The sequence below is a fragment of the Acidovorax sp. JG5 genome (genome assembly GCF_017939685.1).
Lineage (GTDB): Bacteria > Pseudomonadota > Gammaproteobacteria > Burkholderiales > Burkholderiaceae_C > Acidovorax.
The window spans coordinates 1-55,835 of sequence record NZ_JAGKSE010000018.1 but is presented as its reverse complement, the minus strand read 5'-3'; the positions used below and the strand labels follow the sequence as shown (position 1 = coordinate 55,835).

Genomic DNA, 55,835 nt, shown 5'->3' with positions numbered 1-55,835 from the left:
AATGAGCTTTCATGTTTCGTAACCACCCGCCCCATTTCGCCCTGGCCTGCCTTGCACTCTGTGGGGTGCAACTGGTCTTGAGCCTGCTGCTGGTTCGATATTTTTGGGTCTCAAGTTCACCCGCCATGCAGTGGCTTGCGGGCACTCTGATCGTCACCCAAACCTTGCTGGGCTTGCTGGTCCTGATGCAGCTTCCGCGTGCCCTGCAGTGGCGCCCACGGCGCAATCCCCGCCCCAGCGCCGAGCTGCAGGCCGAGCGCCAGCGCATCGCAAGGGAGTTGCACGACAACGTCGGCTCGCAGTTGGTCAGCACCATGGGGTTGCTGGACCCCCAGTTGCCCGCCCATTCGCAGGCGCTGCGTGCTTTGGAGCAGTGCCTGCTCGATCTGCGCCTGGTCGTGGACTCGATGGACAGTGCTGCCGACTCGCTGACCCTTCGCCTGGCGCGCCTGCGCCACCGCATCCAGCCGGTGCTGGACCGGCGCGGCATTCAGATGGCCTGGAATGTCCAAACCGCAGATGGCGTTGAAACCCCGTGTGCCGAGCGCGCCCAGCACATGGTCTCTATCGTGCAGGAAGCCCTGAGCAATGTGCTGCAACACGCGCAGGCCACGCAGGTGAGGGTGAGCGTGGAGCATGACGCCGGGCAGGACGCATGGTGCCTGGAGGTCTGCGACAACGGGCGTGGCCTGCCCGAAGAATCCTCGGCCTTGCGCGCCCGGCCATCGGGCTTCGGCATGGAGGGCATGCACCGCCGTGCGCGGCAGATGGGCGGTGCTCTGGAGCTGATCCGGCCCGTGGACGGCGGCACCTGCATTCGCGTGCTGGTGCCAGACCAGGGCGCGCCTGGGCAGGCGCTGCCTGTGCTGTAAAGCCATCGCCTCTGAGGGGTGAGTTGCGTGCGTGTGCTGCACCTTCTGGCGCCGCAAAGTCTGGTGCGATTTGATGAATAAATGGGCTCAAGCGCTTTACTGGTAAGCGCTTGTAGCTATCAAAAGAGTAGTGTTTTGCAGCCAATCCCCTGGCGGTTCCGGACCGGCCTGATCTGCAGCATGTGGCAAACTCGCCGGCTTTTCCAAGTGCCCGCAGGATAGAACGCAATGCAAAAGATCGTCCGGCAGATTGCCGAAGAAATCCGGATCACCGAGCAACAAGTCAAGGTCGCCGTCGAGTTGCTCGATGGCGGTGCCACCGTGCCCTTCATCGCACGCTACCGCAAGGAAGTGACCAACGGGCTTGACGACATCCAGCTGCGTGAGCTGGAAGCACGCCTGTCGTACCTGCGCGAGCTGGAAGACCGCCGCGCCGCCGTGCTCAAAAGCATTGACGAGCAGGGCAAGTTGACCGACGCATTGCGCGTGGCGATTGCCGCCGCGCCCACCAAGCAAGAGCTGGAAGACCTCTACCTGCCCTTCAAGCAAAAGCGCCGCACCAAGGGCCAGATCGCCCGCGAATTTGGCATCGAGCCGCTGGCCGACAAGCTCTTCGCCGACCCCACGCTGGACCCGGCCGCCGAAGCCGCCGCGTTCACCCGCCCCCCCGAAGTGCTGGACGACGGCAAGCCGGGTGCTGATTTTTCGACCGTGCCTGCCGTGCTCGATGGTGTGCGCGACATCCTCTCCGAGCGCTGGGCCGAAGACGCCGTGTTGGTGCAATCCTTGCGTGAGTGGCTGTGGGCCGAGGGCCTGCTGCGCAGCAAGAAGGTCGAAGGCAAGAACGAGAACGAACCCGAGGTGTCCAAGTTTCGCGATTATTTTGAATACGACGAGCCCATTGGCCGCGTGCCCTCGCACCGCGCGCTGGCCGTGTTTCGTGGTCGTGGCCTGGAAATCCTCGAAGCCAAGCTGGTCTTGCCGGTAGAGCCAGAGCCCGGCAAGCCCAGCATTGCCGAGGGCAAGATTGCCCTGCACCTGGGCTGGAGCCACGCGGGCCGCCCCGCCGACGACCTGATCCGCAAGTGCGTGGCCTGGACCTGGCGCGTGAAGCTGAGCCTTTCGACCGAACGCGACCTGTTCGCCCGCCTGCGCGACGACGCCGAAAAAGTCGCCATCAAGGTGTTTGCCGACAACCTGCGCGACCTGCTGCTGGCCGCCCCGGCCGGCCCGCGCGTGGTGATGGGCCTGGACCCCGGCATCCGCACCGGTGTGAAGGTGGCCGTGGTGGACGCCACCGGCAAGCTGGTGGAGACCGCCACCGTGTATCCGCACGAGCCGCGCCGCGACTGGGACGGCGCGCTGCACACCCTGGCCAAGCTGGCCGAAAAGCATGGCGTGAACCTGATTGCGATTGGCAACGGCACCGCCAGCCGCGAGACCGACAAGCTGGCGGCTGAGCTGATTAAATTAATGGCAAAAGTGCCTGTAGCCCACACTGGTAAAGCGCTGACAGCTATCGAAAAGGTAGTTGTCAGCGAGGCCGGCGCCTCGGTGTACAGCGCCAGCGAATACGCCTCGCAAGAGATGCCCGATGTGGACGTGAGCCTGCGCGGCGCGGCCAGCATTGCGCGGCGCCTGCAGGACCCGCTGGCCGAGCTGGTCAAGATCGACCCCAAGAGCATTGGCGTGGGCCAATACCAGCACGACGTGAACCAGAGCGAACTGGCGCGCACGCTGGGCACGGTGGTGGAAGACTGCGTGAACTCGGTGGGCGTGGACCTGAACACGGCCAGCGTGCCGCTGCTCTCGCGCGTATCGGGCCTGTCGGGCAGCGTGGCCAAGGCCGTGGTGCGTTGGCGCGAGGCCAATGGCGCGTTCAAAAGCCGCAAGCAACTGATGGATGTGGCCGGTCTGGGCGCCAAGACGTTTGAGCAGAGCGCGGGTTTTTTGCGCATCCGGGGCGGCGAGAACCCGCTGGACATGACCGGCGTGCACCCCGAAACCTACCCCGTGGTCGAGCAGATCATGCAAAAAACCGGCAAGCCCGTGGCCGAGCTCATGGGCCGCGCCGACATGCTCAAGACCCTCCAGCCCGAGCTGTTCGCCAACGAAAAATTTGGCGTGATCACCGTCAAGGACATCCTGGCGGAGTTGGAAAAACCCGGCCGCGACCCGCGCCCGGACTTCAAGGTGGCGCGCTTCAACGACGGCGTGGAAGACATCAAGGATTTGAAGGAAGGCATGATTCTGGAAGGCACCGTGAGCAACGTGGCCCAGTTCGGCGCCTTCATCGACCTCGGTGTGCACCAGGACGGCCTGGTGCATGTGAGCCAGCTGGCGCACAAGTTTGTGAATGACGCGCGCGAAGTGGTCAAGACCGGCGACATCGTCAAGGTCAAGGTCATGGAGGTGGATGTGGACAGGAAGCGCATCGGCCTGTCGATGAAGCTGGGCGATGCGCCTGCGCGACACAGTGGTGAGCGCGGCGACCGGGGTGCGCCGCAGGGCAACCGCTTTGAAGGCGCCGGGCGCGGCTACCAGCAGCCGCAGCGCCGCGCGCCCGAGCCCGCGGGGCAGTCGGCCATGGCCTCGGCCTTTGCCAAGTTGCAGCAAACCAAGGGTCGGTAACAACCGGGTACATAATCGCCAGCATCTCAACCGGAGGCGCTGTACCCCATGGAGCTGAACGCACTGCTGGCCCACCCTGTGGCTTTGCCCAGTCTTCCGCGCGCCGTGGCGTTGCTGATGACCGAGCTGGCCCATGATGAGCCCAGCCTGCGTCGGGCCAACCAGCTCATGGGCACCGATCCGGCACTGGCCGCCCGGCTGCTGGAGCTGGCCAATGCGCCAGCGTTCCAGATGCAGCGCCAGATTGTCGGCATCCCCGAGGCGCTGGCGTTGCTGGGCGTGGCTCAGTTGCGCTCACTGGTAAGTTCCGCACCGCTGGGCACCACTTCGCGTTCGGTGCCGGGCATCAACATGCAGCAGTTCTGGCGCTACAGCCTCAACACGGCCAAGCTGGCCCGTTCCCTGGCGGGCATCGGCCACCACAACCAGGTTGCCGCTTATACGGCGGGGTTGATCCACGCGGTGGGAGAGCTGCTGATGCACCTGGCCGCTCCTGACATTATTTTGCCGATCAACGCACTGGTATCGCCATTCGATTTGCGGCGGGCCAAGATCGAGCAGCGCATTCTGGGCTATTGCTACGGCAACGTGAGCGCCGGTTTGGCTCAGCGCTGGCAGTTTCCCGAAGTGGTGGTGGATGCGCTGCAGCACCAGAGCGCCCCGCTGGACAACAACGCCTACGAGCCGCTGGCAGGGGTGATCCACCTGGCCTCGTGGCGCGCCCGTGCCCGCGAGGCTGACATGGGCGAAAAGGAAATGGCCGTTTCCTTCCCCGGCGAGGTGGGGCTGATGCTGGGCCTGGACATCGACATGGTGCTCCAGCAAGACCCCATCGACTGGACGGCCCGGCCCGAGGCGTCCGACTACGTGGTTTGAACGCCGGCAGGGCGCCAGCGGCCGATATGCGCGCGGAGCATCCCCTGCAGCCTGTCGGTGGCGACTCCACACGCAGGATCAGAGCGACTGGGTGAGCATGTCCCGGTATTCCTCAGGGGTGGCAACGCGCGGGTTGGTCTTGTGGCAGTGGTCGGCCATGGCGCCCTGGATGATGTCGTCAAACATGTCTGCAGTCACACCCATGGCGGCCAGGCCGGTGGGCAGACCCAGGCGGGCGTTCATGTCGCGGATGGCTTCGGGGATGTCGCCCGCAGATGCCAGGCCCATGGCGTGGGCCATGCGTTCCAGGCGCTTTTCCTTGCGCACCGATTCGGCAGTCGCGTTGAAGCGGATCACGGCGGGCAAAAACATCGCGTTGAGCGTGCCGTGGTGCAGGCGCGGGTTGACGCCGCCCAGGCTGTGGCTGAGCGAATGCACGGCGCCCAGGCCTTTTTGGAACGCCATGGCGCCTTGCATGCTGGCGCTCATCATGTGCAGGCGCGCGTCGCGGTCGCTGCCATTTTTGGTGGCTTGTTCGATATTCGCCCAGCCACGTTCCAGCCCATCGAGCGCAATGCCGTCGGCCGGCGGGTTGAAGGCGGCGGACATGAAAGTCTCCATGCAGTGCGCAATGGCGTCCATGCCGGTGGCAGCGGTGAGCATGGGGGGCAGGCCCAGCGTGAGTTCGGGGTCGCAGATGGCGGCCTTGGGCACCAGGTTCCACGAGTGAAAGCCCAGCTTGCGGTGGTCATCCACAATAAGGATGGCGCCGCGCGCCACCTCGCTGCCCGTGCCACTGGTGGTGGGCACGGCGATCAGTGGTGCGGCGCGGTCGGTGATGCGTGGCGAGCCGCCTTCGATGGTGGCGTAGTGGGTGAGCGGCCCTTCGTGCGTGGCGGCAATCGCAATGCCCTTGGCGCAGTCGATGGCCGAGCCGCCGCCCACGGCGATCAGGCCGTCGCAGCCCTGTGCCTTGTACACCGCCACGGCGGCGCGCACGGCGGCCTCGGTGGGGTTGGAAGGCGTCTGGTCGAACACCGCCACGGTCATGCCGGGCAGGGCGTCCAGGGCCTTTTGCAGCACGCCTGCGGCTTTCACGCCGGGGTCGGTCACGATGAGCGGGCGCATGATGCCTACGCGCTCGCACTCCTGCTGGAGAAGCTGGACGGCGCCAAACTCGAACTGGATCTGGGTGACGTAGTAGATGAAAGCCATGGCGGTGGGGGAAGTTGCGTTTACGATTGCTCCAAACACTTTACAACCCGGAGACATCCATGGCCATAAAGCAAACCCTCATGGCCCTGGCCGGCCTGCAGGTGGCGGCTGGCTATCACGGTTTTCCCGGTGCTGCGCCCGTGCAGCTGCGCTTCAAGTAAACCCTTTATCCGCCTGCGCGCACCGCGTGGGCGTTCACTCCAGAGACTTTGACCGTTGACTGACCTGCACATCCACCACACCCGCCTCACCCCCCAGATGCGCAGCGTGCTTGAACGCATTGCCCGCGCCGGGCACCCACCGCTGCATACCCTCTCGCCCCAGCGCGCCCGCGTGGCTTACGACGCCGGGGCCGGCGTGCTGGAGGTGCCCAAGGCCACGTTGGCGCGGGTGGAAGACCTGCACATCCCGGCCCGCGACGGCCACGCGCTGCCGGCGCGGCTGTATGCGCCATCCACGGGCGCCGGGCTGCCGCTGCTGCTGTACCTGCATGGCGGTGGCTTCACCATTGGCAGCATTGCCACGCACGACATCCTGTGCCGCGAGCTGGCTCGCCTGGCCGGGTGTATGGTGGTGTCGCTCGACTACAGGCTGGCGCCCGAGCACCGCTTTCCCACCGCAAGCAACGATGCCTGGGATGCGTTGCGGTGGCTCGCTGCAAACGCTGAGCGCCTGGGCGCAGACCCCGAGCGCCTGGCCGTGGGCGGCGACAGCGCAGGCGGCACCCTGGCTGCGGTGAACGCCATCCTGGCGCGGGACGCGGGCCTGCCGCTGGTGCTGCAATTGTTGATTTACCCCGGCTGCGCGGCCCACCAGGACACGCCATCCCATGCGACCTTCGCGCGCGGCCTGGTGCTGGAAGAGCCCGCCATCAGCTGGTTCTTTGGCAACTATGTGAAGAGCCGCGAAGAGCGCGAAGACTGGCGTTTTGCCCCGCTGCTGGCGCCCGATGTCGAGGGGGTGGCACCCGCCTGGGTGGGCCTGGCCGAATGCGACCCGCTGGTGGACGAGGGCGTGGACTACGCCGACAAGCTGCGCCTTGCCGGTGTGCCGGTGGATCTGGAAATCTACCGCGGCGTGACCCACGAATTCATCAAGATGGGCCGTGCCATCCCCGAAGCGCGCCAGGCCCATGCCGATGCGGCCCGGGCGCTGCGGCTGGCTTTTCACCTGGAGTAAACGAACCCATGCAACGCAGTGATTTCCGTTGTTCCCACCGCCTGCGCGTGCGCTGGGCCGAGGTGGACATGCAAAAAATCGTGTTCAACGCGCACTACCTCATGTACATCGACACCGCCATGTCCGAATACTGGCGTGCCTTGGCCCTGCCGTATGAGGCGAGCATGCTGACCCTGGGCGGCGAGATGTATGTGAAAAAGGCCACGCTCGAATACCACGCCTCGGCGCGGCTCGATGACACGTTGGATGTGGGCCTGCGCTGTGCCCGCGTGGGCCATTCGTCGAGCCTGTTCGAGGCGGGTATTTTCAGTGGCGACCGATTGCTGGTCTCGGGCGAACTGGTCTATGTGTTTGCCGACCCCGCTACACAAACCTCACGCCCCGTGCCGCCTGCGTTGCGCGCCATCTTTGAAGGTTTCGAGGTCGGCGCCGAGATGGCCGAGGTGCGCACCGGCGACTGGAATGCCCTGGGTCGCGACGCGGGCCGCCTGCGCACCGCCGTGTTCGTGCGCGAGCAGGGCATTGCGGCCGACATTGAAGCCGATGCGCTGGATGCCACGGCGCGGCACGCGGTCGTCTACAACCGCCTGGGTATGCCAGTCGCTACCGGCCGACTGCTGCAGCAGGCGCCGGGTGTGGGACGCATCGGCCGCATGGCGGTGGACCGTTCGGTGCGCGGCGCGCAGTGGGGGCGGCAATTGCTGGACGCACTGGTCGAGGCCGCCCGTGCCCGCGGTGACAGCGAGGTGCAACTGCACGCACAGCGCCGTGCGGAAGGGTTTTATCGCCGGGCGGGGTTCGCGGTGGTGGGCGAACCGTACGAAGAGGCTGGCATTCCCCACATCGCCATGGCTCGGCAGTTGTAGTGAATTGCTATAAATAAATGAGCTTTTGGCGCTTGTCTGACAAGCGCCAGAGCCCATTTTGACTCAGATATCTTCAAGCAAAGGGTAGGGCAGGGGCAACAGGGTCAGCGCCACGCCGTCCGCCGTTCCCACCTGCAAGCTGGCCTCGTGCGCCGCCGATATCTGCAGAGAAACGATGGCATCAAAGCCGCCGCCTGGGGCTGGCGCCACCTGCACTACGGTGCCGCAGGGCTGCTCCAGGTCGGTGGTGCTGAACACTTCGGCACCCACGGCCACGTCGGCGTCAACGTGCGCCACATAGGCCCGCCGCTTGAGCGTGCCGCGAAACTGGCTGCGGGCCACCACTTCCTGGCCGGGGTAGCAGCCTTTCTTGAAGTTCACGCCCCCCACCGATTCGTAATTGAGCATTTGCGGCACAAAGGCTTCCACCACGGGGGCGGTCAGCGTGGCCACGCCGCTGCGTACCTCGCTCCACAGCCACAGCACCGGGTCGAGTGCGGGGCCGGCGGGCGGCGCTTCTGACACGGGTGCCACCCACAGCGCGCGGGGTTGACCGTCAGCGGGGTAGAGGTGTACCACAGTTGTAGAGTCAAAATCGGCCTTTGTCCAGGTGGGCTGTGCGCTAACAGCTACTGATTCAATAGCATATCCAGCCACGCCGTACAGCGCGTAATCCGCCGTGGCGTCGCTCAATTTGGCCTTGGCGCGCAGCACGAACATCGACAGGCGCTTGAGCGTGGGGGCCAGCAGGTCGCGGCTGCAGACCAGCAGCACCTCGGTGGCGCTGCGCTTGAAGCCGATGAAGCTGGCCTGCATGCGGCCCTTGGCCGACAAAAAGGCGGCCAAGCGGGCCTGGTCCATGCTGAGCAGGGCGAAATCCTGGGTGAGCTGGCCGTGCAGAAACTTGGCGGCGTCTTCGCCTTCCACGCGAATCACGCCGAGGTGGGACAGGGGGGCAATGCCATTCAAGGGGTAGGTCATCGCTGAATTATGATGCCCTGTTTCATACATACAGATGGCAGGGTTGTGCGACGTTTACTGGCTTTGATCGTGTTGGTGGGGATCGCACTGGGCGGCGCTGCGTATTGGTGGCTGCACCAGCCACTGGACCTGGGCGACCAGCCGCTGGAGCTGGCCATCGAACCCGGCACCACGCCGCGCGGTGTGGCCCGCGACGTGGCGGCGGCGGGGGTGAATACCGACGCCCGCCTGCTGTATGCCTGGTTCCGCTTGTCGGGGCAGGACCGTGCCATCAAGGCGGGCAACTACGAAATCCCGCCGGGCACGACACCCATCGGTTTGCTGCGCAAGCTGGCGCGGGGCGAGGAAGCCCTGCGCGCACTCACGCTGGTGGAGGGCTGGAACTGGCGCCAGGTGCGCCAGGCGCTGGCCAGGGAGGAGCAGCTCAGGCACGACGCTGCCCAGCTCACCGACGACGCCCTGATGGCCCAGCTGGGCCGCCCCGGCGTTGCGCCCGAGGGGCGGTTTTTTCCGGACACCTACGCCTATGCCAAGGGGTCGAGCGACATCGCGTTGCTGCGCCGCGCCTTGCACGCCATGGACCGCCGCCTGGAGGCCGCCTGGGCGCAGCGTGCCACCGACACGCCGCTCAAGTCAGCGGATGAAGCGCTGATTCTGGCCAGCATCGTCGAAAAGGAAACCGGCAAGGCCAGCGACCGTGGCCAGATTGCGGGCGTGTTCACCAACCGGCTGCGCGTGGGCATGCTGCTGCAGACCGACCCCACCGTGATCTATGGCCTGGGCGAGAAGTTTGATGGCAACCTGCGCCGCCGCGACCTGCAGACCGACACGCCCTGGAACACCTACACCCGCGCGGGCCTGCCGCCCACGCCGATCGCCATGCCCGGCAAGGCCGCGCTGCTGGCCGCCGTGCAGCCCGAGCCCACGCGCGCCCTGTATTTTGTGGCCAAGGGCGATGGCACCAGCCATTTCAGCGCGTCGCTGGACGAGCACAACCGCGCCGTCCATCGCTACCAGCGGGGCCAGTGAGCGGCCTCCGTGCGCGCCCGTGCACCCTGATTCAACCAAGGATTCCATGTCACGACCCGGTCTGTTCATTACCTTTGAAGGCATCGACGGTGCCGGCAAGTCCTCGCACATCGAGGGCCTGGCCCAGGCCTTTCGCGCCCAGGGGCGCACGGTCACCGTGAGCCGCGAGCCGGGTGGCACCCCGCTGGCCGAAAAACTGCGCGCCATGGTGCTGAACGACCCCATGGATGCGCTCACCGAGTCGCTGCTGATTTTTGCCGCGCGCCGCGACCACCTGCGCAATGTCATCGAGCCCGCCCTGGCGCGGGGCGATGTGGTGCTGTGCGACCGCTTCACCGACGCCACCTTTGCCTACCAGGGAGCAGGGCGGGGGTTTGACCTTGGGGTGCTATCAACTTTGGAGCACCTTGCGCAGACGGGGCTTGCGCCTGATGCCGATTGGATGCGTGAACCTGATTTGACCGTCTGGTTCGATCTCGCTCCCGAGGTCGCCGCCGAGCGCCTGGCCGGAGCGCGCGTCCCTGACCGTTTTGAGGCGCAGCCCGTCGAATTTTTCCGCCGCGTGGCGCAGGGCTATGCGGACCGGGCCGCCGCAGCGCCCCAGCGCTTTGCACGCCTGGATGCCGCGCAGGACCGCCACCGCGTGTGGCAGCAGCTCACCAGCGTGTTCGTGCGCAAGGGCTGGCTGGCGATCATGGTGGCCAGCCAGGGAGGCCCGCAATGAGCGGATCTGTCGTGGCGTTGGCGCCGTGGATTGCCGCACAGCGCACCAGTCTGCTGGCCCAGCGCGGCCATGCGTGGTTGCTGCAGGGGCCATCGGGCCTGGGGCAGTACGCATTGGGGCTGGAGTTGGTCCGCGCATGGTTGTGTGATGCGCCGACAGAGCAGGGCGCCTGCGGCCAGTGCGGCAGCTGCCACGCCATTGACGTGCGCACCCACGCCGACCTGTGCGTGTTGATGCCCGAGGTGCAGATGATGGCCCTGGGCTGGCCGCTGTCGGAAAAAGCCCAGGCCGATATTGACGACAAGAAACGCAAGCCCAGCCGCGAGATCCGAGTGGAGGCCATGCGCGATGCGGTGGAGTTTTCGCAGCGCACCTCGGCCCGTGGGCGGGGCAAGGCGGTGCTGGTCTACCCCGCCGAGCAGATGAACCACGTCACGGCCAATGCGCTGCTCAAAACGCTGGAGGAGCCGCCGGGCGACGTGCGTTTTGTGCTGGCCAGCGAAGCTGCGCACCAGCTGCTGCCGACCATTCGCAGCCGTTGCCTGGGCCACACCATGGTCTGGCCGGCCGAGGCCGACAGTTTGCAGTGGCTGGCCAGGCAGGGGATTGAGCCGGCAGCCGCCGCCGCGCATCTGCGATCCACCGGTGGTCGGCCGGATGACGCCCTGGCGCTGGCGCGGTCCGGGCGCAGCCCGCAGGCCTGGGCGGCACTGCCCCAGGCCATGGCGCGCGGCGACGTGGCGGCGCTGGGCGATTGGGCGCCCGCCCAGGCGATCGACGCACTTCAAAAGCTGTGCCACGACCTGCTGGCTGCTGGCGTGGGCGCGGCACCGCGCTATTTCGCGCCGGGTGATTTGCCCAAGCCGCCGCCGCTGGGAGCCCTCACGCGCTGGTCGCGCGCCCTGGTCAAGGCGGCACGCACGGCCGACCATCCCTTCAATGCGGGCCTGATGCTGGAGGCGCTTGTCGCCCAGGCGCGAAACACCCTACACTCCCGACACTAAGCCGCAACCTCCACCCATGAGCAGTCCATCCACCGCGCCCCGTCCCAGCGTCATGCAGCTGGCCATCAAGGAAAAGGCCGCCTTGTACGCGGCCTACATTCCCTTTTTTGTGGAGGGGGGCATTTTTGTTCCCACGCCGCGCGACTACAAACTGGGTGACGATGTGTATGTGCTGCTGACCCTGCCCGACGACACCCAGCGCTATCCTGTGGCCGGCCGCGTGGCCTGGGTCACCCCGCCGCGCGCAGCGGGCAACCGCACGCAGGGGGTTGGCATCCAGTTCCCCAAGGACGAAAAATCGCGCCAGCTCAAGGCCAAGATCGAGGAACTGCTGGGCACGGCCCTGGGTTCGGAGCGACCCACGCAAACCATCTGATGGCGTGGTGTGATCCTGTGCCGACCCGCGCTGGCTGGTCGGTTTTTTTGTTTTGAAATTGCATGTTTACTGATTCGCACTGCCACCTCAACTTTCCGGAACTGCTTAGCCAGTTGCCCGCCATCCGCCAGGCCATGGCCGACGCCCAGGTGGAGCGGGCCTTGTGCATCTGCACCACCATGGAGGAATTCGATGGCGTGCATGCGCTGGCGCTGGCCCACGACAATTTCTGGAGCACCGTGGGCGTGCACCCCGACAACGAAGGCGTGACCGAGCCATCGGTGCAAGACCTGCTGGACCGCGCCGCGTTGCCCCGCGTGGTAGCCATTGGTGAAACGGGCCTGGACTATTACGGCATGGAAGACCGCAAGGGCGGGCGCAGCATTGCCGACCTGGAATGGCAGCGCGAGCGCTTTCGCACGCACATCCGCGCTGCGCGGGCCTGCGGCAAGCCCCTGGTGATCCACACCCGCAGCGCCTCGGACGACACCCTGGCCATCCTGCGCGAAGAGGGCGAAGATGGTGCGGGCAATCTGGCGGGCGGTGTGTTCCACTGCTTTACCGAGTCGATGCAGGTGGCGCGGGCCGCGCTCGACCTGGGCTACTACATCTCGTTCTCGGGCATCGTCACGTTCAAGAGTGCGCAGGAATTGCGCGATGTGGCGGCCTATGTTCCCCTGGATCGCATGCTGATTGAAACCGACAGCCCTTATCTCGCGCCCGTGCCTTACCGGGGCAAGACCAACAACCCGTCGTATGTGCCCCTGGTGGCGCAGCAGATCGCGCTGACGCGGGGCATCGAGGTGGACGTGGTGGCCCAGGCCACCAGCCGCAACTTCGAGGCATTGTTTAAAGGAGTGGTGGCATGAGCCTGCAACGCCGTTCCGTGCTGGCCCTGGCGCTGGTGGCAGCGAGCGCGGTGGCGCACGCCGGCTCCTACGACGACTTTTTCACCGCCATCCGGCGCGATGATGGCGCCGCGATTGCAGCGCTGCTGCGGCGCGGTTTTGACCCGAACACGCGCGATCTCAAGGGGCAGGTTGGGCTAACGTTGGCGCTGCAGCTCGATTCCCGCAAGGCCTTTGACGCACTCATGGGCGCGCGGCAGCTGGATGTGGAAGCACGCAACGTGCAGGACGAAAGCCCGCTCATGCTGGCCGCCATCAAGGGCCATGTCGAGGTTGTCAAGGCCTTGATTGCGCGGGATGCCGATGTGAACAAGCCGGGCTGGACGGCCCTGCACTATGCCGCCTCGGGCACCACGCCCGAGCACGCGCGCATCATCGCCCTGTTGCTGGAGAACCATGCCTACATCGACGCGGCGTCGCCCAACGGCACCACGCCCTTGATGATGGCGGCGCAATATGGCACGAGCGATGCCGTGCAGCTGTTGCTGGATGAGGGCGCAGATCCTTCACTGAAAAATCAGCTGGGGCTGAGCGCCACTGATTTCGCGCTGCGGGTCAGTCGCAAGGAGACGGCAGAAACCATTGCCGCCGCCATTCGCCGCCGCCAGCCCAACCGCGGCAAGTGGTAGCCGACGGTGCAGGGCGCAGGCCCTAACCAGCGGCAGGGCGATTTTGCAGGCGGGCATACAGCCCGCCGCTGGCCAGCAAGGCGCTGTGCGTGCCTTGTTCCACCACGCGGCCCCGCTCCATCACCACCACGCGGTCGGCGTGTTCGATGGTGGACAGGCGGTGCGCAATGACCAGCGTGGTGCGGCCGTGCATGAGCCGTTGCAGGGCATCCTGCACCAACCGCTCTGATTCGGTGTCCAGCGCGGAGGTGGCTTCATCCAGGATGAGGATGGGCGCATCCTTGTACAGGGCCCGTGCGATGGCCAGGCGCTGGCGCTGTCCACCCGAAAGCTGCGTGGCGTTGTGCCCCACCACCGTGTGGATGCCCAGGGGGAGGGCGGCCACATGTTCTGTCAGATTCGCAGCCGCCAGGCACGCGTGCACCCGTTGCTCATCCACGCTGCTGCCCAAGGCCACGTTGGCGGCGATGGTGTCGTTGAACATCACCACATCCTGGCTGACCATGGCGAATTGCGAGCGCAACGCATCGAGGCGCCATTCGTCCAGGGGGTGGCCGTCCAGCAGGATCTGGCCCGACGAGGGGCTCACGAAACGGGGCAGCAGGTTCACCAGGGTGGTCTTGCCCGCGCCCGACGGGCCCACCAGGGCCACGATTTCGCCGGGTTGAACGGACAGGCTCACGCGGTCCAGGGCGGGTGCGTGCTCCGGGCCGAAGGACACCGTCACGTCCTGCAAGGTCAGGGCGCCTTGCGCCCGCTCGGTGGTGTATTGGCCGCCGGTTTCTGCAGCCGCATCGTTGAGCAGTGCAAGCCCACGCTCCAGCGCCGCCAGGCCCCGGGTGATCGGGTTGGCTACATCGGCCAGCCGGCGGATGGGGGCAATCAGCATGAGCATGGCCGTGATGAACGCGACAAAGCCGCCCACCGTCACATCCCGCGTGTCCACCGCGCCCCGGTTTTGCCACAGGGCGATGCAGATCACCGTCGACAGGGCGGCAGCGGCCAGCAACTGGGTCAGAGGCGTCATGGATGACGATGCGATGGTCGATTTGATGGCCAGGCGACGCAGGTTCCGGCTCAGGCTGCCAAAGCGCGCGGCCTGACCGGCCTGCGCCCCATGCAGGCGCACCATGCGATGCGCCAATACGTTTTCTTCCACCACATAGGCCAGTTCGTCCGTTGCTTGCTGGCTGCTTTTGGTCAGGCTGTACAGGCGCCGGGACAGGGTCTTCATGATCCACGCGACGCCGGGCACCACCACGGCCACAATCAGCGTGAGTTGCCAGTTCAGGAAAAGCAGATAGCCCAGCAAGGCAATGAGCGTGAAGCCGTCGCGCGACAAACCCATCAATGCCTGCACCAGCAGGGTGGAGCCTGTCTGCACCTCGTACACCACGGTGTTGGACAGCGCGCTGGCCGATTGGCGGCTGAAAAGGGCCATTTCCGCTGCCAATACGCGATCGAACAGCGCTTGCCGCAGCGCCAGCATGCCTTCGTTGGCAATGCGTGCCAGCGCATACTGGGCCACGAACTGGGCCATTCCGCGCACCAAAAAAACGCCCAGAATGGCCACCGGCACCATCCACAGCTGCAGCGTGCCCTGGGTGAAGCCGCGATCGAGCAGCGGTTGCAGCAACGCGGGAATGAGCGGCTCGGTGGCGGCGCCCACCAGGGTCGCCACGATGGCAACGACCCAGGCGAGGCGATGGTGGCCGAAATAGGCCGAGAGTCGCGCCAGGCGGGCGCGCAGGCTGGGCGCGGATGGCAGCGCGGCGGAAGCCGCCTGGGCGTTCGTATCGGTGGCGTGCATGTGGGGCGGATTCTACGTTTCGCTGCGCGCCCATTGCACAGTTTGTCACAGGGGTGCACGGATGGTGTGTAACATTCACGTCTGTCCACCGGCTTTCGCTCGGTTTCCGCTGGCTGCCAATGACCACTGATCGAACTCCTACCACCCTCCTTGCTGCGGCCCTGCCGCAACCACTGCGCCGCCGCTTGCTGGCCGCGCTGATCTCCACCCCCGCACTGCCCGCCCTGGCGCAATTTCGCGTCGAGGTCACGGGCGTTGGGCTGACCCAGTTGCCCATCGCCATTGCCCCCTTTCGCGGCGAGGCGCAGTCCCCCCAGAAAATCGCCGCCATCGTTCAGGCCGACCTGGAGCGCAGCGGGCAATTTCGCGCCGTGGATGCATCGGGCTCAGCGCTCGACGAAACCTCGCGCCCCGATGTGGCGCTGTGGCGGCAAAAAAGCGCTGATTCGCTCGCCACTGGAGGCGTGACGCGTCTGGCCGATGGGCGCTTTGATGTGCGCTTTCGCCTGTGGGATGTGGTGCGCGGGCAAGACCTGGGTGGCCAGAGTTTTGTGGTGACCCAAGGCGATCTGCGCCTGGTGGCGCACCGCATTGCCGACTTCATCTACGAAAAACTGACCGGCGAGCGCGGTGTTTTCTCGACGCGCATTGTGTATGTCACCAAGACGGGCACGCGCTACAGCCTTTGGGTGGCAGATGCCGATGGCGAAAACGCGCAGTCTGCCTTGTCCAGCCCCGAGCCCATCATTTCACCGGCCTGGTCGCCCAATGGCGGGCAGATTGCCTATGTGTCGTTCGAGTCGCGCAAGCCCGTGGTGTATGTGCACGACGTGGCAACGGGGCGGCGCCGGCTCATCGCCAATTTCCGTGGCTCCAACAGCGCGCCCGCATGGGCGCCGGATGGCCGCACGCTGGCCGTGACCCTGAGCCGGGACGGGGCCTCGCAGCTCTACACCATTGACGCCAACGGTGGCGAGCCGCGCCGATTGATGCAAAGTGCGGGCATCGACACCGAGCCGGTGTATTCCAGCGACGGCCGCAGCATTTATTTTGTGAGTGACCGCGGCGGCGCCCCCCAGGTCTACAAGGTGCCTGCCACTGGCGGCAACGCCGAGCGCGTCACCTTCACGGGCACCTACAACATCTCGCCCAGCATTAGTCCGGATGGTCGCTGGTTGGCCTACATCTCGCGCGTCAGCGGGGCGTTCAAGCTGCATGTGATGGATCTGTCATCGGGAGCGGTTTCGGCCATTACCGACACCAGCGCCGATGAAAACCCCAGCTTCGCCCCGAACAGCCGCTTGATCGTTTATGCAACGCAGCAGCAAGGCCGCGAAGCCCTCATGACCACGACCCTGGACGGGAAAATCAAGGCGCGCCTTGCTGGGCAGGGCGGCGATATTCGCGAGCCCGATTGGGGTCCGTTTCAGAAACAGTGAACCTTCACATATTTTTTATACCCAGCTCAGGAGAATTTTGGATGATCAAACGCATTTCCCTCGCCATCACCGTTGCTGCCCTCATGGCGGGGTGCAGTTCGGGCGTCAAGCTGGACGACGTTCCGGTGGAAGACAAATCGGCAATCCCCACCACAGGCGCCAATGGCGGAGCCAATTCCGGCAATGCCGGGCAGAGCGGTGTGGCCGGTGTCAATCTGGGGCAATCCGGACGTGACGCGGCCGGCCCGGTCGGTGTCAGCCGTCTGGTCTATTTTGATTACGACAGCTATGTCATCAAGCCAGAGTTTCAGTCGTTGATCGAAGCCCATGCCCGCTTCATCAAATCCAGTGGCAACCGCAAGGTCATGGTGGAAGGGCACACCGACGAACGCGGTGGCCGCGAGTACAACCTGGCCCTGGGTCAAAAGCGGGCCGAAGCCGTTCGTCGCTCGCTTGGCTTGCTGGGTGTTTCTGACGCCCAGGTGGAAGCCGTGAGCTTCGGCAAGGAGAAGCCGGCAGCCCAGGGTGGCAGTGAAGATGTGCACGCGCAAAACCGCCGTGCTGAACTGTCCTACCGTTGATGCGCACAACAACGCTTCCCACGCCCGCCAGGGCGCTGCTGGTGCTGGTTCTGTCGGGCGCCTTTGTTTCCACCGGCCACGCTGCGCTGTTTGAGGACGATGAGGCACGGCGTGCCATCCTTGAATTGCGGCAGCGGGCGGACGCGCTGCAGCAGCGGTCTGCGGAGGATATTCGCAAATCGGCTGATGAAAGTTCGCAGCTGAGGCGTGGATTGCTGGACCTGCAGACCCAAATTGAAGCGCTGCGCGTGGAACAAGCCAAATTGCGCGGACAGAACGAACAGCTGTTGCGTGACGTGGGAGAGCTGCAGCGGCGCCAAAAGGATATCGCGCAAGGTGTCGATGAGCGTTTGCGCCAGTTTGAGCCCGTGAATGTCACGGTGGACGGACTGGAGTTTCAGGCCGATGCGGCCGAGAAACGCGATTTCGAGGCGGCCCTGGCGACTTTCCGGTCAGGCAAATTCGCCGAGGCCAATACGGCGTTTGCCGGGTTTGTTCGGCAATACCCGCGTAGCGGCTATGTGCCGTCGGCGCGCTTCTGGCTGGGCAATGCCCAGTACGCGGCGCGTGAATACAAGGAGGCCATTGGCAACTTCAGGCTGTTGTTGTCAGGCTCACCTGGCCACGCGCGTGCGCCCGAAGCCGCGTTGTCCATCGCCAACTGCCAGATCGAGCTGAAGGAAACCCGCGCGGCCCGAAAGACCTTGGAAGATCTGTTGCGGGCCTATCCGCAATCCGAGGCCGCCGTGGCTGCCAAAGAGCGCTTGTCGCGTCTCAAATGACAGCATTGATCGTGCCCGCAGCTTTCGCTGTGGTCGAGGGCGATGCGGGTTTCGATGCCGATCCGCAGCGCCGTTTTGGCGGCCTGGAGCGCTTGTATGGTGTTGCCGGCGCGCAGCGCATCCGGCAATCCCACGTCGTTGTGACGGGCATTGGCGGCGTGGGGTCCTGGGCGGCCGAGGCCCTGGCCCGCAGCGGCGTCGGGCGCATCACCCTGATCGACTTGGACCATGTTGCCGAGTCCAACATCAATCGGCAAATTCACGCACTGACCACCACTGTCGGCCAGGCCAAGGTGGTGGCAATGCAGGAGCGCATTGGGCTGATCAATCCCCATTGCAAGGTGCTGTGCATTGAGGATTTCGTCACGCCAGAAAATTGGCCCAGCCTGCTGACAGAACCGGTGGATGCCGTGGTTGACGCCTGTGACCAGATCAAGGCCAAGACCGCCATGGCAGCCTGGGCCCGCGACACGGGTACGCTCTTTGTAAGCGTGGGTGCTGCGGGCGGCAAGCGGCATGCGCACAAGATCGATATCGAAGATCTCAGCGCAACAACGCACGACCCCTTGCTGGCGCAGTTGCGCTATCGACTGCGCAAACACCATCAAGCCCCCCGGGAAGGGCGCAAGATGGGCGTCACCTGCGTGTTCAGCCGAGAGGCCGTGGCTGCGCCCGATGCCTCATGTGCAGTGGAGGGCGACGGCACTTTGAATTGCCACGGTTACGGTTCTGTCGTGGCCGTGACGGCAACCTTTGGGCAGTGTGCCGCTGGTTGGGTGCTCGATAAACTGGCGGCTCACACCGAGAAGCGCGATAAAATCACGCTATAATTCGAGGCTTTGCAGCAGTTAATAAAATTTCTGCTGCAAGTTGGGACGTTAGCTCAGTTGGTAGAGCAGCGGACTTTTAATCCGTTTGTCGTGGGTTCGACCCCCGCACGTCCCACCAATATTTGGTTATGAATCAAGCACTTAGCGCAGAAATGCCTAAGTGCTTTTTTCTTGCCAGAAGCTCATTGCCAGATCGTTGCCAGAATTTGGTTAGATGCAGATGTACTTTGTTGGACAACTGGCAATGAAATCTTGTCGTTCGCCTCGTACATTAGTCGGGCTCGGGCCTCAATTTTGATGGCAGACCAGTCCTTGGCAAGCTCATACACATCCGGCATCCACGCCTCTCTGCTGGAGAGAGCACCAGAACCATCCGGTCGCTGCTGTAGTACCAGCCAGTGCGCGGACCACCCCAGCCAGAAGCCCATGCCGTGCCCGGCAGCGTGGCGTTTTTAGTTCGGATCAGGTAGCCATACCCACCGAACATCCGTCCATGCTTGCGGGCTGCAGAGTCGCGGTCATTGCCGATCTGTGTGGCCATTGCCGCCTTCACAAAGTCGCCGATCTGGCTACCCGCGATGGATGCGTGCGAGCCTGCGAGTAAGGCGGCCATGCCGGTCAAGGCGCGGCGGCGTGTCAGCGAATGGGTGATGGACAAGGGGGCTCATGATGGAATGCGCACTTCAGTTCGTCGGGGATTTGATCCAGTTGGCTATTAGATCGACAGCCTCGCGCTCCATCCCAATGAAGCCATGCCAATGCAAAGCCTCGCAGACATTGCCCGTGGGATTCTCGCCACCGCTGACCATGATCTCCTTCTTGGTCTGCGCGTTCTTCAATCCGCGCAGGATGGCCGGCACCTCGTGCGGCTGACACAAAGGGCAGGCGTCTTTGGCGTGGTGCAGCACCAGTACGGGCACCTTGATTTGCTCCAAATCCTGTTTGGGCACGGCGCCGGGTTTCTTGTAACTAACCACGCTGGAGGTCAGCACCACTCCCGCCATCGCGTCAGGCATGTTGATGGCTGCTGCCGCTGCTGAAACTGTGCCCCGGCTGGTGCCAACCATCCAGACCGGCACGTCGGTCTTGCGTTTTACGAACTCCAGCACTTTGCGCACGTCGGCCATGTGCGTCTCGCTGATGCGGTCGGCGTAGTCAAGATCCTGTGAATCGCTGGGGCGGCCGAAAATGGCAACGTTGAAGCCGTTGGCGATGAAATAGGGCTCGGAGCGAACCAGGAAGTTGAGCCCCGTAGCCTTGCCCGCTTCGACCTTGCCGAAACCTCCTGCGCCACCAGGGAACAAGAGCACCGTGGCCTTGGCATCTGGAGCAGGTTCCCAAAATAGCGTCGTGGTCACCCCATCACGCGTTGGCACCTTGAACAGGGTACCTTCGGCATGGCTCATGAATGCAAGAGCCCATAAGGCAACGGCAGTGAACATTCTCTTCATTGAACTCATCCCAAATCGTTCTTTCGGCCGACAAACCGACGCCCAAGGTCTATGGTCGGCGTGGCACAGCCCCTCGTGCCGCCGGTTGCCCAGTATGCTGGTGAGATTCTTGCCTATGGTGTGCTTCACCAGTCACTGGGGCACTGTTTACCGATTTTTCTTTTTCAGTTCACTCTGAATCGCAGGCAACGCGTCTTCGTAGTTAAAGCCGTTTTGTCCCTTGAGCGGTGGCAAACTGACTTGCTTGTTGAGCCACTCTCGCAAGCTCTGACCCTCGCCAGAACGCACTAGCGGATCATGGCTGTTACCCGGATAGCGGAACGAAGTGAGGTTCTGTGGGTTGTCCTTGAATTTCTCTTCAAAGCCCACTGCAGGGAACTGCTTGCTGCCGCCAGCCCATGGGTCTTCATCCTCGTTGGACGACCACATCGGCAACCGGGTGTCCCATTTCCACAGATGTTCGTAATGCCGATTCACGCTCTGCTTGTGGCAAATGCCGCCCTTGACCTGGGGCTCGTTGCGATTCCAGTTGTAGGTGGTTCGGCAGCCCTCGCTGTGACCGCTCAGGAAGATCGGTAGGTCCGTGAGCGTTTTGATCCACCGGATCACTTCTTGAATGTCGTCGCCCCGCGCCGCGAGTCGTGCGGGGTTCTTGGCGGTGTAAATGCCTTCAGCGGCCCGTTCTCCTGCCCGGCGCAGCATTTCTTCTGACGATCCACCAGGGCAGCCGGTCTTGTTTCCCTCGCGGGTCACGAATTCTGGGGTGACTACGGCAAAGCCTTCACGGTAGTAAAACTGCGCAATCGTGGTTTCCCAACCCCACATGCCACCGCATCCATGGTTGTGAATGATGACGCCGCGCACGCCCGGCAACTTCTGAAGCATGACCTCAAACTTCGCCCGGTAAACTGCGCCAAAAAGGGGCAGATACAAGGTGCTGCGATCCAGAACATCTGCGGCGTATGCCTTGTCGTAGGCAGGAGCATCTTTCCACTGCTGCGCTTGAGCAGGGTGCAGAGCGACGCTCAATAAGAGAACCGCCATCCATGGCGTCATAGATTGAACTCTTTGACCATTTATTGTTGGTTTCATTGCTCCCCTCCTGTATCGAGCATTGTTCGTGTTGAATACTTTAGCGAAATGAACTGCCTACGGAGCATCGGGGCCACCTGGTGCGCCGGGCCGCCCCCGGTGTCACTTTTCTAAATAACCAGACAGTCTTATTACTTTATTTTTCTATAGTTTGATTGTTTATATTTTTTGTTTACAGTTCAGCATTCATCCAACTTCTTGCGCTGCGGCGGCCCCGGGGTCTTCGTGGCGCAATTTCATTTCATGATCGACTTACGGGGCATCACCCAGATTTATCCGGGCCCACAAGGCCCGGTCGAGGCCTTGCGCGGCATCGACCTGCACATCACGCCGGGCGAAGTGTTCGGCATCATCGGCCGCAGCGGCGCGGGCAAGAGCTCGTTGGTGCGCGTCATTAACCTGCTCAACCGGCCCACCCAGGGTGAGGTGATCGTGGCGGGCCGCGACCTTACCCAGCTCAATGACGCCGATCTGCGTGCCGCGCGCCGCGATATCGGCATGGTGTTCCAGCACTTCAACCTGCTGTCCTCGCGCACGGTGTTCGACAACGCCGCGCTGCCCCTGGAGCTGGCGGGCATGGACAAGGCCGCCATCCGCGAGCGGGTGAACCCGCTGCTGGAGCTGGTGGGCCTGTCGGCGCTGGCCGACCGTTACCCGTCGCAGATTTCGGGCGGACAAAAGCAGCGCGTGGGCATTGCACGCGCGCTGGCCAGCCGGCCCAAGGTGCTTTTGAGCGACGAGGCCACATCCGCGCTCGACCCCGAAACCACGCGCTCCATCCTGGCGCTGCTGCGCCAGGTGAACAAGGAGCTGGGCCTGACGGTGGTGCTGATCACGCACCAGATGCAGGTCATCAAGCAGGTGGCCGACCGGGTGGCTGTGATCGACGCTGGCCGCATCGTGGAGCAGGGCCCGGTGATCGACGTGTTCACGCGCCCGCAGCAGGCCATCACCAAGAGCCTGATCGATGAGATCGTGCCGCAGGAGCTGCCCGCCAGCGTGCTCGACCATGTGCGTCACCTGTCGGGCCAGCTGCAGGGCGGCGGCGTGGGCCAGTTGCTGCGCCTGTCGTACTCGGGCGAGCGGGCCTACCAGCCCATTTTGTCGCGCCTGATCCGCGAGCATGGGCTGGACCTGTCCATCCTGCATGGTCAGATCGACGAGATCCAGGACCAGACCTTTGGCTCGCTGGCCGTGTATGCCAGCGGCGAGGGCGCCCGGCTGCAAACCGCCATCGCGCAGCTGCGCGGTGAAGGCGTGGTGGTGGAAGAAGTGACAACGGAAGGCTGAGCGATGTTCGAGAATTTTTCTGAAATGATGCTGGAGCTGTTTGCCACCTCGCTGTGGGAAACCATCGTGATGGTGGGCATCTCGGGCGTGGTGGGCGGCCTGATCGGCATTCCGCTGGGCGTTTTCCTGCGCCTGACCGACCAGGGCGGCGTGCTGGAAAACAGCGCGCTCAACAAGACCGTGGGCTGGATCGTGAACGCCGTGCGCTCCACGCCGTTCATCATCCTGCTGGTGGCCATCATCCCGTTCACGCGGCTCATCACGGGCTCGTCCATCGGCACGGCGGCTGCCGTGGTGCCGCTCACGCTGGCGGCCGCGCCCTTCATTGCACGCCTGGTGGAAACCGCGCTGCGCGAGGTGGACAACGGCCTGGTCGAGGCTGCCCAGTCGATGGGCGCGACCACCGGCCAGATCGTCTGGAAGATCTTGTTGCCCGAGGCGCTGCCCGGCATCGTGGCCGGCCTGACCATCAGCTTTGTCAGCCTCACCGGCTACTCGGCCATGGCCGGCGCCATTGGCGGCGGCGGCCTGGGCGACCTGGGCATCCGCTATGGCTACCAGCGCTTTCTGCCCGACATCATGCTGGCCGTGGTGGTGGTGCTGATCTTCTTTGTGCAGGCCATCCAGAGCCTGGGCGACTGGGCCGTGCGGCGCCTGAGTCACCGCTGATTGCTATATAGTTAATAGCTGTTTGCGCTTTCTGCATAAGCGCCAGAGGCTGTTTTTGCTTGAAACGGGCCGGTCGATACGACGCGGCCCGTTTTTGATGTGGGTGATGCTCGGGTCCGGGTGCGTGCCGTATGCTTGCTGCCATGCATTTCATCCGCACCCTGTTGCTTGCCAGTTCGCTGCTGTTTGCGGTTTCTGCCCAGGCTGGCAAGATCACCGTGGCGGCCGCGGCCGACCTGAAGTTCGCCATGGACGAGATCGTCGCCACCTTTCAGCAGGCCCACAGCGCCGAACAGGTGGACGTCATCTACGGCTCGTCGGGCAAGTTCCACACCCAAATCCAGCAGGGCGCGCCCTACGACCTGTATTTTTCTGCCGACATCGCGTTTCCACGCGCCCTGGCCAAGGCCGGATTTGCTGCTTCGGATGTGACGCCTTATGCCGTCGGCCGCATCGTGCTGTGGAGCGCCACCCTGGATGCCCGCCAGATGACGCTGGCCAGCCTGACCGACGCAAGAATCGCCCGCATCGCCATCGCCAACCCCAAACACGCGCCTTACGGCAAGCGTGCCGAGGAAGCACTGCGCGCAGCGGGCCTGTGGGACAAGGTCGAGCCCAAGCTGGTCTATGGTGAAAACATCGCCCACGCCGCGCAGTTCGTGCAGACCGGCAATGCGCAGGTGGGCATCATCGCGCTGGCCCTGGCGCTCAACCCAGAGCTGGCCAGCAAGGGCGGTTACTGGCTGATTCCGGACCACCTGCATCAGCCGCTGGAGCAGGGCTTTGTCATCACCAAGCGGGCTGCAAGCAACACACTCGCCCGGCAGTTTGCCGACTACATGGGCAGCAAGGCCGCCCGTGCCGTGATGGCCAAATATGGTTTTGTCTTGCCCGACGAAGCCGCCAGCAAGTAAGCAGGGCATTGGTGTGCGTGCAGGCATTGGCGGCAGTGGTCGAGCTTGTGTTGCCGGCTGGGTATGGAACCCGGTATGGCACCGGGTGTGGGAGATGGCGCCATGCTGACAGCCAGTGACCTGCAGGCCATCTGGCTGACCGTGCGCCTGGCGGGCCTGGTGACACTGATCTTGCTGCTGGTGGGAACGCCCATTGCCTGGTGGCTGGCGCGCACGCCGTCACGCTGGAAGGGCCCGGTTGGCGCGGTGGTGGCCTTGCCCCTGGTCTTGCCGCCCTCGGTGCTGGGTTTTTACCTGCTGCTGGCGATGGGGCCGAGCGGCCTAGTGGGACAACTCACCCAGGCATTGAACCTGGGGCCGTTGCCTTTCACTTTTGGCGGTCTGGTCATTGCCTCGGTGTTCTATTCCTTGCCCTTCATGGTGCAGCCGCTGCAAACGGCTTTCGAGGCCGTGGGCGACCGGCCTCTGGAAGTGGCCGCCACACTGCGCGCCTCCCCGCTCGATGCATTCTTTACGGTGGCGGTGCCGCTGGCGGCGCCAGGGTTTCTGACGGCCTCGATTTTGACCTTCGCCCACACGGTGGGCGAGTTCGGTGTGGTGCTGATGATTGGCGGCAACCTGCCCGGCGTCACCCGCGTGGCCTCGGTGCAAATCTACGACCATGTCGAGGCGCTCGAATACGTGCAGGCCCACCGTCTCTCGGCGGTGATGCTGATTTTCTCGTTTGTGGTGCTGCTGGCCCTGTATGCCTGGCGCCCGCAGCCCCGCAAGGGCGGCTGAGATGGACGGTATCGAAGCGCGTTTTCAGCTCGGCTGGCCGGGCTTTTCCCTCGATGTGGATTTGCGCCTGCCGGTGCGCGGCGTGACCGCGCTGTTCGGTCATTCCGGCTCGGGCAAGACCACGCTGCTGCGCTGCATCGCCGGTCTGGAGCGCGCGCCGCAAGGACGCCTGGTGGTGGGTGGTGAGGTGTGGCAAGACACTGGCCGCTGGGTGCCAACGCACCAGCGCCCCATTGGATATGTGTTCCAGGAGGCCAGCCTGTTTGCGCACCTGACGGTGATGGGCAACCTGCGCTACGGCATGAAGCGCACCCAGGGCGCGCAGCAGGCGGGCGTCGATCAGGCCATCGCGTTGCTGGGCATTGGCCATCTGCTCGATCGCAAACCGGGCACCTTGTCGGGCGGCGAACGCCAGCGGGCGGCCATTGCGCGGGCACTGGCCGTGCACCCGCGCCTGCTGCTGATGGACGAGCCACTGGCCGCGCTCGACCTGCAGCGCAAACAGGAAATCCTGCCTTACCTGGAGCGCCTGCGCGACGAGCTCGACATTCCCATGCTGTACGTCAGCCACTCTCCCGACGAAGTGGCGCGGCTGGCCGACACCCTGGTGGCGCTGGATGGCGGCCGGGTGGTGGCCTGTGGGCCGCTGGCGCAAACGCTGGCCCGCATCGACTTGCCCATCCGGCTGGGGGAAGACGCGGGCGCCGTTCTCGATGGCCAGGTGGGCGAAGTGGATCACGCATGGCACCTGGCGCGGGTAGATTTCTCGGGCGGCAGCCTGTGGGTGCGCGACCAGGGCCTGCCCATCGGCCGCCGCGTTCGGGTGCGGGTTCTGGCCCGGGACGTAAGCCTGGCCGAAGAGCCCGGAACCAGCAGCATCCAGAACGTGCTGCGCGGCTGCGTCGATGCCGTGGCTGACGACGGGCACCCGGGCCTTGCGCTGGTGCGCGTGCGCGTGGGGGACGCCATGCTGCTGGCCCGCCTTACCAAGCGGTCGGCCGCGTCGCTGGGTGTGGTGCCGGGACGCGAGCTGTGGGTGCAGATGAAATCGGTCGCTTTGATGGAGTGACCCCGGCACGCCAAATTTTGTAGCCACGATACTGTGCGCTTCACCGATGGACCGACCGACGGAGACAACACGCCATGACCCTGCCATTTCACCCCCTGGACCAGCAACTTTTCACCCGCGCCCAGGCGCTGCTGGATGACGAGTGGATTACTCACGACGCCGACCTGGCCCCGGTGCTGCCCACCGTGCTGGCGCGCAACGTGGGGCAGGACTGGCACAAGGCGGGCACCTTTCGCCACCACCTGGTGGGCGTGGCGCGCTCGCTCACGCTATGGCAGCAGCCGCGGGCTGTGCGGCTGCTGGGGTTGCTGCACAGTGTCTATGGCAACGCCTTTGTCGATCTGGTCAAGTTTGACCCGGCCAGCGAGCGGGCCCGCCTGCGCGACCTGGTGGGTAAGTCGGCCGAGCACCTGGTGTACCTTTTCTGCACCCAGTCGCGCACGCAGTTTGTGCAGCGCGTGCTGGGTGGCGGGTTGGAGGCCGATGGCAGCCTGGCGCTCGACAAGGACGGGCAGCGCCATTTGCTGACGCCCTTTGAAGTGGCGGCCTTTGTCATCGTCAGCATGGCCGACCCCATCGAGCAGTGGTTCAGCTGGCAGGACGATATCTACTCGCGTTTTCCCAACGTGCAACACCGCCCGCAGACTGTGCACTGGGCGGCATCGCTGTGGCCAGGGCCCATGCGGCCCACCGGGCGCATGCTGCACCAGATTGCGGGGCTGGGGCAGGCGCTGCAGCACCCGGGCCTGAAGGGGTTGCTGCCGGTGCCCCCGGTGTTTGCTGATTGCACCAAACACCTGTCGGTGGCGGCCGAGGCAGCCACCACGTCGTTGTATTGGTCGGTGATTCAGCAAGACCAGCCGCTGGTGGACCTGGACGTGGCCACCGTCGTGCTGGAGCAGGCCGTGCGCCACAACCCCTGGGTGGGCGAGCCGCAGATGGTGCTGGCGCAGTTGTATCTGTCGGCGGGCCGGCGCGACGACGCCAAGCATGCCGCCCAGAGTGCGCTGCAATGCTTCAGCGCCTGGGGCAACGCATGGGACAAGCGCGTGCAGTGGGACGCCTGGGTGGCCTGGACGCGCATCCTGCTGCAATCCGCCAGCGAGGGCGGGTGGCCCGAGCGACTGGACAAGCTGAACAACGCGGCCTTGCGGGGTGGATGAATCGTTTCTTATTTCATAACGAGCTAAGAAAATAGAAAAACAGTTGTTCGTGTTTTATAGGGCTAACCCTAAGATGTGAAACATCTCCCTACGAAAGGTGTTTCCGTGAACAAGCGTTCCCTGCTGCAATCTGCCCTCGTTCTGGCCCTGGCCGCCAGCTTCACTACGGGCGCGTTGGCGCAAGACAAGTCGCTCAAGATCGGTGTGACGGCTGGCCCGCACGCCCAGATTTTTGAGCAGGTCAAGAAAGTGGCCGAGAAAGACGGCCTGAAAATCCAGGTGATCGAGTTCAGCGACTACGTGCAGCCCAATGCCGCGCTGGCCGCGGGCGACCTTGATGCCAATGCCTACCAGCACCAGCCTTACCTGGATGCCCAGGTGAAAGACCGGGGCTACAAGATTGTGTCGGTGGGCTACACCGTCAACTTCCCCATGGGCCTGTATTCCAAGAAGGTCAAGGGCCTGAACGAGCTCAAGGAAGGAGCGCGCTTTGGCCTGCCCAACGACCCCACCAACGGCGGCCGTGCGCTGCTGCTGCTGCAGGACAAGGGCGTGATCAAGCTCAAGGAGGGTGCCGGCCTCAAGGCCACGCCGCTCGATGTGGTGAGCAACCCCAAGAAGCTGAAGTTTGTCGAGCTGGACGCGGCACAGCTGCCGCGCTCGCTGGATGACCTGGACGCATCGGCCGTCAACACCAATTTCGCCATTTCTGCCGGCCTGAACCCCGTCAAGGACGCCATCGCCCTGGAAAGCGCCAAGAGCCCCTACGTCAACCTGATCGCCGTGCGCGAAGCCGACAAGAGCAAGCCCTGGGTGGCCAAGCTGCTCAAGGCCTACCAGTCGGAAGAAATCCGCAAGTTCATTGCAGTGGAGTTCAAGGGCTCGGTGCTGCCGGGCTTCTGATTTTTGCCACTTAAAAAATAGCTGCTGGCGCTTTACCCATAAGCGCCAGCAGCTTTTTTCATGCGGAACAAGGTTGGGCTGGCGGGCCTTGTCGATGTCGTGGTGGCGCGCTGGCCTTGGCGGCGCTACCATGGCCCGCCGGCGCTGTGCCGGTAGTTTTTTCTCCCCCAGGAGGTTTTCATGAGCCAGTACAACATTGCCGTCATCGTCGGCAGTCTTCGCAAGGATTCATTCAATCGCAAGCTGGCCACGGCGCTGGCCCGGCTGGCGCCGGCAGACTTTAGCTTCACGCAAGTGCGCCTGGATGACTTGCCGCTCTACAACCAGGACGACGATGGTCAGCAGGCCGCCTCGGTGCTGCGGCTCAAGGGGGAGATCAAGGCTGCGCAGGGTCTGTTGTTTGTCACGCCCGAATACAACCGTTCGATGCCGGGCGTGCTCAAGAACGCCATCGACCACGCATCGCGCCCCTACGGCCAGAGCGCGTGGGCGGGCAAGCCGGCGGGCGTGATCGGCGCATCGGTGGGCGCCATCGGCACGGCCATGGCGCAGCAGCATCTGCGCAACGTGCTGGCTTATCTGGATGTGCCCACGCTGGGCCAGCCCGAGGCGTTCATCCACGCCAAGGACGGCCTGTTTGATGCCGACGGTGGCATTGGTGCGGGCAGCCGCGAATTCCTGCAAGGCTGGGTGAACCAGTACGTCGCCTGGGTCAAGAAGCACAACGCATAATTTGCTATTGAATAAATAGCTGCGGGCGCTTGTCCATCAGGTGCTACAGCGGTATTTGGTTCAAAAAACGCAAAAAGCCCGGCGCGAGGCCGGGCTTCATGAATGGCGAGAAAGCGCTCGGTCGCCAGCGGGCGCCCTTGGCCTCAATCAGGCAGCCTGTGTTGCCTGGGCCTGGTTGGCGGCTGCCTGGCTGCGGATGGCCTGGGCGGCGCTCTCCAGTGCGGCGGCCTTGGCGGCGTCGCCCATGGCCACGCCTTCAGCGCGCACAAAGCGCACATCGGTCACGCCGAAGAAGCCCAGCACGACCTTCAGGTAGCTCTCCTGGTGTTCCATCGCCTGGCCGCCTTCGCTGGTCGAATACACGCCGCCACGGGTGGAGGCAATGATCACGGTCTTGCCCTTGGCCAGGCCTTCGGGGCCGTTGGCGGTGTACCGGAACGTGCGGCCGGGCTGGGCGATGCGGTCAATCCAGGCTTTGAGCTGGCTGGGAATGCTGAAGTTGTAGAGCGGTGCGCCGATCACCACCACGTCGGCCGCCAGGAACTGGCTGACCAGTTGCTCGGTCACGGCGTTTTCGCGCTTTTGCGCTTCGCTCAGGCCTTCGGTCTGGCCGGTGCGCAGGGCCATGGCGTCCATGGTGAAGTGGGCGGGGGCGCTGGCCACCAGGTCGAGGTAGCTCACCTGGGTGCCGGGGTGGTTGGCCTGGTAGGCGGCCACGATTTGTGCGGTCAGCTGGCGCGAAACGGAATGGGCACCGGTGATGGCGGAATCAATGTGAAGCAGTTGCATGAGTTTCTCCTTGATGAAGGGGCGGTCACGGTATATGGCCATGGAGAGATTGTGCAATCTGTTGCGCTGGATTGATAAGTTGGTGATTTTGCGATAGGTTGTTCTATCAGTAGAACAATGGATGCCGACATGCAAGACCTGAACGACATGCTGTACTTTGCCGAGGTGGTGGAGCGTGGCGGCTTTGCCGCTGCGGGGCGCGCCCTGGGCATTCCCAAATCCCGCCTTTCGCGGCGCGTTTCCGAGCTGGAGGCCCAGCTGGGCGTGCGCTTGCTGCAGCGCACTACGCGCAAGCTCTCGCTCACCGAAGTGGGTGAAGCCTATTTGCGCCATTGCCAGGCCATGCGCGAATCGGCCCAGGCCGCCGCCGACACGGTGGCCCAGGTACAGACCGAGCCACGCGGCACCATCCGGGTGAGTTGCCCCGTCACCTTGGCCCAGACGGTGGTGGCCGAGATCATGCCGCTGTTTCTGGCCAGCCACCCCCAGGTGCGCATCGAGATGCTGGTGAGCAACCGCGCGGTGAACCTGGTGGAGGAGGGCATCGACGTGGCGCTGCGTGTGCGCTCCACGCTGGACGACAGCGGCAGCATGGTAATCAAGCGCCTCGACCACACGACGCAGATACTTGTCGCCAGCCCCGGGTTGCTGGCGCGCCAGGGCACCCCCCGCACGCTGGAAGACCTGTCCCGCATGGACAGCATTGCCATGTCGGCGCCCGATGGGCGTTCCACCTGGACCCTCATCGGCCCCGGCGGCGCCCACCAGACGGTGCAACACCAGCCGCGCTATGTGGCCGACGATTTGCTCACGCTCAAATATGCGGCGGTGGCCGGCACCGGTGTGTGCTGGATGCCCGACTACATGTGCCAGGACGAAATGCGCGAGGGCAAGCTGGTGCGCGTGCTGCCCGACTGGGCACCTGCGCCCGCCATCGTGCATGCGGTGTTTCCGTCGCGCCGGGGGCTGTCGCCCGCCGTGCGGAGCTTTCTGGACTACCTGGGCGAAGCCACTCCCGGCCGCAGCAGCGTGACCGCGCGGCAGGCATTGCAGGGGCTGGACGGCGCGGATATCTGAATGCGGGCGGCGCTGGGTTGTTTTTTAGATGTTTTGGTGATTAAGTCACAACAATATATTCGTTTGGGTTTTAAGGTGCGGCTCGCAAAATGCCAAAGCTGTGAGCACCACTTCCATCATCATCGTTCCGGGCTGGCGCGACTCTGGCCCCGGCCACTGGCAAAGCCTGTGGGCCGAGCGTTTGCCGCACGCCCGCCGCGTGGTGCAGGACGACTGGATCACGCCCACGCGGCTGGCCTGGGTCGGGCAGCTCGAAAAGACCGTGCTGGCCGCGCCGCACCCTGTGGTCATCGTGGCGCACAGCCTGGGCTGCATTGCCACCACCCACATTGGCCCGGAAGCAGCGGCCCGCGTGTGCGGCGCGCTGCTGGTGGCCCCGGCCGACCCCGAGCGCCGCGCCATCCTGAACGACTTTGCGCCCGTGCCCTATGCAGCGCTGCCCTACCGCAGCATCGTGGTGGCCAGCAGCAACGACCCGTATTGCCCCATCCGCCTGGCGGGTGCCTACGCCCGGGCCTGGGGCAGCGAGTTTGTGCGCATGCAGAACGCCGGGCACATCAACATCGACTCGGGCCATGGCGAATGGCCGCTGGGCTGGGCGTTGCTGCAATCCCTGGACGGCGAGGCAGGTGCCCGTCTGGCGCAGCCCACACTTCGCCCGTACGCATCGCCTGCGGCTGCATGATTGCTCCTTTATACATAGCTTGAAGCGCTTTGTTCATAAGCGTTTGCGCCATTTTTTCCTTCATAATCTCTGGACACCCGAAGGGCGTGGAGGCCATCCGGCCCCGGTAGGGATGTCTCTATATTCCAAATGTTGATTAATTAACAAGAATATATTCTTTTGAGTTTTAAACGGCGCTCTGCACAATGTTGTCATTTCCCGCTTTTTAGGATGGCACCACCATGAACTCCCTGAAACTCAAGTCCCTTCTGGCCGCTGTTGCCCTGGCCGCGAGCGGCGCATCCATGGCGCAGCAGAGCTTGCTGAACGTGTCGTACGACGTGGCACGCGAGTTCTACAAGGACTACAACGCCGCCTTTGCCGCGCACTACAAAAAGACCACCGGCCAGGACGTCAAGATCGACCAGTCGCACGCCGGCTCCAGCGCCCAGGCGCGCGCTGTGAACGATGGCCTGGCCGCCGACGTGGTGACCATGAACACCACCACCGACGTGCAGTTTCTGGCCGACAGCGGCGTGGTCGCGAAAGACTGGTCCAAGAAGTTCCCGCACGACGCATCGCCCACCACATCGACCATGCTGTTTTTGGTGCGGAACGGCAACCCCAAGGGCATCAAGGACTGGGACGACCTCATCAAGCCCGGCGTGCAGGTGATCGTGGTCAACCCCAAGACGGGCGGCAACGGCCGCTATGCCTATCTGGCAGCCTGGGGCGCCGTGCGTGAAAAGGGCGGCACTGAAGCGCAGGCCGCCGAATTTGTCGGCAAGCTCTACAAGAATGTGCCCGTGCTTGCCAAGGGCGGACGTGACGCTACCGCTACCTTCCTGCAGCGCAACCAGGGCGATGTGCTGATCACCTTTGAATCCGAAGTGGTCTCCATCGACCGCGAGTTCGGCGCGGGCAAGGTTGATGCGATCTACCCCTCGGTGAGCGTGGTGGCCGAGAACCCCGTGGCCGTGGTCGAGCGCGTCGTGGCCAAGAAGGGAACGGCCCAGCTGGCCAAGGCCTACCTGGACTACCTGTATTCGGATGAAGCCCAGGAGATCGCCGCCAAGCACGCCATCCGCCCCCGCTCGGAGGCCGTGCTCAAGAAGTACGCCGCCACCTTCAAGCCGCTCAAGCAGTTCACCGTGGCCAAGTATTTCGGCTCGCTGACCGAAGCGCAGAAGGTGCACTTCAACGACGGCGGCCAGTTCGACAAACTCTACACGCCTGGCGCCAAGTAAGAGTGAACATCCCCCTGAGTCGCTGCGCGCCTTCCCCCTTCTCTCGAATTGCTGCGCAATTCGGGAAGGGAGACGCCGCCAGCGCGGCGGGGCGGCCCTTGCGCGGCGGCCCTCGCTTGGGGCGCGCCAGTTTTCATCGGCAGTGTGCAATAGACAAACCCCCTTATGAATGACAACGGAGGCACTCGCAAGCGTGCCAAACGCGTGCTGCCCGGCTTTGGCCTCACGCTGGGCTACACGCTCTTTTATCTGAGCATCATCGTGCTGATCCCGTTGTCGGCACTGATCTTCAAGACCTTCACCCTCACCTGGGAGCAGTTCTGGGCGGCCGTCAGCGCGCCCCGCGTGATGGCCTCGTACCGGCTGACCTTTGGCGCCTCGTTTCTGGCGGCGCTGGTCAACCTGGTGTTTGGCCTGCTGATTGCCTGGGTGCTGGTGCGCTACAAGTTTCCGGGCAAGAAGCTGGTGGATGCGCTGGTGGACCTGCCATTTGCGTTGCCCACCGCCGTCGCGGGCATCTCGCTCACGGCGCTGCTGGCCGGCAACGGCTGGATCGGCAGCATTCTGGAGCCCCTGGGCATCCAGCTGGCGTTCAAGCCTGCGGGCATCGTGATTGCGCTCATCTTCATCGGCCTGCCGTTTGTGGTGCGCACCGTGCAACCGGTGCTGGAGGACGCTGAAAAAGAGCTGGAAGAAGCCGCCACCTGCCTGGGTGCCACGCGCTTTCAAACCTTCACCAAGGTCATCCTGCCCTCCATTACCCCGGCTTTGCTCACCGGCTTTGCCATGGCCTTTGCGCGGGCTGTGGGTGAATACGGCTCGGTGATCTTCATCGCGGGCAACATGCCCATGGTGTCTGAAATCACGCCCCTCATCATCATCGGCAAGCTGGAGCAGTACGACTATGCAGGCGCCACGGCCGTGGCGGTGGTGATGCTCGTTATCTCGTTCATCCTGCTGCTTGTCATCAACGCACTACAGGCATGGCAGCGACGCCACGCGGGGGCTTCGGCATGAGCGGCAACAACTCCCGAACCATTCGCCGTGCGCAAGCGGGCACCACCGAAGCGCCCTGGGTGCGCTACACGCTGATCGCCGTCGCCTTGGCCTTCATGCTGCTGTTCCTGGTGCTGCCGCTGGCCGCCGTGTTTGCCGAGGCGCTGCGCAAGGGCTTTGGCGCCTACCTCGAAGGTCTGCGCGAGCCCGATGCCTGGTCGGCCATCAAGCTCACGCTGATCACCGCTGTCATCGCTGTGCCGCTGAACCTGGTGTTCGGCGTGGCGGCGGCCTGGTGCATCGCCAAGTACGAGTTTCGAGGCAAGGCGTTTCTGACCACGCTGGTGGATCTGCCGTTCTCGGTGTCGCCCGTGGTGGCTGGCCTGGTCTATGTGCTGATGTTCGGCGCGCAGGGCTGGTTTGGCCCCTGGCTGCAGGCGCATGACATCAAGATCATCTTTGCCGTGCCGGGCATCGTGCTGGCCACCGTGTTCGTGACTTTTCCGTTCATCGCCCGCGAGCTGATCCCGCTGATGCAGGCCCAGGGCAACGACGAGGAGCAGGCCGCCATCGTGCTGGGTGCCAGCGGCTGGCAAACCTTCTGGTATGTGACCTTGCCCAACATCAAGTGGGGCCTGTTGTATGGCGTAATTTTGTGCAACGCGCGCGCCATGGGCGAGTTTGGCGCGGTGTCGGTGGTGTCGGGCCACATTCGGGGGCAGACCAACACCATTCCGCTGCACGTCGAAATCCTCTACAACGAATACCAGTCGGTGGCCGCGTTTGCTGCCGCATCGCTGCTGGCCTTGTTGGCCCTGGTCACGCTGGTCATCAAGACCATTGCCGAACACCGCAACGAGCAGGCCCTGAAAGCCGCCGCTGAATTGCCGCCAGAGCGGCCCGCGCCAGCTGCCGCAACCGCAGCGCGCTGAAGGAGAAGAACATGAGCATTGAAATCCGTAACGTCAGCAAGCAGTTTGGCGACTTCCAGGCGCTGCGCGATGTGAGCCTCGACATCGCATCGGGCGAACTCATCGCGCTGCTCGGCCCCTCGGGCTGCGGCAAGACCACGCTCTTGCGCATCATCGCCGGGCTGGAGACGGCCGATGTGGGCAGCATCCATTTCAGCGGCGAAGACACCACCGACGTGCATGTGCGCGAGCGCAACGTGGGCTTTGTGTTCCAGCACTACGCGCTGTTCCGCCACATGACGGTGTTTGAGAACGTGGCCTTTGGCCTGCGCGTGAAGCCGCGCGGCCAGCGCCCCAGCGAAGCCCAGATCAAGCAGAAGGTGACCGACCTGCTCAAGCTGGTGCAGCTCGATTGGCTGGCCGAGCGCTACCCCTCGCAGCTCTCGGGCGGCCAGCGCCAGCGCATCGCCCTGGCCCGCGCCCTGGCCGTGGAGCCCAAGGTGCTGCTGCTCGACGAGCCTTTTGGCGCGCTGGATGCCAAGGTGCGCAAAGAGTTGCGCCGCTGGCTGCGCCGCCTGCACGACGAGCTGCATGTGACCAGCATCTTCGTGACGCACGACCAGGAAGAGGCGCTGGAAGTGGCTGACCGCGTGGTCGTGATCAACCAGGGCCGCATCGAGCAAAGCGGCTCGCCCCAGCAGGTGTGGGACAACCCGGCCAGCCCGTTTGTGTATGGCTTTTTGGGCGACGTGAACCTGTTCCACGGCCGTGCCCATGAAGGCCTGGTGCACATGGAAGGCATCGAGCTCGATTCGCCCGAGCACAGCCAGGCGCAAAACGCCAAGGCCTTTGCCTATGTGCGCCCGCACGATCTGGATGTGGAGCGCTATGCGCCCGGCGCTGGGCTCGACGCTGAAGGCCGCCCACGCGGCATCGTCGCGCAGCTGAGTCGCGCCATCGTGGTGGGCCCGATTGCGCGGCTGGAACTTATTCCATCCGACGACCACAAACCAGCGGACAATGCGTCCCCGGACCACTTGATCGAAGCGCAGATTCCGGCGCAGCAGTTCAAGGAGATGGGTTTCAAAGAGGGCGAAACGCTGGTGGTGACACCGCGCCGCGCCCGGGTTTTTCTGGACCACGCCGCTGGGATTTGACTCCCCCCTGAGCCGCTACGCGTCTTCCCCCTGAGGGGGACGCACCCGGTGGACTGGCGGAGCCAGATCCACGGGTGCACTGGTAATGGCCGCGCCCGTTTTGGAGGTGGCACCATTTGCAATGGCTATTGGATGAGGGATAAAAAATGAACTGGTTGACTGCGGCCCCGCGCCGTGTGCTGGCGCTGATCAGCGTGGCCTGCGTGGCGATGCTGGCCTTTGGCATGTATTTGCAGCATGTGGTGGGCCTGGAGCCTTGCCCCATGTGCATCGTGCAGCGCTACGCTCTCATTGCTGTAGCACTCTTCGCAGGACTGGCAAGCGCTAGAGGCCAAAAAGGCTGGTGGATGACCTGGGGTGTGCTGGCCGTGGTCGCGGCCGGTTTTGGCGCCTTCGTGGCGGCCCGCCAGAGCTGGCTGCAGTGGTATCCGCCCGAAATCGCCACCTGCGGCCGCGATTTTTACGGAATGATCGAAAACTACCCCATCAGCCGTTCCATCCCCATGATTTTCCGTGGCTCGGGCGACTGCACGGCGATCGACTGGACCTTTCTCGGTGGCTCGATCGCCAACTGGTCGTTCATCTGCTTTACGGCATTTGGCCTGTTGATGCTGGTGCTGTTGGTGCGTGGGCTGCGGGGCGGCCAGCGCCCTGGTCTGTCGATGGCCTGATTTCCTGGGGTTTAATCACCACAAAGGCGCTCATCGGGCGCCTTTGTTGTTGGTGCGGGAGCGGGTGCGGTGAAAGGTGGCGCTATATGCCCGTCGAAGGGTCCTCTGCCAACGGAAACGCCACACCCACCGTGCCATCCACCCAGGCGGGCAGCTTGTGCATCACGCTCGCCAGCAGGGCGCTGGCCTGCCACTGCGCCAGCCAGGCTTGCAGCTGGGGCCAGGGTTGGGCGATCCACCAGTCCGTGTCGATAGCCGCGAACTGCCTCACGAACGGAGCAATCGCCATGTCGGCCAGCGCCGCGTGCGTGCCGAACAGATAGGGCTGGGCTGACAGGCGCGTTTCCAGCAGGTGCAGCCAGGCCGAGGCCAGGGCGCGTTCGGCGGCGATGTCGGCAGCCGGGTAGCGGCTGGGGTATTTGCAGCGGTCCAGCGCCTGCTTGAAGGGGCCATCGCACTGCGTAACCAGCGCCAGCATGTCATCGACGGTGCCCTGGCTGGGGGCCAGCCATGCGCCGGGGTCGTGGCGCTGCAGGGCCCAGCGCATGATGTCCAGGCTTTGCTCCAGCACGCGGCCATCGGGCAGCACCAGCACGGGCACCGTGCCTTTGGGCGATGCCTGCAGCAGGGCCTGGGGCTTGTTGCGAAGCACCACCTCGCGCAGCTCGCAGGCCTGGCCGCTGGCGGCCAGTGCCAGCCGCGCGCGCATGGCATAGGGGCAGCGGCGAAACGAATACAGAACGGGCCGGGCGGCAGTGGTGTTCACGCACCGTCTTTCTTCTGGATGGCACCGGCTTCGCCATGCTCTCCCGCGCGCGCTGGTGTGCCGGGCTGGCGTGCGCCGATGTGTTCCTGCCCGCGCTGTGCGGCCAGCTGCATCTGGCGCTCGCGCTCGGCCAGCGCGCGTTCCTGCTCGGGCGTGCGGGTGCCGTGGCAATAGGTGCAGCGCACGCCGGCCACGTAATGCGGTGACCGCAGCTCGGCTTCGCCCAGCGGCATGCGGCAGGAGCGGCACAGCTGGTGGTGGCCCGGCGCCAGGCCATGGCCCACCGACACGCGCTCGTCAAACACGAAACAGTCGCCATGCCAGCGGCTGGTTTCTTCGGGCACGGTTTCCAGGTATTTGAGGATGCCGCCTTCCAGGTGATACACCTCGTCAAAGCCTTGCGACTTGAGGAACGCGGTGGACTTTTCACAGCGGATGCCGCCCGTGCAGAACATCGCCACGCGCGGTTTGCCGGCCAGCACGCCGCCCGGTTGCTTTTCCCGTTCGACCCAGGCCGGAAACTCCGCAAAGCTCTTTGTGTGCGGGTTGATGGCGCGCTCGAACGTGCCGATGCCCACCTCGTAGTCGTTGCGCGTGTCCACCACCACCACGCTCGGGTCGTCTATCAGTGCGTTCCAGTCTGCGGGCTTCACGTAGGTGCCGGCGTTGCGCGCGGGGTTCAGGCCCGGCACGCCCAGGGTGACGATTTCGCGCTTGAGCCGCACGCGCATGCGGTAGAACGGCTGGCGCTCGGCCGTCGCCTCCTTGTGCTGCAGGGCGGCAAAGCGGGCGTCGCTGCGCAGCCAGGCCAGCACGGCATGTACGCCAGCCGGTTCGCCCGCGATGGTGCCGTTGATGCCTTCGGGCGCCAGCAGCAGCATGCCGCGCACGCCGTGGGCATCGCACAGGGCCTGCAAGGGCGCGCGCAGTGCGGCGCAGTCGGGCAGGTCAACAAACTGGTACAGGGCAACAGTGAGAAAGCGGGCGGTGACTGAGGGCACGAAATGGGCGCTTTGGCAGTGAAAGAGGGCTGATGCGGATGTGCTGGCCTGTGTCTGCAGTCAGCGCGTTGGTACTCTCAAAGCTTCTTCACCAGCACCTGGCTGCGCCGGTCCCAGTTGTACTTGCGTTTGCGCGCATCGGGCAGCCAGTCGGGGTCCACCACCACGAAGCCGCGCTTGATGAACCAGTGCATGGTGCGCGTGGTCAGCACGAAAATGCTGTCCAGTCCCATGGCGCGGGCGCGTTGCTCGATGCGTTTGAGCAGTTTTTCGCCATCGCCCGTGCCCTGGCTTTGCGGCGACACCGTGACGGCGGCCATCTCGGCGGTGCGGGCCTCGGGGTAGGGGTAAAGGGCAGCGCAGCCAAAGATCACGCCGTCGTGCTCGATGACGGTGTAGCTTTCGATGTCGCGCTCGATCTCGGTGCGGTCGCGCTTGACCAGCGTGCCGTCTTTTTCGAACGGCTCGATCAGCTGCAGGATCCCGCCCACGTCGTCAATCGTGGCCTCGCGCAGCTCTTCGAGCTTTTCGTCGATCACCATGGTGCCGATGCCGTCGTGCACATACACCTCCAGCAGCAACGATCCGTCGAGTGCGAACGGAATGATGTGGCTGCGCTCCACGCCGGCCTTGCAGGCCTTTACGCAGTGTTGCAAATAAAAACCCGTGTCGGTGGGTTGCTGCGCGGTGGGTAGCTGGGCCAGCAGGGCCTGGGCGGCGGCCAGCGGCAGCTCGGTGTCGATGGGGTTGTCGTCGCTCTCGGGCTCGCCGGGCTGCATGCGGATGCCGGGCACCTCGGTCAGGAAGATCAGCTTGTCGGCGCGCAGCTCAATCGCCACGCTGGTGGCCACTTCTTCCATGGCCAGGTTGAAGGCCTCGCCGGTGGGCGAGAAACCAAACGGCGACAGCAACACCAGCGCGCCCATGTCCAGCGTGCGCTGGATGCCCGCCACGTCCACCTTGCGCACCACGCCCGAATGCTGAAAGTCCACGCCGTCCACAATGCCCACGGGCCGTGCCGTTAAAAAGTTGCCCGAGATCACCCGCACCGTGGCGCCCGCCATGGGGGTGTTGGGCAGGCCCTGGCTGAACGCAGCCTCGATCTCGTAGCGCAGCTGGCCGGCGGCCTCTTGGGCGCAGTCCAGGGCCACCGAGTCGGTGATGCGGATGCCGTGCGAATATTTCTCGGCGTGGCCCTTGGCGGCCAGCTGCTCGTTCACCTGCGGGCGAAAACCGTGCACCAGCACGATGCGCACGCCCATGGCCTGGATCAGCGCCAGATCCTGCGCAATGCTGTGCAGCTTGCCGGCCGCGATGCCTTCGCCGGTCAGCCCGATCACAAAGGTCTGGTTGCGAAATTTGTGGATATAGGGCGCCACTGAGCGGAACCAGGGGACGAAAGTGAAATTGAAGACGGCGGACATGGGCGGCGGGTTGGCGGTCGGGGAAAGTGAGGAAAACAGCAGGGGCTGGGATAATTCGCGATTGTCTATGAAGTTGCTGCCTTGACTGCGTCCACCGCCTCCACCCCCCTGCATATCGAGTTCCCCGAATCCCTGCCCGTCTGTGCAAGGCGCGATGAGATCATGGAGGCCATGCGCCAGCACCAAGTCATCATCGTGTGCGGCGAAACGGGCTCGGGCAAGACCACGCAGCTGCCCAAGATTGCGCTCGCTTTGGGCCGAGGCAAGTGCAACGCGCCGGTTGGCCAGAAAGGCCAGCTCATCGGCCACACCCAGCCGCGCCGCATTGCTGCCAGCAGCGTTGCCAAGCGCATTGCCGAAGAGCTGAAGACCCCGCTCGGCGACGTGGTGGGTTTCAAAGTGCGCTTCCAGGACCGCCTTTCGCGTGATGCCTCCGTCAAGCTGATGACCGATGGCATCCTGCTGGCCGAGACGCAGACCGATCCGCTGCTCCGCGCCTACGACACCATCATCATCGACGAGGCGCACGAGCGCAGTCTCAACATCGACTTTCTGCTGGGCTACATCCGCCAGATCCTGCCGCGCCGGCCGGACCTCAAGGTGGTCGTGACCTCGGCCACCATCGATGCCGACCGCTTTGCAAAGCATTTCGAGAGTGCCAAAGGTCCGGCGCCCATCATCATGGTGTCCGGCCGCACATTCCCCGTAGAGCAACGTTATCGCCCATTTGAAGAAAGCCGCGACTACGGCCTGAACGAGGCCATTGCCGACGGCGTGGACGAGTTGTGGCAGGGCAATGCGGCGGGCGACATCCTGGTCTTTCTGCCCGGCGAACGCGAAATCCGCGAGGCCGCCGACCACCTGCGCAAGCACCTGTCGCACCAGCCCGTGATGCGCAACGCCGAAGTGCTGCCGCTGTTTGCGCGCCTGTCGCAGGCCGAGCAGGACCGCATCTTTGATGGCCACACCGGCCGCCGCATCGTGCTGGCCACCAACGTGGCCGAGACCTCGCTCACCGTACCGGGCATCCGCTACGTGATCGACGCTGGTACAGCGCGCGTGAAGCGCTACAGCTTCCGCAGCAAGGTGGAGCAATTGCTGGTCGAGCCCATCAGCCAGGCCGCCGCCAACCAGCGCGCGGGCCGTTGCGGCCGCGTGGCCAACGGCATCTGCATCCGCCTGTACGACGAGGCGGACTTCAATGGCCGCTCGCGCTTCACCGACCCCGAAATTTTGCGCAGCTCGCTGGCAGGCGTCATCCTGCGCATGAAGTCGCTGCACCTGGGCGATGTCACGCAGTTCCCGTTCATCGAGGCGCCCTCGGGTCGCGCGATTGCCGACGGCTACCAGTTGCTGGCCGAGCTGGGCGCGGTGGACGACGCCAACGAGCTGACCCCCATGGGCACGGAGCTGTCGCGCTTGCCGCTCGACCCCCGCGTGGGCCGCATGATCATCGAGGCGCGCGACCGCAAGGCGCTCGATGAAGTGCTGGTGATTGCCAGCGCATTGAGCGTGCAGGACGTGCGCGACCGCCCCATGGAGGCGCAGCAGCAGGCCGACCAGGCGCACGCCAAGTTCGACGACGACAAGAGCGAGTTCAGCGGGTATCTGAAGCTGTGGAAGTGGATCAACGAAGCCCGGGGCGGCGCGCCCAGCCTGCCATCGGCCCGCGCGCAAAAGGCCATGGCCGCCCACAAGGCGCCATCGCAGGCCTTTTTGCCCGTGGCCCAGCGCACGGTGGCTGCCGTGCAACCCGCGCCAGCGGCCGCCGCGCCCACGTCCATGCCCGCGCCCACCCACAAGCTCAGCAACCGGCAGTACGAGCAGTTGCTGCGGCAAAACTTCATCAGCATCCGCCGCCTGCGCGAGTGGCGCGACATCCACACCCAGTTGCTCACGGTGGTGACCGAGCACAAGTGGAACATCAACACCCAGCCCGCCAGCTACGAGCAGCTGCACCTGTCCATGCTGGCTGGCCTGCTGGGCAACGTGGGTTGCAAGAGTGACGAGGAAGACTGGTACCTGGGCGCGCGCGGCATCAAGTTCTACAAGCACCCCGGCGCGCACCTGAACAAGAAGCCCGGCCGGTGGATCATCGCGTCGGAACTGGTAGAGACCACGCGCCTGTTTGGCCGGGGCATCGCCGCCATCGAGCCGCAATGGCTGGAGCAGATGGGCGGGCATCTTTTAAAGAAGCAGCTGCTGGACCCGCATTGGGAGAAAAAATCTGCCGAGGTGGTGGCGCTGGAGCGTGCCACGCTCTACGGCATCGTGGTTTACAACAACCGCCGCGTGAACTTTGGCAAGGTAGACCCGCACGCCGCGCGCGAGGTCTTCATCCGCGAAGCGCTGGTGGGCGGCAACTGGGAGACCAAACTGCCGTTTCTGGCCGCCAACCAGAAGCTCATTGCCAAGGTCGAAGAGCTGGAACACAAGTCCCGCAGGCAAGACGTGCTGGTGGATGACGAGCTGATCTACGCCTTTTACGACCAGCAGTTGCCGCCCGAGGTGTGCAGCGGCCACAGCTTTGAGGCGTGGTACCGCGAAGAGAGCCGCAAGAACCCCGACCTGCTCCGGCTCACCCGCGAAGAGCTGATGCGCCACGAGGCTGCGGGCATCACCACCAACGCGTTTCCCAAAACCGTGCGCCTGGGTGGCGTGGACTGCGCCGCCAGCTACCTGCACGAACCCGGCGACGCGCGCGACGGCATCACCGTGACCATTCCGCTGTTCGTGCTCAACCAGGTGAGCGACGAGCGCTGCGAATGGCTGGTGCCCGGCATGCTCAAGGACAAGATCCAGGCGCTGCTCAAAAGCCTGCACCAGCGCCCGCGCAGCCGCTTTGTGCCGCTGCCCGAATCGGCCACACGGCTGGCTGCTCTGCTCGGCGCACCCGAGCGTTTTGGCACCGGCAGCCTGACCGATGTGCTGCTCAAGCAGGTGCGCGATGAGACCTCGCTCGATGTGAAGCGCGCCGACTTCAAGCTCGACATGCTCAGCCCGCACCTGTTCATGAACTTTCGTGTGGTGGACGAGCACGGCCGCCAACTGGGCCACGGCCGCAACCTGGGCGCGCTCAAGGCCGAATGGGGCGCCAAGGCACGCGGCGCGTTCCAGGCGCTGGCGGGCCTCAAGCTGGGCGGGCAGGGCGGTGGTTTGGAGAAAAAAACGGCTCCAGCGCTTGATGGTAAAGCGCAAGCAGCTACTAAAAATGTAGCAGACAAAGCGCCTGCGCCAGCTTCTGCACCGGCGGCCCCCGCTGGGCAACGCTACACCACCTGGACGTTTGGTGAGCTGCCCGAGCTTATGGAGATCAAGAAGGCTGGGCAGACGCTGGTGGGCTTCCCGGCGCTGATTGACGGCGGCGACGCTGTCACCATCGAAGTGTTTGACGAGCCCGAAGTCGCTGCCACCAAGCACCGCGCCGGCCTGCGCCGCCTGTTTGCGCTGCAGATCAAGGACGCGCTCAAGTACCTCGAAAAGAACATCCCCGACCTGCAGAAAATGGCGGTGGCGTTCATGCCGCTGGGCACGCAAGAGGAACTGCGCACCCAGATCATCGACGTGGCCCTGGACCGCGCCTTTTTGCTCGACCCGCTGCCCACCGACGAGTTCGCCTTCAAGCGCCGCGTGGAAGAGGGCCGTGGCCGCCTCACGCTGATTGCGAACGAGGTCGCGCGCCTGGCGGCCACCATCCTGGTCGAATACGCCGCCGCCGCCCGCAAGATCAAGGACACCAAGAACGCCCCCGAGGCCACGCAGGATGCGCAGCAGCAACTGCAACGCCTGGTGCCCAAGAACTTCATCGCCGTGGCGCCGTGGGCGCAGCTGGCTCACTACGCCCGCTACCTCAAGGCTATCACGCTGCGGCTGGACAAATACCGCGCCGACCCCGCCCGCGACGCCGCCAAGCTGGCCGAGTTGCGCCCGCAAGAGCAACGCTACTGGCGCCTGGTGGCCGAGCGCAAAGGCGCGGTGGATGCGCGCATGCAAGAGCTGCGCTGGCTGCTGGAGGAACTGCGCGTCAGCTTCTTCGCGCAAGAGCTGCGCACGCCGCAGCCGGTGAGCGTGAAGCGGCTGGACAAGCTGTGGGCGCAGATTCAGAGCTGATGCTTGGGCTGGCTTAGCCCTTGCCGAAGTGCACCTTATGGGAAGCGGCCGGTGGGTCGGTCGGCCGTTTTCAGCCGCTTTCAGTCGTGTTTTGCTGCTTTGGGCCAGTTGGAATACGAAATGGACGAAGCAGCCAGTAGGCCCAGCCGGTGCTCATTTTTGCGATACGCACTGCAGCCTGTTGACTGGCGTGAGCTGACAGGCAGCTGATTCAGAATGCGACTCAAGGACACAACGATCCAGTGCAGTGATTTCATGCGGCACGCCTTGGTTGAAAACGGTATATACAGTTTATGCCGCTAATGTGACCCTTTGTTTACCAAAAAACCCTTGTTCGTCACAAAAAGTGAACCTGCGCCAAGGCAGGCGCGGCGGTGTTGCTGGCTCGTTGGCTGTGTTGGTGGCATCGCTCGCTTTGCGCAAGACTTGCAGCGGTGCCCATTGGCGGGGGCGGTGAGAGCCGCGATGCAACGGTCACTTTGGTGACGCTCGCGCGGGCCATCCCCATTGCCCGACCAATGCATGGCCCCTAGGCTTGAGGTCAAAAGGAGATCTGCACATCCATGCGCCCCCACTACAAGTTCTGGCCCCGCCGGCTGCCCCATTCCATTACCTTGCCCGCCACCTCGTTGTGGGACAACCTGGCCATCAGCGCGCGCCGCTATCCCGACAAGGCGGCGCTGGTGTTCTTTGGCCGAGCGCTGAGCTACCGTGCGCTGGCCGATGGCGCCGAACGCCTGGCAGCGCGGCTGGCTCAGCTGGGCGTGCAGCGCGGCGACCGCGTGGTGCTGTGCATGCAGAACTGCCCGCAACTGGTGATGGCGCATTTCGCCATCCTGCGGGCCAACGCGGTGGTGGTGCCGGTCAACCCGATGAACCGGGCCGAAGAGCTCAAGCACTACATCACCGATCCCGACACCAAGGTGGCAATCACCACCGGCGACCTGGCGCCTGAACTAGCCAAGGCCAGCAACGCGTTGGCACCCGCAGAGCGCCTGGCGCACCTGGTGGTGACGCAATTCAGCGACGCCTTTGATGTGGGCGTTACCGGCCCCGACGCACTACCCGAAACCTGGCGCGAGTGGCTGTGCACCGTCCATCCCCTGCCTGTGCTCGAAGGCGGCCAGCCCCATGCGTGGGCCGATGCGCAGGCCTGCACCGCCGCACCGCCCGCGCTGGTGGTGGGCCTGAACGACCTGGCCGTGTTGCCCTACACCAGCGGCACCACGGGGCTGCCCAAGGGCTGCATGCACCTGCACAAAAGCATCATGCACAACGCGGTGGCGGGGGCCTTGTGGGGCAATGGGGCGGCCGACAACGTGACGCTGGCGGTGGTGCCCATGTTCCACATCACCGGCATGGTGAGCATGATGCATACGGCCATCTACTGCGGTGCCACGCTGGTCATCATGCCCCGGTGGGACCGCGAGCTGGCCGGGCGCCTGATCTCCCGTTACCAGGTGACCAACTGGACCAACATTCCCACCATGGTCATCGACCTGCTGGCGAGCCCGAATTTTGCGCAGTACGACCTCTCCAGTCTGGTCTATATCGGCGGTGGCGGCGCGGCCATGCCCCAGGCCGTGGCCCAGCGCCTGCTGGAGCAATACGGCCTGCGCTATACCGAAGGGTATGGCCTGACCGAAACGGCGGCGCCGTCGCACACCAACCCGCCCGACAACCCCAAGCAGCAGTGCCTGGGCATTCCCTTCATGGGCACGGATGCCCGCGTGATCGACCCCGAAACCCTGCAGGAAATGCCCGTGGGCGAGCAGGGCGAGATCATCATCCACGGCCCCGAGGTGTTCGAGGGCTACTGGAAGCGGCCCGATGCCACGGCTGCGGCCTTCATCGAGTTCGAGGGCAAGCGCTTCTTCCGCTCGGGGGATCTGGGCCGCATGGATGAGGACGGCTACTTCTTTTTGACCGACCGGCTCAAGCGCATGATCAATGCCAGCGGCTTCAAGGTGTGGCCGGCCGAGGTGGAGGCTCTAATGTTCCGCCACCCCGCTGTTCAGGAGGCCTGCATCATCGCCGCCAAGGACAGCTACCGGGGCGAGACCGTGAAGGCCGTGGTGGTGCTGCGCCCCACGCACCAGGACACCACCGAGCAGCAGATCATCGACTGGTGCCGCGAGAACATGGCGGTGTACAAGGCGCCGCGCATGGTGCAGCTGGTGAACGCGTTACCCAAAAGCGGCAGTGGCAAGGTGATGTGGCGCCTGCTGCAAGAAAAAGAGGCGCCAGAAACAACTCCCTGAAGCAGCCGATCTCAAGGGCTGATCGTTGGTTTTCAGCCGGTGCAGCGTTCAACTGCACGCCGCCCTGGCTTGCACTTCAGTGCGCCGGTGCCGCGTGCATCAGCTCGGCCAGATCGCGCTCGAGCAGTGCGGGGTCGCCCAGTTGCAGCTCGATCAGCCGGCGCAGGTGGGTCACGCTGTCCAGTTCAATGCCCCGGCACAGCAGCCCCGTGTGCAAGCCCTCCACATGGGCCACTTCGGTGGACATGGCAATGTGGTTGCCGGTTTCGGCGAGTGCCAGTGTCAGTTGGCACCGCATTCCGGTGCGAAGCTGTACGTGGGCGGGGACGGTAATGAGTGCGCCCTTGAGCGAAAGGTCCAGCACATGCACGCTGAACGTATCGGTGGCGGTTGCGAGCAGGGCCGGTGCATCAAAACTGACGCGGATGAAGTGGCGGCGTTCATAGGGCATCGCGGTCTCCTGGCCTGGCGGGGATGGCCCCATGCTACTGCAGCCCATGCCGCAAGCCCATCGTTGCAGGATGTGCAATCTGTTGAATGCTACCAAAAACATAGCTGTAGGCGCTTGTAGATAAAGCGCAGCAGCCATTTTTCATCAGTATCATTGCGTTGTTGTTCACCATTTGCTTACATCTTTTGCGCAGCATCTGACGATCAGCACCGCCGATCTTGTTACAACTGGGCTGTCTTTTAATCCACCAGGATCTACCATGAATCTCACTTTTCGTCACCTGATGTCCGGGGCTGCCACGGCGTTGCTGCTGGTTGCCGCTGCGGGCGCCCAGGCCCAAACCTATTTCAACTCCACCGTGGGCGGGCAGCTGGCGCCCGGCGTGTATGGGCGTATCGACATTGGCAATGCGCCGCCGCCCCTGATTTATGCCGAGCCCATGATCATCCAGCGGCCTGCCGTGATGGTGCCGCGCTCCCCGATTTACCTGTATGTGCCGCCAGGCCATGCCAAGAACTGGGGCAAGCATTGCGCCCGCTACAACGCCTGTGGCCAGCCGGTGTACTTTGTGAGAGAGCCGGTTCGTGGCCAGTATTACGGTGGCCGTCCTGGCAACGACCGTAGGGATGACCGTCGCTGGGACGATGGTCATCGTGGCGCCGGCAAGCATGACCGGGGCGACCGCCACGACGGGCGGGGTGAAGGCCGTGGCAAGGGCCACGGGCAGCGCGACTGATCTGCCCGTCACCCGTGAGCGCCGGGGCCTGCGGGCCCGGCCTCGCCGCATCGGCGGTTAAGCTCTGAGGAATGGCTGAAGTCACTTTTTCTCCTCCTTTCACCCGTCCCGATGGGGTGGCCGAGCAGTTGCGCAACACCGGCTACGCCGTGCTGTCGCCGCCCGATGTGGCTGCGTGGTCTGGTTGCTCTTTGGCAGACCTGCAGGCGCTGGCCGCCGACTGGGCCGCGTTGCCCCCCGACGATTTCCTGAAAGACGGTGGCCGCTACCGCCGTCGTCGCCATGCCTGCTTTGAAGTGGTGCACGGTGACGTGGTGCAGGTGCCGCACCGGGCGCACTGGCAGCCGCTGGAATACAACGCGCTGCATGGCGGCATGGAGCGCTGGTTTGCTCCCATGGCGCCCGAAACGGTGGCGCAGCCCGTGTGGACGCAGCTGCTGGCGGCGCTGGCGGCCTTGTCCGACGCGGTGTTTGCCGGCCCCGATGCGCCCGTGCGCTGGTTTGTGGAGGCGCACCAGTTTCGCATCGACACCACCGATGGCATTGGCCGCCCCACGCCCGAGGGCGCGCACCGCGACGGTGTGGACCTGGTGGCGGTTTTTCTGGTGGCCCGCGACGGGGTGAAGGGCGGCGAAACGCGCGTGTTTGAAGCCACGGGCCCGGCGGGCCAGCGTTTTACCCTGAGCGCGCCCTGGTCGCTGATGCTGCTGGACGACGCTCGCATGATCCACGAGACCACGCCCATCCAGCCCGCGCTGCCAGGCGGTTACCGCGACACGCTGGTGGTGACCTGCCGACGCGGGAGCTTTCAGGGCGCGGATGTGGTGGCCCAGCCCCGAACGCAGGCCGCGTTGCCATAACGCCATGGCGCCACGACACCTTGATTTGATGCGAATCAAGACGCACAGTGTGGTGGGCCGCCACACTGGAGCCCTGTTTCCAGGCCATCGCCTGGCCCCATCAACTTGAGGAGAAGCACCATGTTCAAACACATTCTGGTTCCTGTGGACGGCTCCAACACTTCCATGCTCGCGGTGTCCAAGGCTGCGGCCCTGGCCAAGACCTTTGGCAGCGCCGTGACGGCGCTGTATGTGATCGATCCGTATCCCTTCACGGGCGTGGGGGCTGATTTCGCCTATGGCCAGGCGCAATACTTGAGCGCTGCCACGGCAGAGGCCAACAGCGCTCTCGATGCCACCAAGAAAGCCATGGCCGAGGCCGGCATCCAAGTCACTACGGTGGTGGGCGAAGGCCACGCGGTGCACGACGGTATCCTGCGCGCACAGCAAAGCACGGGCGCCGACCTCATCGTGATGGGCTCGCATGGCCGCCGGGGCCTGGAAAAACTGATGCTGGGCAGCGTCACCCAGCGGGTGCTGGGCGTGGTGCATATCCCGGTGCTGGTCGTAAGAGACTGAGCTTGTCAGGCCACCGGGTGCGTTTTGGCGTGATGAGCGGGCATGCGCAAAAGATTCTCAGCCTCTCAGGGGGGCTACTCAATCTTTGCGCCTGAGGCTTCCACGATGCCCTTCCATTTGGTGTAGTCGGTCTTGAGCAGGGTGCCGAACTGCGCCGCCGACATGGCTTCGGGCTCGGCGCCCTGGGACTGGATGGCGGCTTTCATGTCGGCCATGGCCAGCAGCTTGTTGATTTCAGCGTTGAGGGTGCTGACCACGCTGGCGGGCGTGCCGGCGGGGGCGAAAACGCCATACCAGGTGCTCACGTCAAAGCCCTTGAACCCCGATTCGGCCACGGTGGGCACATCGGGCAGCGAGGAGCTGCGCTTGGCCGAGGTGACCGCCAGCGGGCGCAGCTTGCCCGATTTGATCTGGCCCATGGCCGAGGGCAGTGACGACACCAGCAGGTCCACATTGCCCGCCAGCGCGTCGATCAGCGCGGGGTTCGAGCCCTTGTAGGGAATGTGGCTCAGCTTGATGCCTGCGGCTTTTTCAAACAGGTCGCCCGCCAGGTGGATGGACGTGCCGTTGCCGGGCGAGCCATAGGTGATGGTGCCGGGCGCAGCCTTGGCAGCGGCCACCACATCGGCCAGGGTCTTGAACTTGCTGTTGGCGCTGGTGGCAATGATCACCGGCGTCCAGGCCACATGGGCCACGGCGGTCAGGTCCTTGGTGGGGTCCCAGGGCAGGTTCTTGTAGAGCCAGGGGCCGATCACCAGGTTGTCCTTCTGGCCCATCACGAGGTCGTAGCCCGTGGGCGCGGCCTTTACCGCCTCGCCGATGCCGATGGTGCCGCCGGCACCCGCCTTGTTGTCGGCCACCACGGTCCATTTGGTGCTTTCGGTGAGCTTGGTGGCCACCAGGCGCGAGAGGATGTCGGTGCCGCCACCGGGCGGGAAGGGCACGATCAGGCGGATGGGCTTGTTGGGGTAGGCGGCCGCCGGTGCGGGCGCCTGGGCATGGGCCGTGGTGGCTCCCAGGGCGAGGGCGAGGGCGGTGAAGGAAAGCAGCGTGCGAATCATCAAAAAAAGTCTCCGTCAGATAAAAGCAGCCGGGGCGGCCCTGGGCCGCCCGCGGTGGGCAAGGGTCAGATGCGCTCAAAAATGGCGGCAATACCCTGGCCGCCGCCAATGCACATGGTCACCAGTGCGTAGCGGCCCTGGATGCGCTGCAGCTCATGGATGGCCTTCACGGTGATGAGCGCCCCCGTGGCGCCAATCGGGTGGCCCAGCGAAATCCCCGAGCCGTTGGGGTTGACCTTGGCCGGGTCCAGCCCCAGGTCGCGCGTGACGGCGCAGGCCTGGGCGGCAAAGGCCTCGTTGGCCTCGATCACATCAAGGTCGTTCACCGTGAGGCCGGCTTTTTTGAGCGCCAGCTGCGTTGCCGGCACGGGGCCGATGCCCATGTATTTCGGGTCCACACCCGCGTGCGCGTAGGCCACCAGGCGGGCCAGGGGCTTGGCGCCGCGGGCCTTGGCGGCACCGGCTTCCATCAGCACCACGGCGGCGGCGGCGTCGTTGATGCCCGAGGCGTTGCCGGCGGTGACGGTGCCGTTTTCCTTGAGGAAGGCGGGCTTGAGCTTGGCCAGGTCTTCCATCGTGGCGCCGGGGCGGAAGTGCTCGTCGGTGGCGTACTGCACGTCGCCCTTCTTGCTCTTCAAGGTGACGGGCACGATCTGGTCCTTGAACACACCGTTTTGCGTGGCGCGCTCGGCGCGGTTATGGCTTTCGACCGCCAGCTTGTCCTGGTCTTCGCGGCTGATGCCCCACTTGGCGGCGATGTTCTCGGCCGTCACACCCATGTGGATGTTGTGGAAGGGGTCGTGCAGTGCGCCGATCATCATGTCCACCATCTTGGTGTCGCCCATGCGGGCGCCCCAGCGCATGTTCAGGCTGGCAAAGGGCACGCGGCTCATGTTTTCGGCGCCGCCGCCGATCGCCACGTCGGTGTCGCCCAGCAGGATGGACTGGCTGGCGTTGACGATGGCCTGCAGGCCCGAGCCGCACAGGCGGTTGACGTTGAATGCAGGCGTGCCTTCGCCGCAACCGCCGTTGATGGCGGCCACGCGCGACAGGTACATGTCCTTGGGCTCGGTGTTCACCACATGGCCGAACACCACATGGCCCACATCCTTGCCTTCCACGTTGGCACGGGCAAGGGATTCGCGCACCACGAGCGCGCCCAGTTCAGTGGGCGGCACATCTTTCAGGCTGCCGCCAAAGGTGCCAATGGCGGTGCGCACTGCGCTGACAACGACGACTTCACGGGTCATGGGGAGATCCTTTCAGATGGATTTGATGCCAAATTGGCCGCTAGCGCTTATTCAGCAAGCGCTAGTAGCTATAAAAATAGGAGTATCTGGGCTTCATGCATCCCTGACATCGGCCACCGGATTGGTGCCGAAGTCTGCACGCTCCAGCCAGGCCAGCACGCGGGTAGCGGCGTCGGCAGGCGATGTGAGCTGGCCACCCGTCTTGAGGTTGGCGAAATTCTGGCGGTCCGGGAAGGCGGCCGGGTCGGCGCCGCGCAACTGGACCTGCATGTCGGTGTCGATCACACCGGGCGCCAGCGAGCATACCTTGGCGCCCTGCGGCTTGATGGCTTCGTCCAGTGCCACGCAGCGCGTGAAATGGTCCATGCCGGCCTTGGCGGCGCAATACGCAGCCTGCGAGGCCATGGCGCGGCGGCCCAGGCCCGATGAAATGTTGAGCACCTTGCGCGGCACGGCCCAGCCCTCGGTGGCGCCCAGGAAGGCGGCGGTGATCTGCATGGGCGCCTCCAGCCCCACGCGCAGCGCGTTGGCCAGGTCGGCCGGCTCGCTGGCCGACAGCGGCGCGATGCGCGGGATGACGCCGGCGTTGTTGATCAGCGTGGCGCTGGCAAAGGCAGCGGGGCCCTGGGCCGTGAGCCAGTGGCGCAGCGTGCGCGCGGCCTGCGCGCCTTGGGACAGGTCTTGCTCCCATTGCTCCAGCGTGGCACCGGCCTGGCTGGCCGCCTGGGCAAGGACGGCGTTGCGGTGGCGCGAGATGCAGACCAGCGTGTGGCCTGGGCGCAGCAGCTGGTGCGCCATGGCCAGCCCCATGCCGCGCGACGCGCCGGTGAGGAGGGTGAGGTGGTTCAAAGGCATTCCGCCATGTTAGCGCGGTAAGCCTACGGCCCGCTGTCGCCAGCTGGCTGGGGCTGCTGAAAAGCCCGTCAACTATCAAATTTATAGCTGGTTGCGCAATGCAGGAAAGCACTACAGGCCGATTTGGCTAAAAATCGGCGGCCCATTCCAGCGCAAGCGCTTCCCCCGTCACCGGGTGCGTGAAAGCCAGGTGGCTGGCATGCAGCATCAGGCGCGGGGCCTGTGCCTGCGTGATGGCGTCGGCATAGAGCATGTCGCCCAATATGGCGTGGCCGATGGCCGCCAGGTGCACGCGCAGCTGGTGGGTGCGGCCTGTCACGGGCTCCAGCTCGATCCGCGTGGTTTGGGCGGCTGCGTCATGCGCCAGCGCGCGCCAGCGTGTCAGGCTGGGCTTGCCCAGGGCGTGGTCAATCACGCGCAGCGGGCGGCGTGCCCAGTCGGCCGCAATCGGTAGGTTGATGTCGTGCCAGGCGCTGTCGTCACCGCCAAGCTGCCCCTGCACCACGGCCTGGTAGCGCTTGTGTACCTGGCGCTCGGCAAATGCGTGGCCCAGGCGCCGCTGTGCGTCCGGATGGCGGGCCATCAGCACCAGGCCCGATGTGGCCTGGTCGAGTCGGTGCACGACCAGCGCACCCGGCCAGCGCTGCTGGGCGCGGGCGCTCAGGCAATCCTGCTTGTCGGGGCCCCGGCCGGGCACGCACAGCAGCCCCGGCGGCTTGTGCAGCACGAGCAGGTCGGCATCGACATGGGCCGCCTGCACGCCGGTGTCCGCAACTTCAGGCGGGTTCATTGCCGCTCACGAGCCGCTGCACTGTGGCGCACAGTTCTTCCACGTCGTTGGGTTTGTGGATGAGGGCGCTGGCACCCTCGGCCATGGCGGCCTGCTCGATTTCTGCCGTGACGTAGCCCGATGCCAGCGCCACGGGCAGGTCGGGGCGGATGCGGCGGGCCTCGCGCACCAGGTCCACGCCGCAAAAGCCGGGCATGTTGTAGTCGGTCACCACCAGGTCATAGCGCAGCGGGTCGGCACGCAGGGCGGCCGTGGCCTCGTGCGGGTCGGTGAATCCGCTGACCTGGTAGCCCCGGCGGCGCAGCAGGCGCTGCACCAGAAACACCAGTGCCTGGTCGTCATCGACATACATGACATGGTGGCTGCGCTGTGCCTGCGGGTGCGCGGCGGGCGTGGGCACGGCAGGAGGGGTGATGGAAGGCGGGGCGGTTAAAGGGGTGGCGGTTGCCGCATCCGAAGCTGCGGGGAAATACAGCGTGAACCGGCTGCCATGGCCCGGTGCGCTGTGCACATCCACCGCGCCCTCGTGGGTGCGCATCACGCCATGTACCACCGCCAGGCCCAGGCCCGTGCCCTGGCCCACGGGCTTGGTGGTGAAGAAGGGTTCAAAAATGCGCGCCTGCAGGGCAGCATCCATGCCCGGGCCGGTGTCGCGCACCGACAGCGCCACATAGTCCCTGGGCGCCAGGCCCAGGCGCTCGCACTGGCGCTGGTCGGGCCGCATGCGGGCGGCCTCGACATGGATGCTACCGCGCTCGGTGCCAATGGCATGGATGGCGTTGGTGCACAGGTTCAGCAGGGCCTGCTCGACCTGGGTGGCATCGGCCAGCAGGGCCGGCAGGCCCGATGGCAGGTGCATGTGCAGATCAATGCCGGGCGGCAGGGTGACGCGCAGCAGTCGCTCGGTGTCGTGCACCACTTCGGCCAGGTTCACGGGGGTGCGCTGGGGCGGTTCGTTGCGGCTGAAGGTGAGGATCTGGCGCACCAGATCGCGGGCGCGCCGCCCGGCTTTGTCGATCTCGTGCAGGCTCTCCAGCACGGGGGAATCCGCTGGGCAGTCGGCCTTGGCCAGTTCGACGTTGCCCAGAATGGCGCCCAGGATGTTGTTGAAATCGTGGGCAATGCCGCCCGCCATGGTGCCCACCGCCTGCATTTTTTGCGATTCGCGCAGCTGCGCTTCGAGCTCGTTTCTGTGCGCCTCGGCCTTCTTGCGGCCGGTCAGGTCGCGGGCGAAGACGGTGGTGGTCTCGCCCTCGGCATGGCGCTCGAATGACACGCTCACTTCCACCGCCAGCTCCTTGCCGCCGGCGGTGAGCGCCGTCATTTCGCCCAGCTGCGCCTGCGTGGTGAGCTGCGCGAACGCCAGCGCCTGCGCCGCGTCGGGCAAAAAGCGTTGCAGCGGGCTGTCCAGTGCGTCGCTGGCGCTGCACTGGAAAAGCGCGGCCGCCGTGGGGTTGAACACCGTGATGCGCTGGTGCTGGTCCACGCAGACGATGGCATCCAGCGCCGAATTGATGATGGCCTCCAGCCGCCTTTCGCTGGCGTGCAGTTGCTCGTTGCCCTGCTGCAGGGCCTGGCGCTCGGCCAGCAGCGGGCCCTGGTCGATCACGGCGCACAGAAACTGGAGCAGCGGCGCCGCGCCATCCTGCGCCATCTCGATGCAGGCGATGTGCAGGTCGCCGGTGATGCGGGCTGTGTCGCCGATCAGGAAGACCACTTCGGTCACTTCGCTGTGGCCCTGCGTGCGCGCCGCGCTGAAAGCATCGTGTACGCGCTGGCTGTCGCCCTCGCTCACAAAAGGCATCAGCGCCGTCAGCGGGCGGTCCTGCTCGGTGGGCTGAAAGGAGCGGTGCGCCATCGAGTTGGCCTGCACCACCACGTCGTATTCGTCCAGCACCATCAGGGCCAGCGGCACGCTGGAAAACAGGGCCTCGAAGCGCTCCGAAGCGCTTTCGGCGGCGGTCTGGCTGTATTGCAAAACCTTGTTCTGTGCTTCCAGCTCGGCCTGGTAGCTGCGCAGCTCGGAGATCAGCTCTGCGAGGGGCCCCTCGGGGCGCAGGGGCGAGCGGCGCTCGGGCTCAGGGGGCGGCGAGGAGGGCCCGGGCGCTTCTTGCCCCTGGTCGCGGGACGCCTGGGCTTGGTGCAGAAAGGACAGGTCGGGAAGGCTCATGGGCGGTGGGCGCCGGGCAATGCCGCGCCCCTGCGCAGCAAGGCCTTTGCCTGTTGCAGGGAGTGTACGTCCGCGCGCACGCTCCGCTGCAGCGGCTTCAGAACGGGTTTACCGGCGCACGGACACCAGCTCCACCTCGAAATTCAGTGTGGCGTTGGGCGGAATCACACCACCGGCACCGCGCTGGCCGTAGGCGATGGATGGTGGGCAGGTCAGCCGGGCCTTGCCGCCCGGTTTCATGCGCTGCACGCCTTCAGTCCAGCAGGGAATCACGCGGTTCAGCGGAAACTCGGTGGGCTCGCCGCGCTTATAAGAGCTGTCGAACTCCTTGCCATCGAGCAAGGTGCCTTTGTAATGGACCTTGACGGTATCGGTGGCCTTGGGAGACTCGCCCGTGCCTTCCTTGATCGATTCAAACACCAGGCCGCTGGCGGTGGTGACCGGCTTGGCTTGCGCCAAGGCGGCGGGGGCAATGAACAGCGAAGTGAGCAGGGCGAAAAGAACGCGCATGAAGAAAGCTCCAAAAAAACAAAGGCCGATGGTAGGGCCTTGGGGGTGGGGGCGGGGATGCAGGGCGATGCGGGTTGGGGCGATGCGCGCCTGCAGGGTTGGGCAACCGGTGCTGCTGAAGCGGCGCGATACTTGCAAAATGATAGCTGCTAGCGCTTGCTGCAAAAGCGCTAGAGGCCAAAAAGACCGCAAACCTGCGCAGCACACCAGGCGAAGCCCGGAGAAACGGCGACCCCAGTGCTGAGCCGCGCCTGAGAGGTGAGAAATGCCGTTTTGATAATCATGGGCCTGAATAATGCGGATTTTTTCGGGGGACTAACGGCCAAGGTAAGCGGCCCGCAGAATGCGGGTCCGCTTGACCGCAAGGTTAGACCCGAAGGCCAACAGTGTGCGCCCAGCCTTGAAGACGTGCGCAGCCCACGAAAAAGCGCTGGGCCACGANCAAGGTAAGCGGCCCGCAGAATGCGGGTCCGCTTGACCGCAAGGTTAGACCCGAAGGCCAACAGTGTGCGCCCAGCCTTGAAGACGTGCGCAGCCCACGAAAAAGCGCTGGGCCACGAAAGCGGCGCAGCGCTGCAAGAATGATAGCTGGTGGCGCTTGCTGCACAAGCGCTGGAGGCCCAAAAGGCTAGAAAGCCTTTGGAACAGGGCGGAGCGCTGGAACAGGTGGGTGCGCGCATGAAACGGGTGATGGGACTAACGGCCAAAGTAAGCGGCTGGCCGTA

54 protein-coding genes and 1 tRNA gene are annotated in these 55,835 nt (G+C 64.7%); 36 read left to right on the top strand and 19 right to left on the bottom strand.

Translation table 11 applies throughout. The features are described 5' to 3' along the window. Positions 1-125 precede the first annotated feature (125 nt). From J8G26_RS15280 to J8G26_RS15270, 3 genes are all read left to right on the top strand, one after another. Entirely contained in the window at positions 126-872 is a 747-nt protein-coding gene (locus tag J8G26_RS15280; RefSeq protein ID WP_246881423.1) for an ATP-binding protein, read from the top strand. Between the two features lie 228 nt (positions 873-1,100). Then, a complete protein-coding gene (locus J8G26_RS15275) occupies positions 1,101-3,503 on the top strand; it encodes a Tex family protein (protein WP_210570011.1) in 2,403 nt (800 codons plus the stop codon). A 48-nt stretch (positions 3,504-3,551) separates the two neighbouring features. Then, complete coding sequence (locus J8G26_RS15270) at positions 3,552-4,379, top strand: HDOD domain-containing protein (protein ID WP_210570009.1); 828 nt, start codon at positions 3,552-3,554, stop codon at positions 4,377-4,379. A gap of 78 nt (positions 4,380-4,457) precedes the next feature. Here J8G26_RS15270 and J8G26_RS15265 read toward each other — a convergent pair whose 3' ends face one another. After that, on the bottom strand, positions 4,458-5,594 hold the full coding sequence (locus J8G26_RS15265) for an iron-containing alcohol dehydrogenase (protein WP_210570007.1): 1,137 nt from the start codon (positions 5,592-5,594) through the stop codon (positions 4,458-4,460). A 258-nt stretch (positions 5,595-5,852) separates the two neighbouring features. On the opposite strand from J8G26_RS15265, the gene J8G26_RS15260 reads away from it, so the two are divergent. Together J8G26_RS15260 and J8G26_RS15255 are read left to right on the top strand one after the other, a co-directional pair. After that, positions 5,853-6,773 carry an alpha/beta hydrolase gene (locus J8G26_RS15260; protein WP_246881428.1) on the top strand — a complete coding sequence of 307 codons (921 nt, stop codon included), beginning with the start codon at positions 5,853-5,855 and terminating at the stop codon, positions 6,771-6,773. A gap of 8 nt (positions 6,774-6,781) precedes the next feature. After that, entirely contained in the window at positions 6,782-7,639 is an 858-nt protein-coding gene (locus J8G26_RS15255) for a YbgC/FadM family acyl-CoA thioesterase (protein ID WP_210570003.1), read from the top strand. Positions 7,640-7,702: 63 nt separating this feature from the next. On the opposite strand, the gene J8G26_RS15250 is transcribed toward J8G26_RS15255, so the two are convergent. Beyond that, entirely contained in the window at positions 7,703-8,620 is a 918-nt protein-coding gene (locus J8G26_RS15250) for a folate-binding protein YgfZ (RefSeq protein ID WP_210570001.1), read from the bottom strand. A gap of 9 nt (positions 8,621-8,629) precedes the next feature. Between J8G26_RS15250 and mltG the strand changes: the two genes are divergently transcribed. The 6 genes from mltG to J8G26_RS15220 all read left to right on the top strand — a co-directional run bounded on the left by mltG (position 8,630) and on the right by J8G26_RS15220 (position 13,290). Beyond that, complete coding sequence (mltG, locus tag J8G26_RS15245) at positions 8,630-9,649, top strand: endolytic transglycosylase MltG (protein WP_210569999.1); 1,020 nt, start codon at positions 8,630-8,632, stop codon at positions 9,647-9,649. Between the two features lie 46 nt (positions 9,650-9,695). Then, positions 9,696-10,373 (top strand): dTMP kinase, encoded by a 678-nt coding sequence (tmk, locus tag J8G26_RS15240; RefSeq protein WP_210569984.1) that lies wholly within the window; start codon positions 9,696-9,698, stop codon positions 10,371-10,373. Continuing rightward, a complete protein-coding gene (locus J8G26_RS15235; RefSeq protein ID WP_210569982.1) occupies positions 10,370-11,377 on the top strand; it encodes a DNA polymerase III subunit delta' in 1,008 nt (335 codons plus the stop codon). Before tmk ends, J8G26_RS15235 begins: the two co-directional genes overlap by 4 nt. A 16-nt stretch (positions 11,378-11,393) precedes the next feature. Continuing rightward, positions 11,394-11,753, top strand: a complete 360-nt coding sequence (locus tag J8G26_RS15230; protein ID WP_024814905.1) for a PilZ domain-containing protein — start codon at positions 11,394-11,396, stop codon at positions 11,751-11,753. Between the two features lie 62 nt (positions 11,754-11,815). After that, positions 11,816-12,622 carry a TatD family hydrolase gene (locus J8G26_RS15225; protein WP_087746154.1) on the top strand — a complete coding sequence of 269 codons (807 nt, stop codon included), beginning with the start codon at positions 11,816-11,818 and terminating at the stop codon, positions 12,620-12,622. Next, the gene (locus tag J8G26_RS15220) at positions 12,619-13,290 is read left to right on the top strand and encodes an ankyrin repeat domain-containing protein (protein ID WP_210569980.1); all 672 of its coding nucleotides are present in this window, start codon (positions 12,619-12,621) and stop codon (positions 13,288-13,290) included. Before J8G26_RS15225 ends, J8G26_RS15220 begins: the two co-directional genes overlap by 4 nt. Before the next feature lie 22 nt (positions 13,291-13,312). Here J8G26_RS15220 and msbA read toward each other — a convergent pair whose 3' ends face one another. Further along, positions 13,313-15,100: a lipid A export permease/ATP-binding protein MsbA gene (gene msbA, locus J8G26_RS15215; protein ID WP_210569978.1), complete on the bottom strand. Its 1,788-nt coding sequence runs from the start codon at positions 15,098-15,100 to the stop codon at positions 13,313-13,315. Positions 15,101-15,219: 119 nt separating this feature from the next. On the opposite strand from msbA, the gene tolB reads away from it, so the two are divergent. The 5 genes from tolB to J8G26_RS15190 all read left to right on the top strand — a co-directional run bounded on the left by tolB (position 15,220) and on the right by J8G26_RS15190 (position 18,850). Continuing rightward, complete coding sequence (gene tolB, locus J8G26_RS15210) at positions 15,220-16,539, top strand: Tol-Pal system beta propeller repeat protein TolB (RefSeq protein WP_210569976.1); 1,320 nt, start codon at positions 15,220-15,222, stop codon at positions 16,537-16,539. A 41-nt stretch (positions 16,540-16,580) separates the two neighbouring features. After that, positions 16,581-17,120, top strand: coding sequence for a peptidoglycan-associated lipoprotein Pal (gene pal, locus J8G26_RS15205; protein ID WP_087746146.1), 540 nt, complete (start codon positions 16,581-16,583; stop codon positions 17,118-17,120). Beyond that, positions 17,120-17,902, top strand: coding sequence for a tol-pal system protein YbgF (ybgF, locus tag J8G26_RS15200; RefSeq protein WP_210569974.1), 783 nt, complete (start codon positions 17,120-17,122; stop codon positions 17,900-17,902). Before pal ends, ybgF begins: the two co-directional genes overlap by 1 nt. Further along, the gene (locus J8G26_RS15195; RefSeq protein WP_210569972.1) at positions 17,899-18,732 is read left to right on the top strand and encodes a tRNA threonylcarbamoyladenosine dehydratase; all 834 of its coding nucleotides are present in this window, start codon (positions 17,899-17,901) and stop codon (positions 18,730-18,732) included. The genes ybgF and J8G26_RS15195 overlap by 4 nt, the downstream gene beginning before the upstream one ends. Positions 18,733-18,774: 42 nt before the next feature. Beyond that, positions 18,775-18,850: transfer RNA gene (locus J8G26_RS15190), tRNA-Lys, on the top strand. Positions 18,851-19,003: 153 nt separating this feature from the next. Here the strand turns inward: J8G26_RS15190 and J8G26_RS15185 are convergent. The 3 genes from J8G26_RS15185 to J8G26_RS15175 all read right to left on the bottom strand — a co-directional run bounded on the left by J8G26_RS15185 (position 19,004) and on the right by J8G26_RS15175 (position 21,275). Further along, positions 19,004-19,390, bottom strand: a complete 387-nt coding sequence (locus tag J8G26_RS15185; RefSeq protein WP_210569970.1) for a hypothetical protein — start codon at positions 19,388-19,390, stop codon at positions 19,004-19,006. 25 nt (positions 19,391-19,415) lie between these two features. Continuing rightward, complete coding sequence (locus J8G26_RS15180) at positions 19,416-20,174, bottom strand: alpha/beta hydrolase (RefSeq protein WP_246881422.1); 759 nt, start codon at positions 20,172-20,174, stop codon at positions 19,416-19,418. 156 nt (positions 20,175-20,330) lie between these two features. Continuing rightward, complete coding sequence (locus tag J8G26_RS15175; protein ID WP_210569968.1) at positions 20,331-21,275, bottom strand: hypothetical protein; 945 nt, start codon at positions 21,273-21,275, stop codon at positions 20,331-20,333. 243 nt (positions 21,276-21,518) lie between these two features. Between J8G26_RS15175 and J8G26_RS15170 the strand changes: the two genes are divergently transcribed. The 8 genes from J8G26_RS15170 to J8G26_RS15135 all read left to right on the top strand — a co-directional run bounded on the left by J8G26_RS15170 (position 21,519) and on the right by J8G26_RS15135 (position 28,795). Continuing rightward, a complete protein-coding gene (locus J8G26_RS15170) occupies positions 21,519-22,565 on the top strand; it encodes a methionine ABC transporter ATP-binding protein (protein WP_210569966.1) in 1,047 nt (348 codons plus the stop codon). A gap of 3 nt (positions 22,566-22,568) precedes the next feature. Further along, a complete protein-coding gene (locus J8G26_RS15165; protein ID WP_210569965.1) occupies positions 22,569-23,234 on the top strand; it encodes a methionine ABC transporter permease in 666 nt (221 codons plus the stop codon). Positions 23,235-23,377: 143 nt separating this feature from the next. Continuing rightward, entirely contained in the window at positions 23,378-24,148 is a 771-nt protein-coding gene (modA, locus tag J8G26_RS15160; RefSeq protein WP_210569962.1) for a molybdate ABC transporter substrate-binding protein, read from the top strand. Positions 24,149-24,250: 102 nt separating this feature from the next. Continuing rightward, positions 24,251-24,928 carry a molybdate ABC transporter permease subunit gene (gene modB / locus J8G26_RS15155; protein ID WP_210569960.1) on the top strand — a complete coding sequence of 226 codons (678 nt, stop codon included), beginning with the start codon at positions 24,251-24,253 and terminating at the stop codon, positions 24,926-24,928. 1 nt (position 24,929) lies between these two features. Next, positions 24,930-25,997, top strand: coding sequence for a molybdenum ABC transporter ATP-binding protein (gene modC / locus J8G26_RS15150; RefSeq protein ID WP_210569953.1), 1,068 nt, complete (start codon positions 24,930-24,932; stop codon positions 25,995-25,997). 74 nt (positions 25,998-26,071) lie between these two features. Continuing rightward, a complete protein-coding gene (locus J8G26_RS15145) occupies positions 26,072-27,160 on the top strand; it encodes a DUF6817 domain-containing protein (protein ID WP_210569951.1) in 1,089 nt (362 codons plus the stop codon). A gap of 105 nt (positions 27,161-27,265) precedes the next feature. Then, positions 27,266-28,063, top strand: coding sequence for a MetQ/NlpA family ABC transporter substrate-binding protein (locus J8G26_RS15140; protein WP_210569949.1), 798 nt, complete (start codon positions 27,266-27,268; stop codon positions 28,061-28,063). 180 nt (positions 28,064-28,243) lie between these two features. Continuing rightward, complete coding sequence (locus J8G26_RS15135) at positions 28,244-28,795, top strand: NAD(P)H-dependent oxidoreductase (RefSeq protein WP_210569947.1); 552 nt, start codon at positions 28,244-28,246, stop codon at positions 28,793-28,795. 147 nt (positions 28,796-28,942) lie between these two features. Here the strand turns inward: J8G26_RS15135 and J8G26_RS15130 are convergent, their stop codons facing one another. Further along, on the bottom strand, positions 28,943-29,584 hold the full coding sequence (locus tag J8G26_RS15130) for an FMN-dependent NADH-azoreductase (RefSeq protein WP_210570016.1): 642 nt from the start codon (positions 29,582-29,584) through the stop codon (positions 28,943-28,945). 129 nt (positions 29,585-29,713) lie between these two features. Here J8G26_RS15130 and J8G26_RS15125 point away from each other — a divergent pair, with 129 nt between their 5' ends. From J8G26_RS15125 to J8G26_RS15095, 7 genes are all read left to right on the top strand, one after another. Next, positions 29,714-30,661: a LysR family transcriptional regulator gene (locus J8G26_RS15125; RefSeq protein ID WP_210569945.1), complete on the top strand. Its 948-nt coding sequence runs from the start codon at positions 29,714-29,716 to the stop codon at positions 30,659-30,661. Positions 30,662-30,761: 100 nt separating this feature from the next. Beyond that, positions 30,762-31,346 carry an alpha/beta hydrolase gene (locus J8G26_RS15120; RefSeq protein ID WP_210569943.1) on the top strand — a complete coding sequence of 195 codons (585 nt, stop codon included), beginning with the start codon at positions 30,762-30,764 and terminating at the stop codon, positions 31,344-31,346. A 221-nt stretch (positions 31,347-31,567) separates the two neighbouring features. Beyond that, entirely contained in the window at positions 31,568-32,572 is a 1,005-nt protein-coding gene (locus J8G26_RS15115) for a sulfate ABC transporter substrate-binding protein (RefSeq protein ID WP_210569941.1), read from the top strand. Between the two features lie 165 nt (positions 32,573-32,737). Next, positions 32,738-33,589 carry a sulfate ABC transporter permease subunit CysT gene (gene cysT, locus J8G26_RS15110; protein ID WP_210569940.1) on the top strand — a complete coding sequence of 284 codons (852 nt, stop codon included), beginning with the start codon at positions 32,738-32,740 and terminating at the stop codon, positions 33,587-33,589. After that, positions 33,586-34,500, top strand: a complete 915-nt coding sequence (gene cysW / locus J8G26_RS15105; RefSeq protein ID WP_087746114.1) for a sulfate ABC transporter permease subunit CysW — start codon at positions 33,586-33,588, stop codon at positions 34,498-34,500. Before cysT ends, cysW begins: the two co-directional genes overlap by 4 nt. Before the next feature lie 11 nt (positions 34,501-34,511). Beyond that, a complete protein-coding gene (locus J8G26_RS15100) occupies positions 34,512-35,636 on the top strand; it encodes a sulfate ABC transporter ATP-binding protein (protein ID WP_210569939.1) in 1,125 nt (374 codons plus the stop codon). Positions 35,637-35,782: 146 nt separating this feature from the next. Continuing rightward, the gene (locus tag J8G26_RS15095) at positions 35,783-36,307 is read left to right on the top strand and encodes a disulfide bond formation protein B (protein WP_210569938.1); all 525 of its coding nucleotides are present in this window, start codon (positions 35,783-35,785) and stop codon (positions 36,305-36,307) included. An 82-nt stretch (positions 36,308-36,389) separates the two neighbouring features. Here the strand turns inward: J8G26_RS15095 and J8G26_RS15090 are convergent, their stop codons facing one another. The 3 genes from J8G26_RS15090 to argA all read right to left on the bottom strand — a co-directional run bounded on the left by J8G26_RS15090 (position 36,390) and on the right by argA (position 39,498). Continuing rightward, positions 36,390-37,016 carry a glutathione S-transferase gene (locus J8G26_RS15090; RefSeq protein ID WP_246881426.1) on the bottom strand — a complete coding sequence of 209 codons (627 nt, stop codon included), beginning with the start codon at positions 37,014-37,016 and terminating at the stop codon, positions 36,390-36,392. Between the two features lie 53 nt (positions 37,017-37,069). Then, positions 37,070-38,074, bottom strand: a complete 1,005-nt coding sequence (locus tag J8G26_RS15085) for a rhodanese-related sulfurtransferase (RefSeq protein WP_210569935.1) — start codon at positions 38,072-38,074, stop codon at positions 37,070-37,072. Between the two features lie 77 nt (positions 38,075-38,151). After that, on the bottom strand, positions 38,152-39,498 hold the full coding sequence (gene argA, locus J8G26_RS15080) for an amino-acid N-acetyltransferase (RefSeq protein ID WP_210569933.1): 1,347 nt from the start codon (positions 39,496-39,498) through the stop codon (positions 38,152-38,154). An 81-nt stretch (positions 39,499-39,579) separates the two neighbouring features. Here argA and hrpA point away from each other — a divergent pair, with 81 nt between their 5' ends. Continuing rightward, complete coding sequence (gene hrpA / locus J8G26_RS15075) at positions 39,580-43,608, top strand: ATP-dependent RNA helicase HrpA (RefSeq protein ID WP_210569931.1); 4,029 nt, start codon at positions 39,580-39,582, stop codon at positions 43,606-43,608. A gap of 563 nt (positions 43,609-44,171) precedes the next feature. Then, a complete protein-coding gene (locus J8G26_RS15070; RefSeq protein ID WP_210569929.1) occupies positions 44,172-45,869 on the top strand; it encodes a long-chain fatty acid--CoA ligase in 1,698 nt (565 codons plus the stop codon). 76 nt (positions 45,870-45,945) lie between these two features. On the opposite strand, the gene J8G26_RS15065 is transcribed toward J8G26_RS15070, so the two are convergent. Further along, positions 45,946-46,320, bottom strand: coding sequence for a PilZ domain-containing protein (locus tag J8G26_RS15065; protein ID WP_210569927.1), 375 nt, complete (start codon positions 46,318-46,320; stop codon positions 45,946-45,948). Between the two features lie 259 nt (positions 46,321-46,579). On the opposite strand from J8G26_RS15065, the gene J8G26_RS15060 reads away from it, so the two are divergent. From J8G26_RS15060 to J8G26_RS15050, 3 genes are all read left to right on the top strand, one after another. Continuing rightward, positions 46,580-47,056: a hypothetical protein gene (locus J8G26_RS15060; protein ID WP_210569925.1), complete on the top strand. Its 477-nt coding sequence runs from the start codon at positions 46,580-46,582 to the stop codon at positions 47,054-47,056. A 71-nt stretch (positions 47,057-47,127) separates the two neighbouring features. Continuing rightward, positions 47,128-47,916, top strand: coding sequence for a 2OG-Fe dioxygenase family protein (locus J8G26_RS15055; protein ID WP_087746093.1), 789 nt, complete (start codon positions 47,128-47,130; stop codon positions 47,914-47,916). A gap of 120 nt (positions 47,917-48,036) precedes the next feature. Further along, complete coding sequence (locus tag J8G26_RS15050; protein ID WP_087746092.1) at positions 48,037-48,474, top strand: universal stress protein; 438 nt, start codon at positions 48,037-48,039, stop codon at positions 48,472-48,474. 74 nt (positions 48,475-48,548) lie between these two features. Here the strand turns inward: J8G26_RS15050 and J8G26_RS15045 are convergent, their stop codons facing one another. The 8 genes from J8G26_RS15045 to J8G26_RS19580 form a co-directional block, all read right to left on the bottom strand. After that, complete coding sequence (locus J8G26_RS15045) at positions 48,549-49,535, bottom strand: tripartite tricarboxylate transporter substrate binding protein (protein WP_087746090.1); 987 nt, start codon at positions 49,533-49,535, stop codon at positions 48,549-48,551. 65 nt (positions 49,536-49,600) lie between these two features. Next, positions 49,601-50,785 carry a beta-ketothiolase BktB gene (gene bktB / locus J8G26_RS15040; RefSeq protein WP_086927401.1) on the bottom strand — a complete coding sequence of 395 codons (1,185 nt, stop codon included), beginning with the start codon at positions 50,783-50,785 and terminating at the stop codon, positions 49,601-49,603. A 93-nt stretch (positions 50,786-50,878) separates the two neighbouring features. Further along, positions 50,879-51,640: an SDR family NAD(P)-dependent oxidoreductase gene (locus J8G26_RS15035; RefSeq protein ID WP_210569923.1), complete on the bottom strand. Its 762-nt coding sequence runs from the start codon at positions 51,638-51,640 to the stop codon at positions 50,879-50,881. Positions 51,641-51,767: 127 nt separating this feature from the next. Continuing rightward, entirely contained in the window at positions 51,768-52,430 is a 663-nt protein-coding gene (locus J8G26_RS15030) for an RluA family pseudouridine synthase (RefSeq protein ID WP_210569916.1), read from the bottom strand. Further along, entirely contained in the window at positions 52,417-54,600 is a 2,184-nt protein-coding gene (locus J8G26_RS15025; protein WP_210569913.1) for a PAS domain-containing sensor histidine kinase, read from the bottom strand. The genes J8G26_RS15030 and J8G26_RS15025 overlap by 14 nt, the downstream gene beginning before the upstream one ends. Positions 54,601-54,708: 108 nt before the next feature. After that, positions 54,709-55,110 (bottom strand): FKBP-type peptidyl-prolyl cis-trans isomerase, encoded by a 402-nt coding sequence (locus tag J8G26_RS15020; RefSeq protein ID WP_210569911.1) that lies wholly within the window; start codon positions 55,108-55,110, stop codon positions 54,709-54,711. Next, positions 55,013-55,315 (bottom strand): DUF1010 domain-containing protein, encoded by a 303-nt coding sequence (locus J8G26_RS15015; RefSeq protein ID WP_349238328.1) that lies wholly within the window; start codon positions 55,313-55,315, stop codon positions 55,013-55,015. Before J8G26_RS15015 ends, J8G26_RS15020 begins: the two co-directional genes overlap by 98 nt. Then, positions 55,281-55,790, bottom strand: a complete 510-nt coding sequence (locus J8G26_RS19580; RefSeq protein WP_282598176.1) for a DUF1010 domain-containing protein — start codon at positions 55,788-55,790, stop codon at positions 55,281-55,283. The genes J8G26_RS15015 and J8G26_RS19580 overlap by 35 nt, the downstream gene beginning before the upstream one ends. Positions 55,791-55,835 lie beyond the last annotated feature (45 nt).

Excerpts from the sequence above, each read along its gene's own strand:
- J8G26_RS15095 (WP_210569938.1), top strand. The coding sequence starts at position 35,783 with ATGAACTGGTTGACTGCGGCCCCGCGCCGTGTGCTGGCGCTGATCAGC.
- J8G26_RS15125 (WP_210569945.1), top strand. The coding sequence starts at position 29,714 with ATGCAAGACCTGAACGACATGCTGTACTTTGCCGAGGTGGTGGAGCGT.
- J8G26_RS15280 (WP_246881423.1), top strand. The coding sequence starts at position 126 with ATGCAGTGGCTTGCGGGCACTCTGATCGTCACCCAAACCTTGCTGGGC.
- J8G26_RS15045 (WP_087746090.1), bottom strand. The coding sequence starts at position 49,535 with ATGATTCGCACGCTGCTTTCCTTCACCGCCCTCGCCCTCGCCCTGGGA.
- J8G26_RS15255 (WP_210570003.1), top strand. The coding sequence starts at position 6,782 with ATGCAACGCAGTGATTTCCGTTGTTCCCACCGCCTGCGCGTGCGCTGG.
- bktB (WP_086927401.1), bottom strand. The coding sequence starts at position 50,785 with ATGACCCGTGAAGTCGTCGTTGTCAGCGCAGTGCGCACCGCCATTGGC.
- J8G26_RS15165 (WP_210569965.1), top strand. The coding sequence starts at position 22,569 with ATGTTCGAGAATTTTTCTGAAATGATGCTGGAGCTGTTTGCCACCTCG.
- J8G26_RS15100 (WP_210569939.1), top strand. The coding sequence starts at position 34,512 with ATGAGCATTGAAATCCGTAACGTCAGCAAGCAGTTTGGCGACTTCCAG.
- J8G26_RS15170 (WP_210569966.1), top strand. The coding sequence starts at position 21,519 with ATGATCGACTTACGGGGCATCACCCAGATTTATCCGGGCCCACAAGGC.
- J8G26_RS15270 (WP_210570009.1), top strand. The coding sequence starts at position 3,552 with ATGGAGCTGAACGCACTGCTGGCCCACCCTGTGGCTTTGCCCAGTCTT.
- J8G26_RS15275 (WP_210570011.1), top strand. The coding sequence starts at position 1,101 with ATGCAAAAGATCGTCCGGCAGATTGCCGAAGAAATCCGGATCACCGAG.
- J8G26_RS15060 (WP_210569925.1), top strand. The coding sequence starts at position 46,580 with ATGAATCTCACTTTTCGTCACCTGATGTCCGGGGCTGCCACGGCGTTG.
- tolB (WP_210569976.1), top strand. The coding sequence starts at position 15,220 with ATGACCACTGATCGAACTCCTACCACCCTCCTTGCTGCGGCCCTGCCG.
- J8G26_RS15180 (WP_246881422.1), bottom strand. The coding sequence starts at position 20,174 with ATGTTCACTGCCGTTGCCTTATGGGCTCTTGCATTCATGAGCCATGCC.
- J8G26_RS15145 (WP_210569951.1), top strand. The coding sequence starts at position 26,072 with ATGACCCTGCCATTTCACCCCCTGGACCAGCAACTTTTCACCCGCGCC.
- J8G26_RS15070 (WP_210569929.1), top strand. The coding sequence starts at position 44,172 with ATGCGCCCCCACTACAAGTTCTGGCCCCGCCGGCTGCCCCATTCCATT.
- J8G26_RS15250 (WP_210570001.1), bottom strand. The coding sequence starts at position 8,620 with ATGACCTACCCCTTGAATGGCATTGCCCCCCTGTCCCACCTCGGCGTG.
- J8G26_RS15265 (WP_210570007.1), bottom strand. The coding sequence starts at position 5,594 with ATGGCTTTCATCTACTACGTCACCCAGATCCAGTTCGAGTTTGGCGCC.
- pal (WP_087746146.1), top strand. The coding sequence starts at position 16,581 with ATGATCAAACGCATTTCCCTCGCCATCACCGTTGCTGCCCTCATGGCG.
- J8G26_RS15230 (WP_024814905.1), top strand. The coding sequence starts at position 11,394 with ATGAGCAGTCCATCCACCGCGCCCCGTCCCAGCGTCATGCAGCTGGCC.
- mltG (WP_210569999.1), top strand. The coding sequence starts at position 8,630 with ATGATGCCCTGTTTCATACATACAGATGGCAGGGTTGTGCGACGTTTA.
- modA (WP_210569962.1), top strand. The coding sequence starts at position 23,378 with ATGCATTTCATCCGCACCCTGTTGCTTGCCAGTTCGCTGCTGTTTGCG.
- J8G26_RS15135 (WP_210569947.1), top strand. The coding sequence starts at position 28,244 with ATGAGCCAGTACAACATTGCCGTCATCGTCGGCAGTCTTCGCAAGGAT.
- argA (WP_210569933.1), bottom strand. The coding sequence starts at position 39,498 with ATGTCCGCCGTCTTCAATTTCACTTTCGTCCCCTGGTTCCGCTCAGTG.
- J8G26_RS15055 (WP_087746093.1), top strand. The coding sequence starts at position 47,128 with ATGGCTGAAGTCACTTTTTCTCCTCCTTTCACCCGTCCCGATGGGGTG.
- modC (WP_210569953.1), top strand. The coding sequence starts at position 24,930 with ATGGACGGTATCGAAGCGCGTTTTCAGCTCGGCTGGCCGGGCTTTTCC.
- cysW (WP_087746114.1), top strand. The coding sequence starts at position 33,586 with ATGAGCGGCAACAACTCCCGAACCATTCGCCGTGCGCAAGCGGGCACC.
- J8G26_RS15090 (WP_246881426.1), bottom strand. The coding sequence starts at position 37,016 with ATGCGCGCGCGGCTGGCACTGGCCGCCAGCGGCCAGGCCTGCGAGCTG.
- J8G26_RS15220 (WP_210569980.1), top strand. The coding sequence starts at position 12,619 with ATGAGCCTGCAACGCCGTTCCGTGCTGGCCCTGGCGCTGGTGGCAGCG.
- J8G26_RS15030 (WP_210569916.1), bottom strand. The coding sequence starts at position 52,430 with ATGAACCCGCCTGAAGTTGCGGACACCGGCGTGCAGGCGGCCCATGTC.
- J8G26_RS15175 (WP_210569968.1), bottom strand. The coding sequence starts at position 21,275 with ATGAAACCAACAATAAATGGTCAAAGAGTTCAATCTATGACGCCATGG.
- J8G26_RS15115 (WP_210569941.1), top strand. The coding sequence starts at position 31,568 with ATGAACTCCCTGAAACTCAAGTCCCTTCTGGCCGCTGTTGCCCTGGCC.
- J8G26_RS15025 (WP_210569913.1), bottom strand. The coding sequence starts at position 54,600 with ATGAGCCTTCCCGACCTGTCCTTTCTGCACCAAGCCCAGGCGTCCCGC.
- J8G26_RS15130 (WP_210570016.1), bottom strand. The coding sequence starts at position 29,584 with ATGCAACTGCTTCACATTGATTCCGCCATCACCGGTGCCCATTCCGTT.
- J8G26_RS15225 (WP_087746154.1), top strand. The coding sequence starts at position 11,816 with ATGTTTACTGATTCGCACTGCCACCTCAACTTTCCGGAACTGCTTAGC.
- J8G26_RS15195 (WP_210569972.1), top strand. The coding sequence starts at position 17,899 with ATGACAGCATTGATCGTGCCCGCAGCTTTCGCTGTGGTCGAGGGCGAT.
- J8G26_RS15065 (WP_210569927.1), bottom strand. The coding sequence starts at position 46,320 with ATGCCCTATGAACGCCGCCACTTCATCCGCGTCAGTTTTGATGCACCG.
- msbA (WP_210569978.1), bottom strand. The coding sequence starts at position 15,100 with ATGCACGCCACCGATACGAACGCCCAGGCGGCTTCCGCCGCGCTGCCA.
- J8G26_RS15050 (WP_087746092.1), top strand. The coding sequence starts at position 48,037 with ATGTTCAAACACATTCTGGTTCCTGTGGACGGCTCCAACACTTCCATG.
- J8G26_RS15235 (WP_210569982.1), top strand. The coding sequence starts at position 10,370 with ATGAGCGGATCTGTCGTGGCGTTGGCGCCGTGGATTGCCGCACAGCGC.
- modB (WP_210569960.1), top strand. The coding sequence starts at position 24,251 with ATGCTGACAGCCAGTGACCTGCAGGCCATCTGGCTGACCGTGCGCCTG.
- J8G26_RS15260 (WP_246881428.1), top strand. The coding sequence starts at position 5,853 with ATGCGCAGCGTGCTTGAACGCATTGCCCGCGCCGGGCACCCACCGCTG.
- tmk (WP_210569984.1), top strand. The coding sequence starts at position 9,696 with ATGTCACGACCCGGTCTGTTCATTACCTTTGAAGGCATCGACGGTGCC.
- J8G26_RS15035 (WP_210569923.1), bottom strand. The coding sequence starts at position 51,640 with ATGCCTTTGAACCACCTCACCCTCCTCACCGGCGCGTCGCGCGGCATG.
- J8G26_RS15020 (WP_210569911.1), bottom strand. The coding sequence starts at position 55,110 with ATGCGCGTTCTTTTCGCCCTGCTCACTTCGCTGTTCATTGCCCCCGCC.
- cysT (WP_210569940.1), top strand. The coding sequence starts at position 32,738 with ATGAATGACAACGGAGGCACTCGCAAGCGTGCCAAACGCGTGCTGCCC.
- ybgF (WP_210569974.1), top strand. The coding sequence starts at position 17,120 with ATGCGCACAACAACGCTTCCCACGCCCGCCAGGGCGCTGCTGGTGCTG.